Below are 50,000 nucleotides of genomic sequence, written 5' to 3'. Positions count from 1 at the left end.
TGTCTCAGTCCCAGTGTGGCCGATCACCCTCTCAGGTCGGCTACGCATCGTTGCCTTGGTGAGCCGTTACCTCACCAACTAGCTAATGCGACGCGGGTCCATCCATAAGTGACAGCCGAAGCCGCCTTTCAATTTCGAACCATGCAGTTCAAAATATTATCCGGTATTAGCCCCGGTTTCCCGGAGTTATCCCAGTCTTATGGGCAGGTTACCCACGTGTTACTCACCCGTCCGCCGCTAACTTCATAAGAGCAAGCTCTTAATCCATTCGCTCGACTTGCATGTATTAGGCACGCCGCCAGCGTTCATCCTGAGCCAGGATCAAACTCTCCAATAAAGTTAGTTTGTCTAGCATCTAAAAATAAAAATTGACGTTTCACGTTGTTTGTTTCGTTCAGTTTTCAAAGAACTACTTCGTCGCTCAGAAGCGACTTTATCAATATAACATTTTGTCATATTTTCGTCAACAACTTTTTTTAAATAAGTTGTTTTTCGTTTGTTTCTTTTGTTACCTCTCGTGGCAACGAATATAAATATACCAGTTCGCTTATTAAAATGCAATAGTTTTTCTAATAAAATTTTTAACTTAGTAAAAAAGCATAAAAATAGCATGTTTCTTCTATATAAATATAATTTCTAAACGATCCCTATCAAAACCCACTTCCTTCAAATCACTCATAGTAAAATAAAAAAAGCTTTGGAGAAATCTCCAAAGCTTAGTCTTGCTTATGACGCATAGCAGGGAATAATAGTACATCGCGAATAGATGGTGCATTTGTTAATAACATAACTAAACGATCAATACCGATTCCTAATCCGCCCGTAGGAGGCATACCGTACTCAAGAGCTTCGATATAATCATCATCCATCATGTGAGCTTCATCATTACCTTGCTCGCGCTCTTTTAATTGAGCTTCAAAACGTTCTTTTTGATCGATTGGATCGTTTAACTCAGTGAATGCATTCGCATGTTCACGTGCAACGATAAATAACTCGAAACGATCTGTGAATCGTGGATCTTCGTCATTCTTTTTCGCAAGTGGCGAAATTTCTACCGGATGACCATAAATAAATGTCGGTTGGATTAATTTATCTTCTACTTTTTGTTCGAAGAACTCATTAATAATATGACCAACTTCCATTGTATCCTTAATTTCTACATTATGTTCTTTTGCAAGTTCACGCGCTTCTTCTACACTCATTGGATTCCAGAAATCTGCTCCAGAGTGTTGCTTAATTGCATCTACCATATGAAGACGTGTCCATTCTGGTTCTAGATTAATTTCATAATCACCATATTGGATTGTTGTTGTACCCAATACTTTTTTCGCAATATGAGCAACCATATTTTCTGTTAGTTTCATAATATCATTATAATCAGCATATGCTTCATATAATTCAATCATCGTAAACTCAGGGTTATGACGAGTTGATACACCCTCATTACGGAATACACGGCCGATCTCATAAACTTTTTCTAATCCACCCACAATAAGACGTTTTAAATGAAGTTCAATTGCGATACGCATATATAATTCCATATCTAACGCATTATGGTGCGTTGTGAAAGGACGAGCAGATGCTCCACCTGCAATCGCGTGCATCATAGGCGTTTCTACTTCAAGATAACCGTTGTCATCTAAATATCTTCTCATCTCACGAATGATTTTACTACGAGTAACAAATGTTTCACGACTTTCCATACTTGTAATTAAGTCTAAGTAACGTTGACGGTAACGTTGTTCAACATCTTTTAATCCATGGTATTTATCCGGTAATGGACGAAGGGATTTCGTTAAAAGTGTAAATCCTGTTGCTTTTACTGAAAGTTCTCCAACGTTCGTTTTGAACACTTTACCTTCAATACCTACTAAGTCACCTAAATCTGCTGTCGTAAATAATTCGTACTCTTCATCTCCAACAGTATCTTTACGAACGTAAATTTGAACTTGTCCGTGTAAATCTTGAATGTGCGCGAATCCAGCTTTTCCTTTACCGCGTTTTGTCATAATACGACCAGCGATAGAAACAGTGATTTCTTTCTCTTCTAATTCTTCTTTAGAGAATTCTCCATATAGACTTACTAAGTCCGTTGTTGAATTTGTGCGTTCAAATCGTTTACCAAACGGATCGATTCCTTGCTCACGTAAATTATGTAGCTTTTCACGACGAACAAGCAATTGGTCGTTTAATTCTTCGTGGTTCATGTTATCCATGATATTGATATCACTCCAGCTCTATTAATTTTTACAATATATACAGTATAGCATTTTCTACTCAACTAGAAAAACTGCCAGCAACTAACTGGCAGTTCTTCTTTCTTTCACGTAATTATAGGAAGTGTGTAGAAGAATGTCAATCTTCTACATTCCCTTATTAACCAACATAAATTGTTTGTTGTTTCGCTTCTACTTCTTCTACAAATGCACCTAATACATTCGCAAGGTCTTGACGTGTGTTGCAAGTATTGATGCCATTACGCACACTCGCATTACCACGAACACCTTTTAAATACCAAGCCGCATGCTTTCTCATCTCTCTTACAGCAACATTTTCATTCTTTAAATCGATAAGACGATCTAGATGCAACATACATACATCAATTTTCTCGCGCACTGTTGGTTCCGGCATTAATTCACCCGTCTCTAAATACTTTACCGTACGATAAATCATCCACGGATCCCCAAGAGCAGCACGGCCAATCATAACACCATCTACACCAATTTCATCAAGCATACGCTTCGCATCTTGCGGTGTTTCAACATCACCATTTCCAATAACCGGGATATTCACAGCTTGCTTTACTTGTTTAATAATATCCCAATCTGCTTTTCCTTCATACATTTGCACTCGTGTACGTCCATGAACTGCCACTGCCTGTCCACCAGCACGCTCAACAGCTCTAGCATTTTCTATTGCGAAAATATGTTCTTCATCCCAACCTATACGCATTTTAACTGTAACTGGCTTTTCAACAGCATCTACAACTGCCGCTACCATTTCATATATTTTATTTGGATCTAAAAGCCATTTTGCTCCTGCATCACACTTAGTGATTTTTGGTACTGGACAACCCATATTAATATCAATAATGTCTGCTGTCGTATATTTATCTACATATTTCGCAGCATCTACAAGCGTTTCTTTCTCTCCACCAAAAATTTGTAAACTTAATGGCTTTTCTCTCTCGTCGATATATAACATATCTAACGTTCTCTTATTATTAAGTAATATCGCCTTATCACTTACCATTTCAGCACAAACTAAGCCTGCACCAAATTCTTTTACTGTTAAACGGAATGCAGAGTTACACACTCCCGCCATCGGTGCTAGTACAACCGGATTTTTCATCTCAATATTTGCAATCTTTAACACTGGATTTACTCCTTCCTTCATAATTACTTTGGCATTAGTTCATCTATCGAGACCTTTAATGCTTTAGCAACTTCTACTACAAAATCTTGGGAAGGCGATCGATTCCCTCTCTCAACTTCACCTAAAACAGATACAGATACCCCTAATTCTTTAGCAAAACCTTCTTGTGTATAGCCTTTCAGCTTTCGAAAAGCACGAATGCGTCTTCCCCATTTTTCTGCTTCCATACCGTTACTCCCTCTCGCCTTTTCATTTCTTCTACTTGTGAACGTGAAATGTCTTGTTTTATATCTTGATTAATTTCTAACAACGGAACGATAACAAAAGCTCTTTCGAACATCCGCGGATGCGGAACAATAAGATTCTCTGCTTCAATATTTTCTTGATTATAGAGTAAGATGTCAAGGTCGATGGTTCTCGGACCCCATCTAATTTCCCTTTTTCTTCCTAGGTCATTCTCTACTTTTTGCGTTACTTTCAATAATTCTTGTGGTGATAAATTGGTAGAAATTTTTATAACTAAATTTAAAAAGCAACTTTGGTCAGTATAGCCAACTGGATCAGTTTCATACACTGATGAAACATCATCAACTTGGATATACGGACTTTTATTTAAAAACTGAATCGCTTCAGTTAAATACGTATAACGCTCTCCAATATTCGAACCTAATGCAATGTACGCTATATTATTCATGAACGTTCTCTCGTAATTTCTACCGCTACAGCGCGATAATGCCCCGGTATCGGCGGATCTGGTTTAATTACCTTAATTGTACATCGTGAAATACTCTCATATTGTTTCAATATATTTGTAGCGATATTTTCAGCGATGCTCTCTACAAGCTTATACGTTCTATCTTCGACAACTTTCCTACACAATTCAAAAAGCTCTCCATAATTGACAGAATGCTCTAAGTCATCACTTTCTCCTGCACGTTTCAAATCCAATTCTACCGTTAAATCAACTTTAAACCTCTGACCTAATTTATTTTCCTCTGGGAATACACCATGATAACCGTAAAACTCCATATCATGGATATAAATTTTATCCAATTACTTTACCCCCTTACCAATCATCGCATCCATCATTTTAGCCATACGCGCCATTTCTTTCACATCATGAACACGAACAAATTCACAGCCCTTTTCAATACCGAGACAAACGGTAGCTCCAGTTCCCTCAAGACGTTCCTCTACCGGTAAATCTAGTACATGTCCAATAAAGGACTTTCTTGAAGTGCCTAAAAGAACTGGATAACCTAGTACATTTAACTGTTCTAAATTACGCATCGCTTCCAAATTTTGTTCAGGCGTCTTAGCAAAACCAATACCTGGGTCTAAAATAATATTCTCATCTCGTACACCAGCAGCTTTAGCAATTTTAATACTGTCATACAAATCAGCAATCATATCCGCCATTAAATTACGATAACTCATATTGTCACGGTTATGCATTAAGATGATAGGTACATCATAATGAGCTGCAACTTCAGCAATTTTCGGTTCCGCCTTCGCCCCCCAAATATCATTAATAATGTGAGCACCAGCTTCAATTGCTTGTTTCGCAACTTCTGCTTTATACGTATCGATAGAAATAGGCAATTCCACTTCCTTCGAAACCGTTTGGATCATCGGAACAACTCGTTTAATTTCTTCTTCCACCGAAACTTTAGCGAAACCCGGGCGAGTAGATTCACCACCAATATCAATAATATGAGCACCTTCATCTTTCATTTCTTTCGCATGGCGCACCGCAGCATCCACTTCGTTGTAACTCCCACCATCAGAAAATGAATCTGGCGTTACATTTAAAATCCCCATAATTAATGTCTTTTCATTTAAATTCAATGTATATTCGCCGCAGCGCAAATCATAATCCCACTTCAAATTACACATCTCCTCTTCGCAATTCATTTCTACTCCACAATTTCTCTCTCTGCATTTCATAAAGATGCATAAACCTTTTTGTAATCATTCCGACTTTACCCGGGAAATCTCGTCCCTCTATATGATAAAGCGGAACAATTTCTTGAATGGAATTCGTTACAAAAGCTTCATCTGCTGAAAGCAATTCATCTTTCGTAAAGAAACCTTCCTTTATTTCTATACGAAGCTCCTCTGCAACCTTTATAATAAATGCACGAGTGATACCATTTAAAATCCCTGTTTTTAGCGAAGGCGTATACAAAACATTGTCTTTCACAAAAAAGAGATTCGAAACAATACCCTCTGCAACATAACCTGCTTCAGTAAGAAAAATACCTTCCTTATCCACAACATTTCCAATTTCGCGTTTCCCTAAAATGTTATTTAAATAATGATGGGACTTCAAGCGAAACGCACCCTCTGGTGTATTTCGCACTTGTTTTAAAACAACCCCTTCTTTTTCCACTATATCCCCTGGGGCTGGTAAAGGTTTTATAAAAACAATAACCGACGGCTCTTCATACATTTCGGTTTGCAATCCTATTTCATCTACACCCGCCGATACATTGAAACGAACATATGCATGCTCCAATTCATTCTTAACGAGGAGATTTTTCAAAATAAGCATTACATCATCTTTTGTCATTGTCCATTTGATTTGCAATGTATCTAGCGCATCTATTAAACGTTTATAATGATCATCCAACAAGAAAGGATGACCATTATAAATACGAAACGTCTCAAAAACTCCAAGTCCGTATAAATAACCATGGTCATAAGGAGAAATTTTCGCTTCATTCGCTTCTACATATTCACCATTTACGTAAATTAACACGATGCCACGCTTGGACTATATTTGCGAATGAAATTCTGTAATAATTCTTTCCCATGAGAAGTCATAATAGATTCCGGATGGAACTGCACACCTTCAATCGGTAATGTTGTATGACGAAGCGCCATAATTTCCCCTTCCTCTGTCCAAGATGTTACCTCTAAGCAATCAGGTAACGTCTCTTTCTTAACAATAAGGGAATGATAACGCGTTGCAGTAAATGGATTAGGAATGTCCGAGAAAATCGTCTTTCCATCATGATGCATAGGCGACGTTTTCCCATGCATTAATCGCTCTGCTCGAACAACTTCTCCACCAAAGACTTGCGCAATAGATTGATGCCCAAGACAAACTCCAAAAATCGGAAGCTTTCCTGCAAAGTATTTAATAGCTTCCATACTAATTCCCGCTTCATTCGGACTACATGGACCTGGTGAAATCATTAAGAAATCTGGTTTCATATTCTCAATATCTGCAATAGTCACTTCATCATTACGCTTAATAACAAGCTCTTGTCCAAGTTCTCCAAGAAATTGCACTAAATTAAATGTAAAAGAATCATAATTATCAATCATTAATATCATTTCTCTCACCTAACCGTTTCTTCGCTACTTTCTTTTGCACGCCATAAAGCAATTGCCTTTTTTAACGACTCTTTATATTCATTTTTCGGATTTGAATCAATTACAATTCCCGCTCCTGCTTGCACATGCGCTTGCCCATCTTTAGCAAGAAGCGTTCTAATTACAATATTCAATTCCGTATCTCCAGAATAACCAATCCAACCAATTGAACCTGTATAAATCCCTCGTCGAACAGGTTCTAATTCTTCAATAATTTCCATCGTACGTATTTTCGGGGCACCGGTAATTGTTCCACCAGGGAATACAGCTTTCACTAAATCGAAAGCATCCTTATCTTCTTCCACCTCACCACGCACATTAGAAACGATATGCATAACATGTGAGTACTTTTCAATTACCATAAATTCATCTACTTCTACAGTGCCATATTTACAAACGCGCCCTAAATCATTTCGTTCTAAATCTACAAGCATTACATGCTCCGCTCGTTCCTTTTCGTTCTCAATTAATTCCCTCGCTAATTCTTCATCCTCTTGTTCATTCGCACCGCGGGATCTTGTACCAGCAATTGGTCTTGTACTTACTTCTTGCCCTTGTTTTTTAATTAGCAATTCAGGCGAAGCACTAACAATTTGAAAATCCCCAAGCTCCAAGTATCCCATATATGGAGATGGATTAATTTTACGAAGACTTGTATAAATTTCTAGCGGATGCGTTTGTAAAGTTCTTTCTTGCCTTGTCGACAAGTTTACTTGAAACACATCACCATTTCCAATATATTCTTGAATACGTTCAACAGCCTTCATAAAGCCTTCTTCTGTAAAAGCAACCGCTTCATTTTTCTTTTCAGGACGTTCAAACGGCATAGTCACTTCAGGCACTTCTGCCGCCCAAAGATTCTTCCATTCATGTAATCGTTCTTCCGCCTCTGCATGCTTATCTACATAATGTGTAATAATCCACAATACTTTTTCTTCTTGATCATAGACGAACACATCGTCAAATAATAAAAAGAATATATCGGGTATATTCAGATCATCCTCTGCAAGAGAAGGGAGTTTTTCGATATAACGGATACAATCATAACTAAAGTAGCCAATCGCACCACCTTGAAACGGCGGGTACTCTGGATTGTAGTCTGTTTTCCATTTTTCCATATATTCTTGCATTAAATCTAATGGATTCCCTCGCTTTATTGTTTCCTTACCACTTTCGCTTATATGTAACGTTTCACCCTTCCCTTGGATTACCGCTACTGGGTTTAACCCCACTATGTTATAACGACCGCCACGTCCGCTTTCTAGCAAAATATGTTGCGGCTTATCCTGAGAAAGAAATTTATATTGCTTAAAGAAATCTAACTGATATGGAATAGAAAGCGCTAAAGATTTTCTTCGTTGCATATCAACACCCCGTCTTCTTTTATCCCACCCTCTTAGATTAACCACCTCAAACTACATAAGCTCTTTATATAGAAAATGATTATACTCGAAGGTTAGTGAAAATAAATTAATTATACTACCTCTTATTTTACATGAAGTTTTCTAGTCAATCACTCTTTTCCTATTTCCAATCCAAAAAGAAAAAAGCATCCTTTTTCAAGGATGCTTTTCAATCACATTCAATTATGATTCAAATTGATAAAGTGGTGTACTTAAATAACGTTCACCGTTACTTGGAATAATAACAAGTACTTTTTTCCCTTTACCTAATTTTTTCGCAACTTCTGTCGCTGCATAAATAACTGCTCCTGAAGAGATACCAACTAAAATACCTTCCTCTTTAGCCACTCTTCTCGCATATTCAAACGCTTGCTCTGTTTTTACTTGAATAATTTCATCATATACCTTTACATCCAATGTCTCTGGGATGAATCCCGCCCCAATTCCTTGGATTTTATGTGGCCCCGGCTTCCCACCAGATAATACTGGTGAGTCCGCAGGTTCTACTGCATAAATTTTAATATCTTTATACGCTTCCTTCAGCACTTCACCAGCACCAGTAATTGTTCCACCTGTACCAATACCTGCAATAAACGCATCTAATTGATCACCCATTTGTTCAACAATTTCTGGACCTGTTGTTAAACGATGAATTTCTGGATTTGATTGATTTTGGAACTGTTGCGGTATAAAGTAGCCATGCTCTTTCGCTAATTCAGTCGCTTTACGAATTGCCCCACCCATTCCTTCAGGACCTGGAGTCAATACTAATTCAGCACCGTAAGCACGTAATAAATTACGACGCTCAATACTCATTGTTTCTGGCATTACTAAAATCGCCTTATATCCTTTAGCGGCCGCTACCATCGCTAAACCAATTCCTGTGTTACCACTTGTTGGCTCAATGATTGTATCGCCTTCTTTTAATAACCCTTTCTTTTCAGCATCTTCAATCATAGCTAATGCAATACGATCTTTAACACTGCTCCCAGGATTCATAAATTCTAATTTTAAGTATACATCTGCGCTGTCTGATTCTACGATGCGGTTCAACTTAACGATCGGCGTTTTCCCGATTAATTCTGAAACTGATTGTGCCACTCGCATTCCTGTCACTCCTAACACCGAGTATTTTTATTGGTTTTATCTATATTTAGATTTTGTCAGAAAATTCCCTGTTTGTCAATCTATCCGAGCGAACAATTCTCCACCCAAACTTCCTTATTACAAGTTCACAATTATGCTTGTAATATCTTCTTTAGAGAATTTATATCGTTCATTACAGAAATGACAGTGCACTTCCGTCTCTTCTTCTTCTTCACGAATTTGCTCTAATTCTGTTTTACCTAAACTAATTAACACACTCTCAATACGTTCACGTGAGCAAGTGCAATTAAATTGAACATCCATAGTTTCTAATACCTTTACTTTATCTTCCCCAAGAACTGCATATAGTAGCTCTTCTGGAGAAAGACCTTGTTCGATCAATGTTGATACAGGAGGGATTTTTTGCAAACGATCTTCAATGAATGCAATTGTTTCTTCCTGTGCGCCCGGCATAATTTGAAGGATAAATCCACCCGCCGCTAATACGCTGTCATCTCCATTTACAAGAACACCAACACCAACAGAAGAAGGCGTCTGTTCAGAAACTGCAAAATAGTACGTGAAGTCTTCTCCTAATTCACCTGAAACAATTGGAGATTGACCAATAAACGGCTCGCGCATACCAATATCTTTAATTACAGTTACAAATCCTTCTGTTCCCACCGCTTGATATACACGTAGTTTTCCTTGTTCTGTTCCTTCAAAATCAACATGCGGATTCGTTACATAACCACGTACATCCCCATTTGCATGAGCATCCACTAAGATTGGACCAATCGGACCGTTACCCTCTACCTTAATTGTTAACTTTTGATTACCTTTTAACATCGCACCCATCATTGTACCCGCAGTTAAAGAACGGCCAAGCGCTGCTGAAGCAGTTCTCCACGTGTCGTGACGTCTTTGCGCTTCACTTACTGTATTTGTTGTACGCACACTATACGCACGTACTTCTCCATCAAATGCTAAAGCTTTTACTAAATAATCTTTCATACTTATTTATTCACCTTTCTCATACTGTAAATTTGCATTACGTTCATATAACATATACAAACCTTTTAACGTTAAAAACGGATCTACGATATCAATTACATTTGATTCTTCTGAAATTAATTTCGCTAATCCACCTGTTGCAATAACTTTTGGTTCCTGTTTAGCTTCCTCTTTCATACGCTTAACAATACCTTCCACTTGTCCAACATATCCGTAAAGAATACCAGATTGCATCGCACTTACTGTATTCTTCCCAATAACACTACTTGGTTTTGTAATTTCAATACGAGGAAGTTTTGCCGCTCTACTATATAAGGCTTCCGCTGAAATCATAATTCCCGGTGTAATAACTCCACCCATGTAATGCTTCTCTTCGTTAATATAACAATATGTGGTAGCCGTACCGAAATCGACAATAATAAGCGGACTTCCATATAAATGGATTCCCGCTACTGCATTTACAATTCGGTCTGCGCCTACTTCACGCGGATTTTCATATTTAATATTTAGCCCTGTTTTTATCCCGGGCCCTACTACAAGCGGTTTAATTTTAAAATACTTTTCACACATGCGCTCTAAAGCAAACATAATTGGTGGTACAACTGAAGACACAATAATACCTTTCACATCTTCAAATGAAAGACCCTCATGCTCAAGTAACTGCTTTACAAGCATTCCATATTCATCTTCCGTCTTGTGACGATCTGTTTCCATACGCCAATGCTGACGAAGTTCCCCATCTTGAAATACGCCTAGTACAGCATTTGTGTTCCCTACATCCAATACAAAAATCATATTCTCACCACTTATCTTATTTAATCTATATTTATGTAGTATGTATAAAACTTATAAAAACATCATATCACACATACTTATATAATCAGCTTTTCTATCCTCATCATTTTACAAAAAGATTACTCTCTATTTCAATTTTTAATACTAATTTTATTAAAAATTTTTCCGACTTAGTATTTTTCTACAAATAAAAAAGGAGTGACAATTGTCACTCCTTTATCTCTTACTTATCTTCTACGTCTTCATCGTCCTTCTTCATATTGATGTTTACTTTTACATCATCTGAAGATGTTGGGCGCTCTGGCAATCTGCCGTAATCATATAAATGATTAATTTGCTCTGCATCTAACGTTTCTACTTCAAGTAACGTTTTCGCAATAATATCTAGCTTATCACGTTTTTCAGTAAGAATTTGTTTCGCGCGGGCATAACATTCTTTTATAATCGTTTGCATTTCCACATCGATTTCATGTGCAATTGCATCACTGTAGTTTTGTTCTGAATGGAAGTCTCTTCCTAAGAACACTTGACCACCTTGCGAGCTACCGAATTGCATCGGTCCAAGCTTATCACTCATACCGAACTCCGTAACCATACGTCTTGCAATACCAGTCGCACGTTGGAAGTCGTTGTGAGCACCTGTGCTTGCTTCACCAAACACAATCTCTTCAGCTACTCGACCACCAAGTAAACCAGTGATTTTATCAAGTAACTCTGGTTTTGTCATGAAGTAACGATCTTCTTTCGGAAGCATTACTGCATATCCACCAGCTTGACCACGAGGGACAATTGTTACTTTATGAACGATATCTGCTTCATCAAGGACAACACCAATTACAGTATGGCCAGCTTCATGGAATGCAACGATATTACGTTCTTTTTCAGAGATAACACGACTTTTCTTAGCTGGACCTGCAATAACACGATCCGTCGCTTCATCAATGTCACTCATATCAATTTTCTTCTTATCTTGACGCGCAGCTACTAAAGCAGCTTCGTTTAATAAGTTTTCAAGATCGGCACCAGAGAACCCTGGTGTACGAGTTGCAATTGCTCTTAAGTTAATATGATCATCAAGCGGTTTATTACGAGCATGTACTTTAAGTACAGCTTCACGACCATTTACATCTGGACGATCTACTGTAATTTGACGGTCAAAACGACCTGGACGTAATAATGCTGGATCAAGAATATCGGGACGGTTTGTTGCAGCGATGATAATAATACCTTCGTTTGCACCGAATCCATCCATTTCAACAAGTAATTGGTTCAGCGTTTGCTCACGCTCATCATGGCCACCACCAAGACCTGCGCCACGTTGACGTCCTACTGCATCAATTTCATCAATGAAAATGATACAAGGAGCATTTTTCTTTGCATTTTCGAATAAATCACGTACACGGGATGCACCGACACCGACAAACATCTCTACGAAGTCAGAACCACTGATAGAGAAGAACGGAACGCCAGCTTCACCTGCAACAGCACGTGCTAATAAAGTTTTACCTGTACCTGGAGGTCCCACTAACAGAACACCCTTAGGAATACGGGCACCAACTTCAGCAAACTTACGAGGATCTTTCAAGAATTCAACTACCTCAACAAGCTCTTGTTTCTCTTCATCCGCTCCAGCAACATCTCTGAAACGAACTTTTTTCTTTTCGTCATTATATAACTTCGCCTTACTTTTCCCGAAGTTCATAACACGGCTACCGCCGCCTTGAGCTTGGTTTAATAAGAAGAAGAATAAAATGAAGATAATGACAAACGGAATGATAGAAGTAAAGAAGGTTACCCAAGCACTTGTTTCTTCTGCTGGTTGATACTTAACTTCAGCACCTTGCGCTTTATCATTAATTTTCTTTTGTAATTCCTCAGTATTTGGTGCATAAGTAACAAATTGTTCTCCTTGGCTAGAAGTATTAAATTGTCCTTTTACCTCAAACACACCATTTTTCGGTTGAAGTTGCACATTGCGCACTTCACCTTTTTCTAGTTTAGTAATGAATTTATCGTAGCTAACTGATGTCGTTTTTTGCGTTGAACCATTAAAATAGCTCACGATTCCAATTACTACTAGGAATATCAGTAAATAAAAGATGGTATTACGGAAGATACGATTCATTCCTAACCTCCTCTCACGGCATAAACACTATTGTAAATCGTAACATAGAAAAACTTTCCTATACAATTGTAACGCCTGTATTTAATTAATTTGAGTAAACGCTTGGTTTTAATACTCCTACATAAGGAAGATTACGGTACTGCTCTTTATAATCTAATCCATATCCTACAACAAACTCATGTGGGACAGTAAATCCAACATAATCCGCTTTCAAATCTACCTTGCGGCCTGTTGGTTTGTCTAATAACGTAACAATTTTTACAGACTTCGCTTTACGATATTTAAATAGGTCCACTAAGTAACTTAGCGTAAGACCGCTATCAATAATATCCTCAACGATTAAAATATCGCGACCTTCTACAGAAGTATCAAGATCTTTTAAAATTTTCACTTCGCCTGTTGAAACAGTAGAGTGACCGTAACTAGATACAGCCATAAAATCCATTTCAAGATATGTATCTGTTCTCTTTAATAAATCTGCCATGAATGGCATTGCGCCTTTTAATACACCAATTGCAAGAGGTACTGTGTTTTTATAATCCTCTGCAATAATTGCACCTAATTCGCGCACCTTTTCTTGTATTTGTTCTTCAGAAATTAATACTTTTTCGATATCTTGATTCATCATTTCATTATCCTCCCGGAAGACTCCTTGCTTTTGTAGTGAATAATCATATATTTATCCTTCTTTGCCATCTCTTTCGAAACAGCAAATGCAGATCGCTTCAACAAGGGTATCCAAATAATATTCCCACTTGCATCACAAACGACCGGCCATGCTTCTCTTTTTTCTCTTGGTACTTTTGCTTCGATAAAAATAGTTTTTATCTTTTTTGTGCCATTCATACCTTGTATTGACATGCGATCTCCATTTTCCCTAGAACGAATACGAAGTGGATATGATATATCATTATACTTAGCAACAAATACTGTTTCATTCATGTTACTTGGTATATCTTCGCTCACCTCTATTACAAGTTCATCCCCGTTCGATAGCGTAATTGTCCCGGGTACTGATAAATCTTGCGAAAAAGGAGAAACAATTTCTTGTTTAAATCCAAAGCTACACTCCTCGTATGTGCGAACAATTTTTAAATCACCTGGGAAATCAAGTGAACCCGAAGGTTGTGTCCGCTTAAAAAATTCAATCACTTTGTCAATATGTATAGAGGAAAGAGAAGATGGAATCTTATATTCATAAAGATAGTTTAATATTAGTTGAATCCCTCTTCTTTGTAAAGGCATAGACATGGATTCAAAGGCAGGAATTGATAAGCTAATTTGTTTATCACTTTTTTTTGTAATTACTCTATTCATTTTCTCAAAAGCTAATTCCTGCAAATAAGCCTCATCCTCTTGCATCTGCACGCTAAATTTTTGAAATTTCTCATGCACTTGTGGATTTTCTTCTTTCAAATGAGGAAGGACATATTTACGTAATCGATTCCTTGTATATACTTCCTTTTTATTACTCGGATCTATACGGGGAATTAAATTTAGCTCATTACAGTAATTAACAATTTCTTCCTTCGTTACTCCAAGTAAAGGCCTAATTAAATATCCATTATGAAAAGGACGCTTCACTGCAATTCCTGCATACCCTTTCGGAGTACTCCCTCGTACAAGGCGCATTAAAATCGTTTCTACTTGATCATCTCCATGATGCCCAAGAGCTACATATCTCGCATCATATTTCTTCATTATTCTTTCCAAAAATGCATATCTGCATTCTCTAGCAGCAACCTGCGCATTCATTCCGTATTGCTGTTGATATTGCGACACGTTAACCCTTATCGTTTCGCAAGTAACTCCCAGTCCTTTGCAAAGATCCTGCACAAACTGTAGATCCTCATGAGATTCATCGCCTCTAAACATATGATCCACATGCGCTACTACAATTTCCAACTGTTTTTCTGCCCTTTTTTCTAACAAATAATATAGAAGAGCTAAAGAGTCAGGGCCACCCGAAACTCCTACAACAATTGTTGAACATTCCTTTAATACATCATGCTGCTTTACAAAGTCATCTACCTTTTCAACAAATGTATCTTTCAACTTCGTAATCACCTTTCATTAAACAAGAACAGCAACGTTAGTTACCTTGTCTATAATGGTACAACTTTTACAAACATTGTGCAAAAAAAAGATATACAAAAATTACATTTTTATCTTACATCCTCCGCACATATTCAAAAAAATAATAACATTACCTTTTAAAGCAAAAAAACCTAGGAATTCGCCTAGGTTTTTCAGAATAGACTATATGAATCAATAGCAGATAAAAAGCCCGATTGGTACGGGCTTTTTATCTGCGGGGATGGAGAACCCCCCACTGATTAAAGTTTTACTTTATTGCGCCTGCATTCCTACAATTGGAATCGTAGCCCACTTCGGCATATTCTTCTTTACTTTCGCCACAACAATTGTCATATCGTCATTTATATAACCATCACAAGAACGAATCACTTCTTCCATAATGATATCAGCAATTTCTTGCGGGTCCTCGGTTTGCAGTTCCTTAATTTTTCGTTTCATCCATAATTCATGGTTCTCCACATGCTGCGCTCCTTCAAAAATACCATCGCTCATCATAATAAGAATATCGCCCGTTTTTAATTGCTCACCCACTACATCAACCTCAACATCTTCAATGATCCCCATTGGCAAATTACTTGCTTCAATTTTCAAAATATTATTTGCGCGTTTAACAAAACTCGGCGTCGATCCGATCTTTAAAAATTTCGCATTCGCATCCCGTAAATCTACCATCGCCAAATCCAGTGTTGTAAACATCTCTTCTGTCGTTCTTAAAGAAAGAATTGAATTGATCGATTTAATTGCTATTTCCTCATCAATACCTGATTGAAGTATCTTTTGTAATAATTTTACCGTTTCCTTACTCTCCATATGAGCTCGTTGCCCATTTCCCATACCGTCACTAATCGCAAGTGCATATTTACCCACACTCAAATCCATCATCGCATAAGAATCCCCCGAAACAAACCCACCGCCTTTTGCAGCTGTAGCCAATCCCGTATCAAGAGAATACGTCTTTGCTGAACCAAATGATATTAAACTGTGACCATTTGGATAAGAAGACTTTTCTTCATGTTTAACGACAATATTTTCTTTTAGAATATCCGAAAGCATCGGCGCAACTAATTTTTCGCACTCACCATGCTCATTAGATGCAGCCGGAATTAACATCTCAATATCAATGCTCCCTCTATCTAAACAATAAATATCAACATGCTCCACTTCGACGCCAAAATCACGAAACGCTTGCAAAATTTGTTCTTCCTGTACTTGATGATTTTCTCGCTCTCTTTGTATTTCCTGTGCGAAATCCTCCATAACTTTTGATACGCCTAATAATTGCTCCGCTACTATTCTGCGATTTTCTTTCATTTGTTTTCGTAATTTTTGTCCCTCATAAAAGTGATCTAATTCACCGGCTACTAAATCTGTTACTTTCTTACCTCTCACACAATGCTTGTCCCATTCACGAACTAACTTCCGATTATGCTGCAGTGTTCCTTCTTCCGTTTCACTCATTATTTGTTTCATATAATCATACGTTTTGTCAAAATTAACCACCCAGCATTGATCCTTTTTAAAGCACGTTTGACATGTTTTCGCAGTAATTGTACTTAAAAATAAATCTGCCTCTGTTTCTTTATCTTCCTCCTCCACATAACCATATACAGAAAAGCTATTAGATAAAGCCGCAAACACATTTGCAAATTGATTAATTTTGTTCGCTGTAACATCGCGCATTCTTCTTAAATATTGTTGTTGATCTTGTGAATGCTCTTGTGTTCCCGGCATAAATTTAGCAATGCGATCCAGAACAAGTTTCGGTGTTAATAAAAAGAAAACAATTGCCACACCTGATTCAATTAAAGTTGTTACAATGTTCGTTTGCTTATCTACATATAATGTAATTAAGCTTGTCCCAATTAACAAACCTAAACTAACGCCTAGACGCTTCCCTTCTTTCAATAACCCTCCAAGCAATCCAGAAAAAGCAAGAAGGCTAAGCTGAGACAAACTGGACACATTCGCTAAACTTAATATTAAGCCGGTGACAACCCCAACTGTGGATCCTGTAGCAGCGCCGGCGATGAAGGCAAATACTAACACTAAATATCTAGTGAAAATATGTTGAATAGAAGCGTCATATACAAACCAATCCGTCGTACCTGTTAAAACAGATGCTAGTAATATAATTAAACAAACAATTTCTTCTGTCTCTAATGCTTGTTGTTTCCCTTTCCTTTCTACTAAGAGCGGAACACTTTGTAAAAATATCATCGTTAATACGAAACTTAGCCCTGCTTCAATCGTGCTAACGAGCAAATCGTACATGGTGATAGTTTGCTGTGCAAAATATACAACAACTAAATGTGCGGTTAATGCGGAGATAAATACTTGGAATGGTACAAGTCCAACAGTTTTACGTGTAAACCGACTAAAGAAGATATTATAAATGAAGAAAGTAAAGATAGACGCGAAAGTAAAAAATAAATTATCTATCGAAACTGAAAGTGCTCCTCCCATTAAAGCTAGGAATGCGAGCGGCATTTTATCTCGCTTCATAACATAAACGGCAGCGAAAAACGGTAATGCAAACGGTAAAATGTTTGTTAATATATACGCTCTTCCCAAAAGAAAACCAATAACAACAATAATAAATCCCCATCTAAAGAAAACTTGTTCAAACTTCATTCGCAACTTACTCGTCCACTTTATTCCTCCAAGCTGACTTTCATTCATTGCCAATGCACTTGTATTCATAGTATTCCTTCCTGCTTTAGGCATATTTTTAACACCACCTGCATAGTTTAATTACTGTCATTATAAAAGATGCTTATTGGGATTTTTGTCAAAACAACAGTTTTCACTTTTATAATCGTTCGACTTTTTATTCGAAATAACTCTACATATATACATAGTATGTAATTTATCTCCCTTTATTATATTGAAGATTCAGAAAATTTAAGGTGATTTTGTAGAAGTATTGTATGTCTTACTTTTTTATTTAACAAAAAAAGATCATGCAAGTTTGCATGATCTTTTTAGATGACCCGTACGGGATTCGAACCCGTGTTACCGCCGTGAAAGGGCGGTGTCTTAACCACTTGACCAACGGGCCGTTAAATTAAATATAGCGGCGGAGGGGATCGAACCCCCGACCTCACGGGTATGAACCGTACGCTCTAGCCAGCTGAGCTACACCGCCATGTCGTCTTATTTAACGGACAATTAGTATCTTACATCAGATATCATTTAAAGTCAACACATCTCAAAAACTTTTTTAAAAAATATATTTTCGCATATAAAAAAGCACCCTGAGCCATCACTCTGGGTACCTCTCTATATGTTAAAAACTAAACGTTCTTATTATCCGCGACGTGCGCCACGGCCACCACGTTTAGACTCTGTGTTACGCTTTAAAGAAGTTAAACGATCTTCGCTATCCTTTAAGAAGCGTGCCATCTTTTGCTCAAATGTTTCTTTTGGAGCTCGGTCGTTACCGCCACCGCGATTATCTCTGTTGAAAGAGCGATTATTACGTTGTGGACGTCCAGAACGTTGTTGATCACCACCGCGTTGGTATTCACCGCGTGGACGATCTCCTTCTGTTTTTTCACGTTCTTTCGCTTTTTTAATAGATAGACCAATTTTCCCATCTTTTTCAACATTAATAACTTTTACTTCTACTTGGTCGCCCACTTTTAAGTGATCATTAATATCTTTCACATAATTATCAGCAACTTCACTAATATGAACAAGACCCGTTAAGCCTTCTGGCAGCTCCACAAAAGCCCCAAAATTTGTAATACCTGTTACTTTACCCTGTAACTTGCTGCCTACCTCGATTGACATAAAAAAAATGCTCCTCCTTAGTGATTAAAAAGTCAAATTTTACTTTATTATATATAATCCTAAAATATAGTGTCAATAAGACATACTTTACTTAGAAACAGGAAAAATTATCTCCCCTTTTCCGGAGAAGAAATAATCCCTTCTAGCAATCTTTAATACGTACTCTTCATCATTTAACTTTTGAACTTCGTCTTTTAGACTTTTTTCTTTATTCGTTAATGAATCTAGTTCTTTTTTCATGTCCTTAACTTTTGCTTCTTTTGCTTTAATGGAACTGTTTTGTTGATAAAAAGTTACACTAATACTCGCAATAATTGTAAAAGCAAAGACAAGAAAAACCGCTAAACGGCGATAAAGTCGCTTCCTGTTCTCATCCGTTTGTATTATATGCTCTTTAACAGGATTTGGACTCTGTTTTTCGATTGTTCTTTGTCTCAGTTCCCTCATTTCCGAGGTCCCCCTAACTTCTTTTTTATACGCTCCCATAGTTGGAAGATGTGTCCCTTCAATTTTGCTATATATTGCAGGAACCCTACATGTTTCATTATAAAAAGTTTAACACGATTAGGGAGAAGTTTCCATATGAGCAAAGCAATAAATCGAACAGGCCAGAAAAAAACTTTCCATATGAAAAGTAATATCCAAATCACCATTTTCCATAACACATGTCCAATTGAAAGCAGTATACGAAATAAGAATAATATAAATGCAATAAATAGCTGCGCTATAATAATAACAGGTTTTATCATGAGTAGCTGTATAATTCGAACAAAAAAATGTGTTGTTTGCACAAAAATATAGATGAGAAAATTTAACAACCTCATGTATAGTGCTTTCAATAAGCTTTGATATGCCGCAAAACCACATAATAATGCCAAAAATACATATATACGTAGTTCAGCTTCATTTACGAGAAGTAATACATAAAAAACGAATAATGCTTGGACAACCCAAAATAGTATATCATGTATAAATACAAGCCAACGTTTACGTTCCTGACGCTTTAAAAAACGTTGGTATGTATCTAATGATGCTCCAATCCAAGCACCCATTCCGATCATCGAAAGCATTGTATACAACTGAATTGTTAGGCTCATTTAAACAACTTACTAAAGAAGCCTTTAGTTTTCTCCCCTTGATTCTCATCAATATACAACATCTCATGAATCTTGCCTTTAATCGATACAACACCTTTTTCCACATCTAAATTCTTCATTTGCAAGTTTTGTCCACGAATTGTTAAAAAACCCATCACAGTCTCGAGTAAAAATTCTTCGCTATCAAAACTCTCTACTTGTTTTACACCAGTAATATCGATCACACGCCTACCACGCATAATAATATCATGCTCTACAGAAACATTTTGTTGATTAGAAGACATAGGTGAGTAACCATTATTCACGAAAATCCCCCCATAGCTTTATACTAGCTAATAGTAATGTATGAAGGGATAGCATATTTTAGAACAAGCCCTCTTCTGCTTTTACTTTTTCTTCGCGAACTAGGCTATACATATTTGCTGCATCTTCTTTTTTTGTTGTTTCTTTCAATTCATTTACTTTCACCGTTACTATTTTTTGACCGAAACGAATTGTTAATTCATCAGCCACTTTCACATCTGAACTCGCTTTTGCGACTTGACCATTGATAGATATTCTTCCTTGATCAGATACTTCTTTTGCTAATGTTCTTCTTTTAATTAAACGTGACACTTTCAAAAATTTATCTAGACGCATATCAAATCCCCCTATTAACGCTCTGTTTGCTTTGCCTCTTCCCATAAAACATCCAACTGTTCTAATGACAGATCTTGCATTTCTTTATTCATTTCAGCTACTTTTGCTTCCATGTATAAAAAACGCCCCATAAATTTCTCATTAGTTGAACGTAATGCTTCTTCTGGATCTAATTTATAATGACGAGCTATGTTAACAAATGCAAATAGTAAATCGCCAAATTCACCTAGCATCTTTTCCTCATCCATATTTATAACTTCTTGCTGGAATTCTTGCCATTCTTCTAGGGCTTTCTCTATCATTGGCTGTACATCAACCCAATCAAATCCAACCTTTCCAGCTTTCTTCTGAATTTCGTAGGCACGCATTAATTGCGGCAAACTTTTTGGAATTCCAGTTAAAACAGATTCTTTTACGAATCCCTTTTCTTGTTTTTTAATTTCTTCCCAATTCGCAATCACTTCTTCAGCATTATTTACATCTGTATTTCCAAACACATGTGGATGACGACGAACCATTTTCTCCGATAAAGTTCGAATAATATCATCGATGGAGAACCAACCTTCATCCTCTCCAATTTGGGCATGAAGCATGACTTGTAATAATATATCACCTAGCTCTTCTACTAAGTGATCATCGTCCTCTTCATCAATTGCTTCCAATACTTCATAAGCTTCCTCAATTAAATACTTCTTTAAAGATTGATGTGTTTGCTTTTTATCCCACGGACAACCATTCGGTCCACGAAGGTCTGCAATAATTTCTCTCAGTACATCAAACTGTTGATACAAGGATGCACGTTCCTGAACTGGTGGTACATACACACTCGTTAAATTATTCAATTCTGTTTCATGATCTAACATGTACAACGGTACCTTTTTGACTTGTTCAAACGAAGTTCCTGCAGCTGTTACGATATACACTTCATAATCATCTGGCAATATTTCCATTAATGTTAACTTCACATCTGAAGCAACGAACGCATCATACACTTGGCAAAAGATTAAATGTTGACGTAATTCTAATTGCCCTCTTTCAAATGATGTAGCATCAATTAATTGGAATCCTTCAATCGGATCGATTTTTAAACTTGCGAACATTGGATCAAGGAAACTTTGTCCACCTTCAATTCGCACTTCAACATTTGCTACTTCTCCTTTTTCTAAAAGTAGCTGAACTGTTCTTTCTGCTACTAGCGGATGACCTGGAACAGCATAAATAATTTCTGCACCTTCAGCTTGTTCTAGCAATGTATTCGCAATTGTTTCATATACAATTTCAAATGTATCATGCGCTTCATATATATTGTCGAAAGCCGTATATTTTATACCTTCTTTCTCCAACTCTTCTATAACCGGGTGCTCCTTCGTTCTAACAAACATATGGTCTGCTACTTTTATCTTTCGGTATACGCCCATCGTCAGCTGATCTAATTCACCAGCACCTAATCCTAAAATAGTAATGATTCCACTCACAACCTGTCACCTCTATCCACTCTTCTTCAATGAACCTTCTTTTTTCTCTTTTTTCATAACGGATCCTAATTCTTCTTTTGTAAATACACGTAATTTTAAAATTAAAAACATGTATGTCAATCCGCCAATAGCTACACCTAACAACGCTTCAAATGTCGCGATTCCTCTATGATTCCCATCAATTACTAACCCAGACATTTGTAACACACGAATAAACATTATTAATACAAATCCCATACTGATACCACTAATAACTATACCGAACATCTTCTGCTTATTAATAAGCGACCCCGATACAGATTGCATAAGTAATACACTATTTAACAAGGCAATTACAACAAGCGCAATTAAAGTTGCAATCGCAGCTCCTTTAACTCCAAAATGCGGCATTAACATATAGTTTAAAACTAACTTCAAACAACCTCCAAATACAACGAATATTGCTGGTTTTAATGTTTGTCCCAGCCCTTGTAAAATAGAAGCAGTTGTAATTGACAATGAACTAAATAAAATAGATAAAGATAAAATCGATAACACATCTGACCCATCACTATTCTCAAATAACATAATATTTGTAGGCTGAATAATGCAAGTTAATCCGATGGCTGCTGCAAATCCAATAACAAGTGTTATTTTCATCGCTAACTTTACCTTTTCTTGAATAAAAGCAAGATCTCCTCTTTCCTTTGCCGCTGTAATAATCGGAATAAGTGACAATGAGAAAGACGTTGTCACGACAGTACCTAATTGCATGAGAGGGATACTTCTGTCATAAACACCTTTTAGTACCTTTGCACTTTCAGCCTGTTCCCCTGCCCCAATGAGTAAAGTATAGAAGGAAACCGAATCTGCCATTTGTATAAAAATAAGGACTAAATTACTAACACAAATAGCTATTCCTTGCCAAAAAAAGATTTTAACAATTCTTCTTTTTCCCCCAACTCTCTTCAAGCTTTTAAAGAAAATGGCGCGAAAATCATGACGCATATAAAGTAAAAGTACGATAATTCCAATAAGCCCGCCTGCAATCGAACCTAACATAGCACCTGCACCGACTGTATATAGATCAAATCCGTGAGCAATAAGGAATAGTGATAAAAAGACAATAATAGATACACGAATCGTTTGTTCAATTACTTGTGAAACAGCCGTCGGCATCATATTATTAAATCCTTGAAAATATCCTCTCGCTACGGATAAGAATGGCATTAATATGAATGAAAATGAAATAACACGTAATAACTTATATAAGTGTACATCACCCATAGCCGATGCAATCGTTTCGGCACCAAAGAACAATGTGAAAAACCCTATAAAGCCAATTCCTAATAAAAACCAAAAAGATACACAAATTATTTCTTCTGCTTCTTTTTGTTTTCCTCTTTCTAATCTTTCTGCAACCATTTTTGAAATTATAATAGGGAATCCATAAGTAGCTAAAATTAAACAAAATCCATAAAACGGATAAATTTGTTGGTAAATATAAAAACCAACATCTCCCGCTATGTTTTGATATGGAATACGGTAAAAAGCGCTTAATACTTTTGTAATAAAACTTGCGATCGTTAATATAATAGCCCCACGCCAAAAGGCTTGATACTTCTTCGCTTCCATACAAGAAAACTCCTTTTTCTATTCTCACCTTTCGTATTATATCACAAAGAAAAAACAGGCTCCCTTACACCCACGAGTAATAAAGAGTTCTTACAAAACTAAAAATGTTCAACGAAAAAAGGTAGCAAAGCGCTACCTTCATTCAATATACCTATATCTCCAAATAATTGATTTTTCAAAAGAAATATCATAATTAGGAAAGATTGCAACTTCTAAAATTATATATCTTTACTGCTCCATTTGCTTCGCTAAGAAGCTCGCTGCTGTATTTACTGACTTATGCTCTACTTCACTTATAATAGCCTCTTTAGAGAAGATAATAACAGCTCCAATTGGATCCCCATTCGCAACAATCGGGCCAATTGTATAGGAGCTAACTTTTTCTGTTACTCCATCAATAATTGAAATTTCGCTTTCGTCCGTCATAATTACAGACTTACGCTCTTCCATTGTCTTCTCAATTAAATCGCCAACACTTTTATTTAAGTATTCTTTTTTAGATATGCCTGCTACTGCGATAATAGAATCACGATCACACACAAGCACATTATGTCCTAAGCTATCGTATAAAGCTTCCGTATATTCTTTTGCAAAATCCCCTAATTCACTAATCGGAGAATATTTCTTCAAAATTACTTCTCCATCGCGATCAACAAATATTTCTAGTGGGTCTCCTTCTCGAATACGTAAAGTTCTACGAATTTCCTTCGGGATTACTACCCTGCCTAAATCATCAATTCGACGTACGATTCCAGTTGCTTTCATTCTAATGCTGCCTCACTTTCTACTGATGATCAAAGTGGTGAATTTACCTGTTCATGTAAAAATCACCAACTGTTAGACATAGTATTTTACACATTAGTTCTTCTATGCACGTCGAATTGTATTTTTTTATCTAATATTAGGCATTTATTACTTCTTTTTTTACATCTGGTAAGCCTTTTAATAAATTTTCAGCAATTGTTAACCACTTCGATGTCTCTAATCCATTCGTTTTCATAACGATTTTCAATTGTGATCCTTCCATTCCAAGACCGATCATACGCCCAAAACTATTTCCAAGCATGAATAATTTTCCACCATCAATATTTTGGCTTGCTTGTTCTGAGAACAGAATTGTTACTTCAAATTTATTTTGCTTAATTAATTCGATTTGTTCTTTCATTGCCAATACTTTAATATTTGCAATTTGTAATAAATAACCAACTTCTTGTGGGTAATCACCAAATCTATCGATCATCTCTTCCTGTAATTCTTCAATATCCTCAATTGTAGAAACACCTCTAAATTGTTTATACATCATAATCTTTTGTTTACTATCTGAAATATAAGCATCTGGTAAATACGCATCTACTTCTAAATCAATTTCAACATTAACTGTATTTTCAACTCCATCGGTTCCTCTGCGCTGTTCAATTGCATCTTTTAACATTTGAGAATATAGATCAAATCCGACAGAATCAATAAACCCGTGTTGTTCTGCCCCTAACAAGTTACCCGCACCACGAATTGATAAATCTCTCATCGCAATTTTGAAACCAGATCCAAGCTCTGTGAACTCTTTAATTGCTTGTAGACGTCTCTCTGCAACTTCTGATAGCACTTTATCACGTTTGTATGCAAAGTATGCATATGCAACGCGATTAGAACGCCCAACACGCCCACGAAGCTGATACAACTGCGATAGTCCCATACGATCTGCATCAAATACAATTAACGTATTAACGTTCGGGATATCTACACCTGTTTCAATAATTGTTGTACTTACAAGAACATCATGCTGTCCCTCTAAAAACGATAGCATAACAGACTCTAATTCACTTTCGTTCATTTTCCCATGTGCGTATGTTACACGAGCGTCTGGAACTAGCATCGAAATTTCATCTGCTTTTCTTTCGATATCCTCTACCCGGTTATATAAGAAGTAAATTTGCCCACCTCTTGCAAGCTCTCGCTCTATCGCTTCTCTCATTAACGCTGGATTATATTCCACCACATACGTTTGTACTGGGAAACGATTTTCTGGTGGCGTTTCAATGACAGATAAGTCCCGCACACCAAGCATAGACATGTGAAGTGTACGTGGAATTGGCGTTGCCGTTAGGGTTAACACATCAACATTTGCTTTTAATTGTTTAATTTTTTCTTTATGCGTCACACCAAATCTTTGTTCTTCATCAATAATAAGAAGTCCTAAATCTTTATAAGTAACATCTTTAGATAAAATACGATGCGTTCCGATTACAATATCTACTGTGCCATCTTTTAACCCCTTAAGCGTTTCGTTTTGTTGTTTCCGCGTGCGGAATCTACTTAGTAACCCTATATTAATCGGGTAATCTTGAAAACGCTCTCGAATTGTTTCATAGTGTTGTTGTGCCAGAATTGTTGTCGGTACTAAAATCGCAACTTGTTTTTCATCCATGATTGCTTTAAATGCTGCACGAATAGCTACTTCGGTCTTTCCATATCCTACATCACCACAAAGAAGCCTATCCATCGGACGTCCGCGTTCCATATCTTTCTTAATTTCTTCAATAGAACGTAATTGGTCATCTGTCTCTTGATACGGGAAGGAAGATTCAAATTCTTGTTGTTCTGCCGTATCTGGTGTATATGCATAGCCTTTTGAAGCTTCGCGCTCAGCATATAATTTAATTAGGTCATCTGCAATGTCTTGTACAGATTTTTCAACCTTCGTTTTGACCTTCTTCCAATCGTTCCCGCCTAATTTATAAACTTTCGGATCCTTACCTTCAGAACCCACATATTTTTGCACTTGATCGATTTGTTCAATTGGAACATATAGCTTATCGTTACCTTGATATTTAATATTTAAATAATCTTTATGAACACCATTAATCTCTAATGTCTCAATACCTAAAAATTTACCTATACCATGATTTACATGAACTACATAATCTCCAACTTTTAATTCCGAATAACTTTTAATACGCTCAGCATTAGATAACTTTTGCTTACGTTGTGATTTTTTAACTTTCTTATGAAAAAGCTCCTTTTCAGTAATGACAACGAGCTTTTGCATCGGCATTTCAAATCCTGCATGTAAATCACCTACAGCAATCTGTAACCTTCCAGGCAATAAAATATCTGTGCCCTCTACAATATCCGCTTCAATATCATAATCACTTAAAATATGTTGTAGTTTTTTTACACGTTCATCATCTGTTCCAAGCACAACAGTCGTAAAGTGCCCTTCATTCCATCTATCAATTTCAGTTTTTAATAACTGCATCTGCCCATGGAAATCTTGCATTGTTTTACATGTCACATTCACAATGTTTTGCGGATGCGTATGTGCTATATGGCGTAAGAATAACGTTAAATATACAAAACTTCTTTTTTTATGATGAAGAAATCCCTCAAATGAGTGGGAGAAAGATAAATCCTGAATTATTGTTCCTTCACCAAGAAGTGATATATACCATTCCGCTTCTTCCGTTTCAAGATGTGATGCTGTTTCTTGAATACGAGAGATTTCATCTAAAATTACAACACCATCTTCTGGTAAATAATCTATCAGACTAGCAGGTTCTTTATAGAAAATAGATAAATATTTAAATATCTGTTCTATACTTTGGCCATTTTTCAACATTTCAATTTCATGACTTACTGTCTCAAACACTGCAGTCTTTAATTTGTCATCGGAAAGTTTTTGCATCGTCTTAGTCAAACCTTCTTCAAGATGCTTAATTCCCGATTTCAATTCTTCCTGTGAAAATAAAAACTCTGTTGCCGGACCAAACTTAACACTTTCCTTTTTATCTTGAGAACGCTGTTCATCCACATCAAATAATCGAATAGAATCGACTTCTGTATCGAAGAATTCAATACGGAATGGTAATTCTTCAGTTAATGGGTAAATATCTAATATGCCCCCGCGCAAACTGAACTCCCCCGGAGCTTCTACCATCGACTTACGTTCGTAGCCAATATGATGTAATGTATGCAAGAGCGCCTCTAAATCAATCTCTTGCCCTAGATTAATTTCAATTTGCTTTTGCTTCCATAATTCTTTTATCGGTAAAAATCTACGTAATCCTGCGACTGGCGCTACAATAACCCCATTCTCTCCTGCCGCTAAACGATTTAGCACCTCAATGCGTTGCGCTTTTAATTCTGGACTTGCAACACCGATTTCTGATGCAATTAATTCGTTTACTGGGTACAGCCATACATCTTTTTCACCAAGTAATGCCACTAAATCTTCATGTACCTTTTGTGCTTGATATAGATTGTGTGTGACAATAAGTTGCGATTTCTTTGTTTTTTTATATAAAGCTGCCATTAATAATGAACGAGAAGATGTTGCCATACCTGATATAAGTTGTTCTTTTAAACCATCTTCTAACCCATTAATAACCGATTGTATTTCTTCATTTTTATAAAATTGCTCTAATAAACCTATCATTATCAAAACTCCTCTCAACATAAAGAGCAAGTCACCATATTTTATGCAAATATTTTGGAAAAAGAAAACAGAAAAATGCTTTGGACATGCCAAAGCGACAACATTTTATTGTAGAAATTTTTCATATTCATAATACTCAGGATAAGATGCGAGCGTTTCTTGGCACAATTCACAAATCGTTTTTATATATATATTTCCATTCTCATGAAAATGAATCATCTCTACTACCTCTTGCTCTGTTAGTTGAAATAAAACGTCGCTATATACTTTTTCTGCGGTAACGGAGCCTACATTACTCCCGCAATGCCTACAATAATAATACCCTTCCATACTAGCCTCCTAAATATCCAGTTACTACTAGTATGGGTAAAAATAAAATAAAATATTCCCAATCATAACCTTAACTGTTGAAAGTATTCATGATTTGGAGAAAAGGCTTATTTAACCACTCTTCACATGCATCCGCTGCTTTTTCAATGGAATGATCGACATCAGGAATCTCTTCGGATGTAAAACGTCCTAATACGTAATCTACTACCTTCATCCCATTTTTCGGGCGATCAATTCCCATACGGATACGTTGAAACTCTTGCGTTCCTAAATGCGAAATTGTTGATTTCACGCCATTATGTCCACCGGCACTCCCTTTCATACGAAGGCGTAATTTACCTACCGGGATATCTAAATCATCATACATAACAACGAAATCATCAACATCAATTTTATAGTAATCCATAAGTGGACGAATACTTTCCCCAGATAAATTCATATATGTAAGTGGCTTTAATAAGATTACTTTTTCTCCATTAACAAATCCTGCACCAAATACTCCTTTAAACTTCTGTTCATTCAAAGAAATGTTCCAACGCTTTGCAAGTTCATCAATTGCCATAAATCCAATATTATGCCTTGTTAATTCATATTCTCTACCTGGGTTCCCAAGTCCTACTATCAATTTCATTCTTGTACCACTACTTTCTTTTTTCGATACGAAAAGACGTAACCAAGCTTGGTTACGTCTCATTCTATCCAATTAATTGAATAATACACTTACAGATTCTTCTTCGTATACACGAATGATTGCTTCTCCAATTAATGGAGCAACTGAAAGTTCATGTACTTTGTCGATTTTCTTTTCTTCTGGTAATACGATAGAGTTCGTTACAACTAACTCTTTAATATTCGAATTTTGAATACGTTCAATTGCTGGGCCAGATAATACTGGGTGTGTACAGCAAGCATATACCTCAGAAGCACCGTTCTCAACAAGAGCGTTTGCTGCTAATGTAATTGTACCAGCTGTATCAATGATGTCATCAATTAAAATTGCTGTTTTGCCTTCGATGTTACCGATAATGTTCATTACCTCTGATACATTCGGACGAGGACGACGTTTATCAATAATAGCGATTGGCGCTTTTAGGCGATCTGCCATTTTTCTAGCACGAGTTACACCACCATGGTCAGGTGATACGATTACGATGTCTTTAAGACCTTTTGTTTCAAAGTAATCTGAAAGAATCGGTACACCCATTAAGTGGTCGATTGGGATATCAAAGAATCCTTGAATTTGTGGAGCATGTAAATCTAGAGTGATTACACGAGTTGCACCTGCTGTTTCAAGCAAGTTTGCTACAAGTTTCGATGTAATTGGTTCACGAGAACGCGCTTTACGGTCTTGACGCGCATAACCATAGTAAGGAATAACAATATTAATTGTTTTTGCAGATGCACGCTTTAATGCATCGATCATAATAAGTAATTCCATGATATGTTCGTTTACTGGGAAGCTTGTAGATTGAATAATGAATACATCGCAACCACGGATACTTTCTTCAATGTTAATTTGAACTTCTCCATCACTAAAACGATCAACAGAACATTTTCCTAGTCCTACTCCAATATGCTTTGCGATTTGCTCAGCAAGTTCCTTATTAGAGTTTAAAGAGAATACTTTCAAATTAGAATTTAGATATTGAGTCGACATCTAGATTAACCCTCCACATTATGATTTTTTCTTATTCAGCAATTGATCAACATAGTCTTCTTTGTTAACTTGACGTGCACGTGCTACCGATAATGCTTTTGATGGGACATTCTCTGTAATTGTAGAGCCTGCTGCCACATAAGCACCATCTTCAACTGTTACAGGAGCAACAAGATTTGAATTACATCCAATAAATACCCCGTTACCAATCACAGTTTTAAATTTATTCTTGCCGTCATAGTTCACCGTAATTGAACCACAACCAAGATTCACGTCTTCTCCAACTTGTGCATCCCCGATATAACTTAAGTGTGAAGCTTTACTTCTATTACCAAAAACAGTTTTTTTGATTTCCACGAAGTTTCCAACGCGTACTTCGTCTCCAATAACTGAATCTGGGCGAATATGTGCAAATGGACCAACCGATACTTCTGTACCAAGCTTACTATCATGTACAGTAGATTGACGAATTGTCGTACGATCTCCAATTTCACTATCGCGAATTACTGTATGCGGTCCAATTTCACAATCAGAACCAATTACAGTGTTTCCCTCAATAATTGTTCCTGGATGAAGAACTGTATCACTACCGATAATTGCATCAGCAGAAATATACGTGTTACTTGGATCAATAATTGTAACACCATTTACCATGTTCTTTCGGTTGATACGATTTTTCATAATAATTTCCGCTTGCGATAGAGCGACTCTGTCGTTAACACCTAACGTTTCATCGAAGTGCTCTGTTTGATAAGCTGATACGATATGACCTTCATTTTTTAAAATCTCAATAACATCTGGAAGGTAATATTCACCTTGTACGTTATCATTTGAAACTTTAGAAAGTGAAGCGAATAAAGCTTTATTATCAAAACAATACGTACCTGTATTGATTTCTTTAATAGCTAATTCTTTTTCATTTGCATCCTTATGCTCAACGATCTTTTCAACATGACCATTTTCGTTACGAACGATACGGCCATATCCAGCAGGCTCTTCTATGTATGCTGTTAGCACAGTTGCCATTGCTCCTGCTTCTTTGTGTTGCTGAAGTAATGCTTCCATCGTTTCAGCAGTTATTAAAGGTGTATCACCACAAATAACTAAAGTTGTTCCTTCTTCATTTGCAAGTACGCTAGCAGCTTGATCTACAGCATGCGCTGTACCAAGTTGTTCTGCTTGTAATGCAAACTCACTTACGTTTCCTAGCTGTTCTTGTACCATTTCAGCACCATGTCCAACGACCGTTACAAGTTTCTGCAATCCTAATTGAGTTACTTGATCGACTACGTGTTGTACCATAGGTTTTCCACATACAGGATGCAGCACTTTGTATAGCTTAGACTTCATACGTGTGCCTTTACCTGCAGCTAGAATCACTGCAAATCTGTTTGACATATAGACCCTCCATCGCAACCTATTTATCCATTAACGATATTATCCTAAATCATCATATATTTCAAGAAACACATTTTAACTATTAAATTTTACCATAATTCTTATAAGATGTTTTACTCTTTAGTATCTTTTTTAAGAAATAAGCTATACTATTTAAAATGATTTTGAAAAAATTAGTAGTTTCTTCTCTTCATTTTAATAAACGATGAATGTTTTAAATATAAATTATATAAAGTCAAAAAAAAAAACAAACTCCTGTAAATGCTTACAGGAGTTTGCTACAAAATTATAAGACTTTCTTTCAAAAGCCTTTTCATTCGAATTTTACGAAGCACCTGCTTCTTCAAACTCAACCTCTTCTAACTCGCCTAAACGATGATACTCCGTTAAAACCGCATCTTGAATTTTAGAGCGTGTATTAGAATTAATCGGATGTGCAATGTCACGGAATTCTCCATCTGGAGTACGTTTACTTGGCATTGCTACAAATAATCCATTATTACCATCAATTACACGAATATCATGAACAACAAATTCATGGTCTAGAGTAATAGAGGCAATTGCTCTCATGCGGCCTTCTGTGTTTACGCGGCGTAATCTTACGTCAGTCACTTCCATCTTGTGTTCACCACCCTTTTCTAAATAAGCGATATATTTGTATAAATTCCACAAATTTTCTATTTTCCCTTTAATTTTTTAAAAATTTTTAAGATAAAAATTTTTATTGCAATTGAATATAAGGATTAGTAGAGGTTATCGCTTACAAAAGGTTACTTAACTAGGGCGATTACTTCGATTTCAACTGAAACATCTTTCGGTAATTTTGCTACCTGTACACAAGAACGTGCTGGTTTATGAGTAGAGAAATAAGAACCGTATACTTCATTAACAGCATTAAAATCATCCATATCTTTTAAGAATACTGTTGTTTTTATTACCGTATCAAATGAAGCACCTGCTTCTTCTAATACTGCTTGTAAATTTTCAAATACTTGTTCTGTTTGTACTGTTACATCTCCCGTTACAAGCTCTCCACTTGCTGTTAATGGAATTTGTCCTGAACTGTAAAACATATTATTTACAATAATCCCTTGTGAATAAGGTCCAATTGCTTGTGGTGCCTTGCTTGTTTGAACAACTTTCATATTTTTTCACCCTTTTATTATTTATTTTTACTCTTTAAAAATAGTGCACGAAAAGCAGTTTGTCCATCTATTTTATAATTTATAAATAGAATAAAAAAAAGATAAAGCCATTTGCTTTACCTTTTTTATTCAACCTCTACAAGTCCTTCATCAAATGGTGTAAGTGAATAATTCCCCTTCTCCACTTGAATCGATTTTTCTTTCACATCAACTTCTGAAAGGCGAATTAATGATACAAAGTTATTAATAAGTCGTTCTTCGATATCTGTGGATTCTACTAATACACCGATACCAACAACATTAGCCTTAAACTCTTCTAGCATACTCATCATACCTTGAATTGTTCCGCCAGCTTTCATGAAATCATCAATAATTAAAACGTTTGATCCCTCTGGAAGACTACGCTTTGCCAACGTCATTGTTTGTATTCGTTTAGAAGAACCTGATACATAGTTAATACTAACAGTTGGACCTTCTGTTACCTTATTATCTTTCCTCGCAATTACTACCGGTACATCTAAGTAGTTTGCCACTGCATAAGCAAGTGGAATCCCTTTTGTTGCTACCGTCATAACTGCATCGATTGGTTGCCTAGCAAAGACAGAAGCAAACAAACGACCTGCACCATTAATATGACGAGGATTACTTAAAAGATCTGTCATGTATAAGTAACCGCCAGGCAAAATACGATCTGGATTTTCAAATAAGCTACAAAGCTCATCAATAATTAGATCTGCCTCTTCTTCACTTATATATGGTATATATTTCACTCCTCCTGCTGCTCCTGGTACCGTTTGCAATGTGCCGACCCCTTGTTGTTCAAACGTTTGCTTAATAATAACTAAATCTTCACTAATAGAGGATTTAGCCGATTGATACCTTTCAGCAAAAAAAGTGAGAGAAACTAGCTGACGAGGGTTTTGTAACAAGTAATATGTCATATCGACTAATCTTGTACTTCGTCTAATTTTCATACGCCCACCTCAAATCACGAATATTCTAAACAAATCATAACGTATTATACGTCTTTATTCAAGCGTTTCTCGCTCTCCTAATAAACGTACCGCATATACTTGTTCACAAAATCCTTTTAATCCGTTATAAATGCGATGCATTCGCGAATCATGGTGTACAAGTCCGAATACAGTTGGACCACTTCCACTCATTAATACAGCATCTGCTCCAAATCGTTTCATCTGTGCTTTAATACGAGCAACTTCGGGATGCATCTTAAATGTTACATCTTCTAAGACGTTACCAACAGTATCACAAATCCCTTTGTAATCCCCAGCATTGATGACATCAACCATTTTATCTACATTTGGATGTGTAACTCGATTTAGTTTTAAATTTCCATACACGTCAGCAGTAGATACACCAATATGTGGCTTCGCTAAAATAACCCAACAAGAAGGTGGCGTTTTTATATGCTCAATTCGCTCTCCTCTTCCAGTGGCAATTGCTGTCCCTCCATATACACAGAACGATACATCTGATCCAATTTCTGAGCCAAGCTCTGCTAATTCGTCAATTGTAAGCCCTAAATTCCATAATTTATTAAGACCACGTAATGTCGCTGCTGCATCACTACTTCCACCTGCTAATCCAGCTGCTACTGGAATCGTTTTTTCAATAGTAATAGATACACCTTTTTTCACATTAAACTTCTCTTTTAATAATTTCGCTGCTTGATAAGCTAAATTTCGTTGGTCGTCTGGGACATACCGATTATGGGATAAAATTTCAATACGGTCTTCTGCTAATTCCATTAGTTCTAAACGATCCGCTAAATCAATTGTTGTCATAATCATTTTCACTTCATGATATCCGTCTTGTCTTTTTCCCAGTACATCTAACGACAGATTAATCTTTGCTGGTGCTTTCACTAGTAGCTTCAATCTATTCACCCACTCTATGTACTCAATCTTTTATCGTTTATTTTACCATAAATTTATAGTAAGACGATGACACTTCCCTAATTATAACGAAAAGCATTCAGAATGAAACTACTTATGTAAAATGATGGCACCTTTCAGAGTACAAAAAGCCGAGGAATCTCTCCTCGGCTACCGTAGCATAGAAAGTAATCTTACAACTACTGGTTTTGTTTCATTAATTGCTGTTCTGCAATTTCTATAGCGCGTTTCACCATATTACCAGCATCTTTCGCACGAATTCCGCCCCATCCTTCTTTCTGAACAACATCATAAAAGCCCAGCTCTTTTGCTAGCTCTTCTTTAAACTGGTTTGACATGACACCTCTTCGTCTACTCAATGCAGAGTCCCCCCTTATTTTGCTACGGTATAATTAGTATGCAAAATAATATAACTTTTCATTTGTGGGAATATATGTAACGACACATGAGTTATAAAATAATTTCATTATGGGGTTCACCATAAAATGTTAACTCTACCGTCTCTGTTAAAACATCTGCATAACTATAAGATACACGTTGCAATGCATCTTCTTGTTGGTCTAACTGTACAACAAACACAGAACGATAAGTTTCTGCAAGTACACCTGATTGCTCCACTGTTTTTCTTCTTCCGCTATTCGCCTTTAACATAAGTCGCTGTCCAAGATGGTGATCTAATTCGCTTTTAATTTCATCTAAACGTTTTGACATATACCTTGCTACACCTCGCTGTAATTTAGATTGAACACTTAAAACACGATATATCTATCCCAATTATTAACCGCAATTCACAGACTATATCATTATAAAAGCATCATGCGTTCGAATAGATAGAAGAAATACTATATTGTAAAAGTATCATTGTATAGTCTTTACGCTCTTACCACTTTTTATCCAAATTCATTTCATTCTCTTACGCATAAAAAAGCAAGATACGTATGTACCTTGCTTATTCTTCATAATGTTGGAAGGGTAATCCTGTTCGTAAAATCCCTCTCGTTTCAATTCCACCCAGTCCTTTTTCACCAGTAATCGTATTACGTACAACATCCCATACATTTACTCTCTCCATAAATGAAGTGAAGCTAATTTTACCAACCACATACACAGGGTCTAGTGCATGAATGTTAATCCTAGACGGAGAACTAGCAAAGTTAGCACCCGCTCGAATTAACGCCTCGAAATGCGATTGACACGCCCCAGCAAAAATAACGAGTTGATCCAATGATGGATATTTTTTTCGTACTTCTCGGACAGCCTGTACAAAATGCCTTGAATGCCTATATGCTGCTAAATCTCCCTTTACCCCTTTGGATTTTGTATAGGCATCGTGTCCTGTAATAACTAAAATGTCTGGGCGGAAATGATCTATTAAGTCTACTACCTTTTCGTGCATCTCTGTTTCCTTACAATGAACACCTTGTACAGGAACACCAATTTTATTATATAGGTCTAAACACTTGCGCAAATACAAAGGGTCCCCATCTATATGCAATACGCGTCCTGGCATTTGAAAGTAATTCACTTCACTTGTGTATCCACCAGTTGAAGTGTGTTCATGCCTTTGTTTCATCAATACATAATCTTGTTGAAATAAACGGTACGTGCGCTCCATTGTTTCTTTTTCACGCTTCACTCTTTTTTTATGTTCTCGTTGATCTATACTAATTAAATCTTCAAGCGGCGCATCTGCCACAAGTCTAATTTCCTCCCCAAACAATATAGCTATCTCGCCTTTTATTTCTATAATACGAAAAAGGATATCCCTATTATGAGAATATCGTTCCACTAATTCTCCAACATGTAAAGCCATTCTCCTACCTCCAAACTCGTTAGGCCATCTTACCTGTTTTTAAAGTATGAATTTAGGAAAGGAAAGGTGACAAAAGGGACAGCTCAAATTGAACTGTCCCTTTCATATCCTTATGATAACTTATGAAGAACTAATGCGTTACTTAATGTTGCAAACTCTTCGATAGATAGCGTTTCGCCTCTTCGCTTTGGATCAATTCCTACTTCTGTTAAAATTCGATCCAACAGCTCTTTATCTTTCGGGAAACCATTTAAATTATTCGATAAATTATTCATTAAAGTTTTACGGCGCTGTGCGAAACTTGCTCTTACTACTTCAAAGAAGAAAGTCTCATTTGTCACTTCTACAACTGGTTTCGGACGCTTTAGAAGACGGATAATCGCAGAATCAACATTTGGTTGTGGTACAAACACTGTACGCGGTACAGTCATAACTGTTTCTACCTCTGTATAATACTGAATAGCAATTGATAAAGAACCATATTCTTTCGTTCCAGGTTTAGCAGCTAAACGATCTCCAACTTCTTTTTGCATCATAACAACAAATCCACGAACCGGTAATTTTTCTTCAAGCAATTTAAATAAAATTGGCGTTGTAATATAGTATGGTAAATTAGCTACTACCATTACATCTTGTCCTTCTTCAAATTGCTCACTAAACACTTCGTGTACATCTGCCTTTAGTACATCTTTATTTATAACTGTAACGTTACTATATGGAGCTAACGTCTCGTCTAAAATTGGTAATAATCTTTGATCAATTTCAAAAGCCACCACTTTTTTAGCACGCTTCGCTAACTGCTCTGTTAACGCACCGATACCTGGTCCAATCTCAATTGCACCACTTTCTGAACCGATTTCTGCGTGATCAACAATACGATTTAATACATTTGTATCAATTAAGAAATTTTGTCCTAAACTTTTTTTGAATGAGAATCCATACTTTTCAACAATGTCTTTCGTACGATTCGGCGTTGCGATATCTTTCATTTCTTTTCCTCCTGTATTACTTGTTTATAAGCTTCTGCAAACGTCTCTTTTGAAACTTGAAACATCTGTAAACGTTTATGTAACTGTTTTGCATTTGTATAACCAATCTTTAATAGCTTACCCATTCTTTCTCTGCGACTCTTTGCCATTTCTCCGCCCACTAAGCCTGCATCGACTAGATCACTCCAACTAATTTCACTTGTGTAAGCTTCCATTTCTTCATGTATATTCTCTAAAGCACGGCGAATCGATTCATTAGAAGCGTGTTCAATTCCAACACCTTTTTTTCTTTTAGCAAGCGCTTCTTCCTTCGGTAAGAAAGCATGCTTACATCCAGGTACCTTGTCAGAAATAATTTTTCGAATACGCTCTCCTGGATAATCCGGATCTGTAAAAATAATAACGCCTCGTTTTTGCTGCGCTAATTTAACTTGCTCAATAACATGATCACCGATTGCTGAACCGTTCGTTTCAATTGTATCCGCATCAACAGCACGCTTAATTGCAACTGTATCATCTTTACCTTCTACAACGATAATCTCTTTAATTTTCATGCTTGCCTCCACACTCATTTCGTCTCTACTTAGTAAAACAAAAAAATGACGACTTTTCCATTATTATTTTCCCCATTCTTACATTTTAAAAAATAGACTGGTACAAACTTTGTTCTCTCTCCTTATTGTAACACTTCCTAATTTCCCCTTATCTTCTCTTTCGCTTCTACTATTTCTTTTCTCAAAAAATAAAAAAGAATGGGTTCTCCCATTCCTTTTTTATTCAACACCAAATAAAGCCTTTGCATTTTTTGTTGTAACTTCTGCTACTTCCTCATAAGAAATCCCTTTTAAATTCGCAATTTCTTCTGCTACAAGCTTTACATAACTCGGTTCATTTCGCTTCCCTCGAAATGGATGTGGTGTTAAATATGGACAATCCGTCTCTATTAACAATTTCTCTAAGGGAATCTCTACTGCAACTTCTTTCGGTTTCTTAGCATTTTTAAATGTAACCGGTCCACCTAATGAAATTAAAAAGTTCATATCAACACATCGCTGTGCTACTTCGACACTACCACTAAAGCAATGCATAATACCTCCTACTTCAGCCGCATTCTCTTCCTCTAGAATATCAACAATATCTTGAGTTGCATCACGGTTATGTATAATGATTGGTAATTTCACTTTTTTAGCTAATGCAATTTGTTTACGGAATACTTCCTTCTGTATTTCTTTAGGAGACTTATCCCAGTGATAATCTAGTCCCATTTCTCCAATTGCAACGACTTTAGGATGTGAAGCTAATTCTTCTAACCAAGCTAAATGTTCTTCTTTCATGTCGATAGCATCTACAGGATGCCATCCAACTGCAGCGTAAATAAAATCATAAGCCTCAGCTAATTCAATCGCTTTTTTTATCGTTACTTCATCAAATCCAACAACAACTGTATATGTAACTCCAGCTTCTTTCATTCGTGCAATAACTTCTTGTAAATCTTCTTCAAACTGCTCTGCATTTAAATGTGAATGTGTATCAAACAACATAATAAATAACTCCTTTTATATTGAAATCAATTCTATCATAGAGAAAAACGATTTTCTTTCTAACTCAACGATAACAATACTACAATTTTAATGCAAAAAAAGGAAATTTAAAAAGAAAAAAGACGCTTCACACATGTTACACGTGAAACATCTCTTTTCTTGCCTTAATTACTTGATTTTTGTACCATTCGGAAGATTTTGGTCGATTGTTGCTAATGACAATACTCCATTCTCTTCACCCGCTAAAATCATACCTTGTGATAATTCACCGCGTAATTTTACAGGTTTTAAGTTTGTTACACAAATAACTTTTTTACCTTGTAAGTCTTCCGGAGAATAGAATTTTGCGATACCTGAAACAACCTGGCGCTTTTCTGTACCTAAATCAAGCTGGATTTTTAACAGCTTATCTGCTTTTTTTACAGGTTCAGCCGATATTACTTCAGCTACTCGTAATTCTACTTTAAAGAAATCATCAATTGTAATTTCTTCTGCCTGCGGTTCTTCTTCTTTTTTCTCTTCTACTTTAGGCGCAGAGCTCTTCATTTGTTCTTTAATATACTCTACTTCTACTTCCATTTCCAAACGAGGGAAAATTGGGTTTCCTTTTTCTACTTTTGTTCCACCTGGAATACATCCAATTGTAGATAGGCTTTCCCAAGATTTATGTGCTTCTTCAGTAAGACCAAGTTGAGCAAACATCTTGCTTGGTGCTACTGTTAAGAATGGCATAAGCATAATACCTGTTTGACGAAGTACTTCTGCTAAATGAGCCATTACAGAAGCTAACTTTTCACGATCATTTTCATCCTTCGCTAATACCCACGGTTGTGTTTCATCAATATATTTATTCGTACGGCTAACCAATTGCCAAATTGAGCTTAGCGCTACAGAGAATTCCATATTTTCCATTGCGTCTTCTACTTTTTGCAATGTATCTTTTGCAAACGTTACTAACGTTTCATCGAATTCCGTTACATTTGCTTTAAATGCAGGTATTTCTCCGTTAAAGTACTTATCAATCATAGCTACTGTACGATTTAATAAGTTACCTAAGTCATTTGCTAAATCGAAGTTGATACGTTCAACAAATCCTTCTGGTGTGAATACACCATCAGATCCGAACGGAACTTCTCGAAGTAAGTAATAACGTAATGCATCTAATCCGTAACGATCAATTAATGTAACTGGATCTACTACGTTTCCTTTTGACTTACTCATTTTTCCATCCTTCATTAAAATCCAGCCATGAGCAAAGACCTTTTTCGGAAGAGGTAAATCTAATGCCATTAAAATGATTGGCCAATAAATTGTATGGAAACGAACAATTTCTTTTCCGACTAAATGCACATCTGCCGGCCAGAATTTCTTATACATCTCTTCATTTTCTGTTCCATAACCTAATGCTGTAATGTAGTTAGATAATGCATCAACCCATACGTAAATAACATGTTTTGGGTTGCCTGGAACACGAACTCCCCAATCAAATGAAGTACGAGAAACTGCTAAATCTTCTAATCCTGGTTTAATGAAGTTATTAATCATTTCATTTTTACGAGACTCTGGCTGAATAAAATGTGGATTATCTTCATAGAACTTTAATAGTCTGTCGACATATTTACCCATTCTAAAGAAATATGATTCTTCACGAACAAGTTCTACATCATGACCACTATCTGGACTTTTTCCTCCAACTACTTTGTCACCTTCCATAATTGGATCTACTAATTGATGCGCTGTATAGAATGTTTCATCTTGTACAGAATACCAACCTTCATATTCATCAAGATAAATATCACCTTGGTCTACTAGTTGCTTGAAGATCTTTTCGACAACATCTTTGTGACGATCTTCAGTTGTGCGAATAAAATCATCATAAGAGATATCCATTTTCTCCCAAAGCTCTTTAATTCCTGCAACAATATTATCCACGTATGCTTGTGGTGTCACATTTAACTCTTCTGCTTTCTTTTGGATCTTCTGCCCATGCTCATCAGTTCCTGTTAGATAATGAACATTGTAGCCTTGCATACGCTTATATCGTGCCATTGCATCTCCTGCTACTGTCGTATAAGCATGTCCAATGTGTAACTTTCCACTTGGATAATAAATTGGGGTAGTAATATAAAAGGACTTATTTTCCTTTGTCATTGTTTTGGACCTCCCGAATAACCTCATATGTATTTATAAATAGTATATCAAAAACTCATATATAAAGTGAAACTTTAATCCGTAGGGGTGTTTATCCCCCACAAATTATTAACTCTCACTAATCAAGCTTTTACGAGCAGCCCGACTCCAACTTAACTTCTTTGCTCCAACCGCATTTTAAAGCGGGAATCTTATTGCTCGTTAACGCGGGATAAACACCAGTTAATGCTACATATCTTTATCATCTATTACTCATATTCAAACAAAATATACAACCCTACTTTTAAATAAATATATTTTTCAGAAAATAATTGCAAAAATTACTCCCATTCTATTATATATAAGAAGTAAGAAATCTATAAATCTTTTTAAAAAATATAGAATTTAAGAATTGACGGAAATGTAAATGATTGGTATCATATGTCCATAGGGTATTTTGTCGAAAAATGACGAATCAAAAAAATAGACTCGAAACTTATAAACTATTTATTTAGGAGGAAAAGAATTATGAAATCTACTGGTATTGTTCGTAAAGTTGATGAATTAGGTCGTGTTGTAATTCCAATCGAATTACGCCGTACTTTAGGTATTGCAGAAAAGGATGCACTTGAAATCTATGTTGATGACGAAAAAATCATCCTAAAAAAATATAAACCAAACATGACTTGCCAAGTAACTGGTGAAGTATCTGATGGTAACCTATCTTTAGCTGAAGGTAAAATTATCTTAAGCAAAGAAGGCGCTGAGCAAATCTTAAACGAACTTCAAGATTATATCGAAACAGCAAAATAAGCTTCTCAATTATGAGAAGCTTATTTTTTATCGACATGATAGATTTGATATACATCGCGTTTCGACAAATCCCGATCTTTAGCGACTGTTTTTATCGCCTCTTTTGAATTCATGCCTTTTTTATTTATATAATGTTCAATATGATCATATACTGAAATAGATTCCCACCATTGTTCTTCTGGAGCAGGTTCTTCCGTTGAACCAGCTACTAAAATGCAAAACTCACCACGAACTTCATTTTGCTTCGTCCATTCAATTGTTTCTTCGATTGTTCCTCGAATAAATTCCTCAAACTTTTTCGTTAACTCTCGACATAATACAATTTCTCTATTGCCTAACACTTCTTGCATCGAGATTAAAGTGTCATCTAGACGATGAGGTGCTTCATAAAACATCATTGTAGTTTGCACATAGCGAAGTTTTTCTAATTCCATTTTTCTTTCCTTTTTATTTCTTTGTAAAAATCCATAGAAATAAAACTGCTTTGTTTCAAGACCGGATGCAATTAACGCTGTAAGGGCTGCATTTGCCCCAGGAAGCGGAACCACATGATATTGCTCAGCTACGGCCTCGACAACAATATCGTAGCCTGGATCGGAAATACACGGCATACCAGCATCACTAACAAGTGCTATATTCTTCCCTTCCTCTAGCTTCTCTAATATTTTCTTTCCACTTACTTCTTTATTATGCTCATGGTAACTCATGACAGGTGTTTCAATTTCGAAATAATTACAAAGTTTTTTTGTTTGTCTTGTATCTTCCGCTGCAATAACATCTACCTCTTTTAAAATCCGAATTGCACGAAATGTCATATCTTCTAAATTTCCAATTGGAGTAGGTACTAGATATAACATCCCCTTTTCATTTTGTTGAAAGCTTTTTTGCTGCCACATAGCGTTCTCCTTTTTGCATATATTCTTCTTTTTGTTTTCTCGTTAACTGCTTAAAATGATATTCAGCCTGCATAGCTGTTCGTTTATCCTCATGATTCTCTACATACCTTAAAACAACTGGAAGTCTAGCACGTGTATATCTAGCACCTTTTCCACTATTATGAGTCTGAATCCGTTTTTCTATATGATTTGTATATCCAGCATAATAACTTCCATCAGAACATTCCACCACATAAAAACAATGCTTATTCTTCTCCATATAAAATTGAACGAATCTCCTTTGTATATTCGTTATTTTCTTCGTATACAAAAAGAGGTGGTAGGATTTTCAAATCTGCGTTCCCATCCTTAATTCCTTCAATTAACAATGTATTTGCTTCTTTACCTGCCTTAGGATAAACAAATCGCACACGCTTTGGTTCAATTTTGTATTTACGCATTAATGTAACAATGTCGAGTAAACGACCTGGGCGATGTACAAACGCTACTTTCCCACCTTGTTTTACTAGCTGACTACTTGCAGATACAACATCTTCTAACGTACACATAATTTCATGACGAGCTATTGCTAAATGTTCATTCATATTTTTCTCAGACGTTTGAGGTGTTTGAAAATAAGGAGGGTTACATGTAACAACATCATATTGATGGCGCCCAAGTTTCTCTGGCATATCTTTCAAATCTCCATGTATGAGTTGAATTCTTTCTTCTAACTTATTGTATTGAACACTTCTTATTCCCATATCATATAAACGTTCTTGAATTTCCACACCTGTAATATTCCCTTTTGTTCTCGTGCTTAATAGAAGGGGCACAACCGCATTACCTGTGCACAAATCAAGTAAATTTCCTTTTTGAATTGGCACCCAAGCAAAATCTGCAAGTAAAACGGCATCTAAAGAGAAATTAAACACCGATGGACTTTGTATAATCTTCATATCTTGCGCTAATAAATAATCTAAACGTTCATCTTCGTATAAATTCATATATTACTCCTTTTCTTACACTTAACCTACCCTATTTCATATTCTACTAATATACAAATACATTTTGTTCTATTCTCATGTATAAAAAATTACCTTTCCAATTATAATTGGAAAGGTAATTTCACTTTTTATTTAAAAATGACAGACAGAATAAACAATCTCCCTCTTTACGTACACTTCCATAATGTAGATTGCAAATATGGAAACCTTCTTGATATAGTCTTGCTAAATTGTCATAGCCTTCACCAATATCCGTCTTCGGCTTCACTTCTTTACGTTTTTGAGCTTTTTGTTTTTCTTTATTCTGCACTTCTTCAAAACGGTGTCGCAAATTTTCATTTTCCATTTTTATATGTTGATTTTCTTCCAACAACTCTGCAAGATGTTGTTTTAATTCACCCAACTGTTTATATAAATGTCCAATTTGCTCTTCCATACTAGAAACCGATGCAAAAATATCTTTTTTCTCCACAAGCACCCACCTCATTAATCTGTGGTTTGACTCGAAACGACCCCTTTATTCACTAACTCATCTAACGTATATTCTACTATCCGTTCCTTGTCTACTAGCTCCACTTGAATTAATCTTTCTAAAATATTTAATCCGATAACACGGCCAGTACCATGTGGTGTTTGTATACGTTGATCTAAATCAGGAAGTTGTTCCTTTGCTGCCTCATATTCATCATTCTCATATTTTAAGCAACACATTAAGCGACCACATAAACCAGAAATTTTTGCAGGATTTAATGATAAATTTTGATCCTTTGCCATTTTAATGGATACAGGTTCAAAATCTCCTAAAAAAGTAGAACAACAAAGCATACGACCACATGGACCAATACCACCAAGCATCTTCGCTTCATCACGAACACCAATTTGTCTTAGTTCAATTCTCGTCCTAAAAATTGCCGCTAAGTCTTTCACTAGTTCGCGGAAATCAATCCGACCATCTGCAGTAAAGTAGAAAATAATCTTATTACGATCGAACGTATACTCTACATCTACAAGTTTCATATCTAGATTATGCTCTACTACCTTTTGTTGACAAACTTGATATGCCTCTTTCGCAGCATGTTTGTTCTCGTCAACAATGGTACGATCATTTTCATTTGCGATACGAATAACCTTTTTTAACGGTAACACAACATCGTTTTCATCAACTTGCTTTTTGGTAATAACTACTTTTCCGTATTCAATACCTCTTACCGTTTCTACAATTACAAACTCATTCTCAGAGATATCGAACTGATTCGGATCAAAGTAATATACCTTGCCGGCCTTCTTAAAGCGAACACCTACTACATCATACAAAACGGTCATCCCTCCTGCAACCGCAACACTAACTGTTCGAACACAAGCTGCGCATTTACATTAGCGTTGATTCTATTTTTTGCCTCTAATATATTAAAGAGAGCTGATACAATGCGCTTCTGAGCATAGGAAAAAGATTCAAACATCTCTTTCTGCTCATGAAAAACAAGACGATCTTCTTCTCCAAGTTGAACATATAATAAATCCTTATAAATAAGGAGCAACATATCTAAACCTTGCTGTAACTGTTCTTTCTCTCCAAAGTGTTTTCCCCATTTTTCTTGTACAAAAAAAATAGAGGCTTTATCTTTTTCGAGCGCTTCACATAATTTTATCACTAAAGTTCGTGCTTGTGCAAACCATTCATCATTACATAAAGCTAAAGCTTCATCAAAACTATTCGTAAGCTGTGCAGCTAGAGTTGATAAAGAGGATGTAATGCCTTCATCCTGTAATCTTCTACTTAAAGACTCCGTAGGTAACGGTCTAAATGTAACAACTTGACAGCGAGATAAAATCGTATTTAAAATTTGATGACTTTGTTCAGTAAGTAAAATAGCTGTTGTATCACTACTCGGTTCCTCTAGAAATTTCAATAGTGTATTTGCCGCATTTGCTGTCATACGATCTGCATGCTCGATAATATAAACTTTTTTATTTGCCTCTAATCCTGTTTTTGAAAATTCTTCCTGTAAATCATGAATTTGTTGCTTTTTAATAGATAATCCATCTGGTTTTACAATATGTAGGTTAGGGTGGTTACCTGAGTCAATTCGTTTACAATTTGTACATACATGACATGGTTCTACCTCATTCCTTTGAGAGCAGAGGAAACTCTTTGCCATTTGAATCGCTGTTGCAAACTTCCCTGTTCCTTTCCCTCCTTCTAACAAGTAAGCGTGGGATATACGCTCTTTTGCAATGCTATTCATCAACATTTTTACACCGATGGGCTGTATAGCAGAAAGCTGCTCCCACGTCTTCTTCATAATGCATACCTCACTTATTTCATTCTTTCCTTCTATTATAACAATTTATCTTCTATAATCTGAACAACTTCTTCTATAAGTTTTTCCATTGGTTGATCAGCATTTACTAATACAATACGATCAGAAAAACGTTCTACAACTTCTAAATACCCTTCACGTACACGTTTATGGAAAGAGATATCTTCCATATCTAATCGATTCACTTCGCGCCCCGCATCTTTTTCAATGCGAGCTAAACCAATCTCTGGTTCAATGTCTAAGTAAATCGTTACACTAGGCATACAGTCTTCTGTTGCGAAGCGATTTATTTCAAATACTTTATCCATTCCTAAGCCTCTTGCATATCCTTGATACGCTAAAGAGCTATCTATAAAACGATCACATAATACAAGATAGTTCTCATTAAGCGCTGGCATAACTTTTTCTACTAAATGTTGTCTACGTGCAGCAGCATAAAGAAGCGCCTCTGTACGTGCTTCCATCATCGTATATTCTTGTTTATGTAGAATTGTTCTAATATCTTCAGAAATTGCTATACCACCTGGTTCTCTCGTCGCCATTACCTTTTGTTCTTTTTGCTCAAAGTATGGTAATAATTTTTTAATTAACGTTGTTTTACCCGAACCTTCTGGCCCCTCAATTGTTACAAATAATCCCTTCATCCTAAAACCTACTTTCTATATCATACACTTTCATATCTTTCGTGCTACCTTGAAAACGAGCTCCTGTTTTCTCTAAATACATAATTTGTTCTTTATGTTCTGAAGTAATTCTCTCTCCATACATAATCAATGGAATTCCAGGCGGATATGGAATTATCATTTCCGCCGCTATCATCCCTACCGCTTCTTCTATAGGTACTACTTTTGTTTTGTATCCTTCTAATTGTTTATATGTATACGGTAAAGGAGAGGATTCTCTTTTATAAGTATAACGAATAGATTCGTTCTTGTCTTTCACCTCATAATGTTCCAACGCAACTCGAATTATCTCTATAGCCCTCATGTACTCCTCTTTTGCTTGTAGAGGTAAAATAAGTAGGACATTATATGGATCTGCCATTTCTGTATATATTCCGGCCCTTTCAAATACAGACTGTAATTCATATCCTGATAACTGACAACGAGTTTGTACAGTAATCTTTAAATCATCTTGCAACGGATATTGTAAAACAGCTATTTGCGAAATGGAACACAATCCTTTTTTAAATCTCCATAAAAACTCGACAATTTCATCATGACCTTTTTCCTTTATACTTGCTAGTGTAAAGCGCGCTATATCAAGTGAAGCCATAATTGGATATGACGGACTACTAGATTGTAGCATACTCAAATAAGCAGAAACTCTTTCTTCATTCACTAAATGACTATTTATATGTAAATAAGATCCCATTGTCATCGCAGGTAATGTTTTATGTGCAGAATGAACCACAATATCTGCACCATATGCTAATGCTGACTTTGGAAATGGTTCCCCTAAGCAAAAGTGTGCTCCATGAGCTTCGTCTACTAAAACAGGGATTTTATGTGCATGTGCATAAGCAATACTTGCTTCTAAATCTATCCCCATACCATAATAATTAGGATGCGTTAAAATGAGGGCTTTAGCATTAGGATATCTTTTAATTGCCCCTTTAATAACTTCATCACCAATTCCTACTGGTACGTTATATGCCTCATCAATCCATGGGTCTAGAAAAATTGGATTCGCACCCGCTAGTTTTAATCCATTAATGATTGATTTATGACAATTTCTTTGTACAAGGACAATATCACGCTCACCGCAGCAAGATAAAATCATTGCTAGATTTCCGACCGTTGAACCATTAATTAAAAAATAACTTTTTTCCGCACCATATACATCAGCTAATAATTTTTGTGCTTCATCTATACATTCAAACGGACTATGTAAATCGTCTAACCCTGTTAGTTCGGTTACATCAATGGATAGTATATCTTTAAACTCCCCAATGGCTTCCTGAGGGAAGTTTACACCATTCTTATGACCTGGAACATGAAAGGACAGTGGTTCTCTTTCTTTAAACTCTATTAACGCCTCATATAAAGGCATACGCTTTTGATTCATATCTATCTCTTCCTTATTATTCATTCTGTATCTATTATACAGATATTAAGGCAAAAAAAATAATAGGCAGATGCCTATTTATAAATATGATACTTCTAACTTCCGAAGCTGTTTTAAATAATGTATATATTTTGGATCATCTGTCTCAGTACTCACCATATCTTTTTCACATTCATGACATATCAAATTATTATAAACATATATACCTTCTTCTCTTTTTGTCTCACAAACAATGCAAATTTCACTTTGTAATTTCATAACCTTCCCTCCCTGTATTTAAATAAACATATTTGATACCTCTATTCCTTAACAATTTACAGAAAAATATACATCCATCTCTTATATAATATGATTTACTCTTGGGCAACGTGTTTGTATTACCATTACTTCTTTTATGCACTGTTTAACAATACAAAAAAACACAAGTCAAAAGACTTGTGTTTTAGTTGCTTGGCGACGTCCTACTCTCACAGGGACAAGGTCCCAACTACCATCGGCGCTAGAGAGCTTAACTTCCGTGTTCGGTATGGGAACGGGTGTGACCTCTCTGCCATCATCACCAAACTATGAAGGCATATTCCTTCAAAACTAGATAACATTTGCTACATATTATATGGTTAAGTCCTCGATCTATTAGTATTCGTCAGCTCCACATGTCACCATGCTTCCACCTCGAACCTATCAACCTGATCATCTTTCAGGGATCTTACTAGCTTACGCTATGGGAAATCTCATCTTGAGGGGGGCTTCATGCTTAGATGCTTTCAGCACTTATCCCTTCCGCACATAGCTACCCAGCTATGCCCTTGGCAGAACAACTGGTACACCAGCGGTGCGTCCATCCCGGTCCTCTCGTACTAAGGACAGCTCCTCTCAAATTTCCTACGCCCACGACGGATAGGGACCGAACTGTCTCACGACGTTCTGAACCCAGCTCGCGTACCGCTTTAATGGGCGAACAGCCCAACCCTTGGGACCGACTACAGCCCCAGGATGCGATGAGCCGACATCGAGGTGCCAAACCTCCCCGTCGATGTGGACTCTTGGGGGAGATAAGCCTGTTATCCCCGGGGTAGCTTTTATCCGTTGAGCGATGGCCCTTCCATGCGGAACCACCGGATCACTAAGCCCGACTTTCGTCCCTGCTCGACTTGTAGGTCTCGCAGTCAAGCTCCCTTATGCCTTTGCACTCTACGAATGATTTCCAACCATTCTGAGGGAACCTTTGGGCGCCTCCGTTACACTTTAGGAGGCGACCGCCCCAGTCAAACTGCCCACCTGACACTGTCTCCCGGGTCGATAAGACCCGTAGGTTAGAATTTCAATACAGTCAGGGCGGTATCCCACCAGCGCCTCCACCGAAGCTAGCGCTCCGGTTTCAATGGCTCCCGCCTATCCTGTACAAACTGTACCAAAATTCAATATCAGGCTACAGTAAAGCTCCACGGGGTCTTTCCGTCCTGTCGCGGGTAACCTGCATCTTCACAGGTACTATAATTTCACCGAGTCTCTGGTTGAGACAGTGCCCAAATCGTTACACCTTTCGTGCGGGTCGGAACTTACCCGACAAGGAATTTCGCTACCTTAGGACCGTTATAGTTACGGCCGCCGTTTACTGGGGCTTCAGTTCAGAGCTTCGCTTACGCTAACCCCTCTCCTTAACCTTCCAGCAC

Annotated in this window: 50 protein-coding genes, 2 tRNA genes and 3 rRNA genes (2 of these 55 running past the window's edge); 1 reads left to right on the top strand and 54 read right to left on the bottom strand. The window is 36.5% G+C overall.

The genetic code is table 11. The features are described 5' to 3' along the window. The 43 genes from F0362_RS00445 to metG form a co-directional block, all read right to left on the bottom strand. A 16S ribosomal RNA gene (locus F0362_RS00445) occupies positions 1–337 on the bottom strand; it reaches 1,215 nt to the left of the window's first position. Between the two features lie 379 nt (positions 338–716). Continuing rightward, positions 717–2,216, bottom strand: a complete 1,500-nt coding sequence (gene lysS, locus F0362_RS00435) for a lysine--tRNA ligase (RefSeq protein WP_000369685.1) — start codon at positions 2,214–2,216, stop codon at positions 717–719. Between the two features lie 160 nt (positions 2,217–2,376). Further along, complete coding sequence (gene dusB / locus F0362_RS00430) at positions 2,377–3,375, bottom strand: tRNA dihydrouridine synthase DusB (RefSeq protein WP_000912241.1); 999 nt, start codon at positions 3,373–3,375, stop codon at positions 2,377–2,379. A 23-nt stretch (positions 3,376–3,398) separates the two neighbouring features. Then, positions 3,399–3,602 carry a helix-turn-helix domain-containing protein gene (locus F0362_RS00425; protein WP_000387027.1) on the bottom strand — a complete coding sequence of 68 codons (204 nt, stop codon included), beginning with the start codon at positions 3,600–3,602 and terminating at the stop codon, positions 3,399–3,401. Beyond that, positions 3,554–4,069 carry a 2-amino-4-hydroxy-6-hydroxymethyldihydropteridine diphosphokinase gene (gene folK / locus F0362_RS00420; protein ID WP_001059455.1) on the bottom strand — a complete coding sequence of 172 codons (516 nt, stop codon included), beginning with the start codon at positions 4,067–4,069 and terminating at the stop codon, positions 3,554–3,556. The genes F0362_RS00425 and folK overlap by 49 nt, the downstream gene beginning before the upstream one ends. Beyond that, positions 4,066–4,428, bottom strand: coding sequence for a dihydroneopterin aldolase (folB, locus tag F0362_RS00415; RefSeq protein ID WP_000358065.1), 363 nt, complete (start codon positions 4,426–4,428; stop codon positions 4,066–4,068). Before folB ends, folK begins: the two co-directional genes overlap by 4 nt. Further along, positions 4,429–5,289 carry a dihydropteroate synthase gene (gene folP, locus F0362_RS00410; protein WP_002104269.1) on the bottom strand — a complete coding sequence of 287 codons (861 nt, stop codon included), beginning with the start codon at positions 5,287–5,289 and terminating at the stop codon, positions 4,429–4,431. After that, the gene (gene pabC, locus F0362_RS00405; protein ID WP_000909853.1) at positions 5,264–6,136 is read right to left on the bottom strand and encodes an aminodeoxychorismate lyase; all 873 of its coding nucleotides are present in this window, start codon (positions 6,134–6,136) and stop codon (positions 5,264–5,266) included. Before pabC ends, folP begins: the two co-directional genes overlap by 26 nt. Next, positions 6,130–6,717 (bottom strand): aminodeoxychorismate/anthranilate synthase component II, encoded by a 588-nt coding sequence (gene pabA / locus F0362_RS00400; RefSeq protein ID WP_000602280.1) that lies wholly within the window; start codon positions 6,715–6,717, stop codon positions 6,130–6,132. The genes pabC and pabA overlap by 7 nt, the downstream gene beginning before the upstream one ends. A 5-nt stretch (positions 6,718–6,722) precedes the next feature. Beyond that, positions 6,723–8,120, bottom strand: a complete 1,398-nt coding sequence (pabB, locus tag F0362_RS00395) for an aminodeoxychorismate synthase component I (RefSeq protein WP_001189707.1) — start codon at positions 8,118–8,120, stop codon at positions 6,723–6,725. Positions 8,121–8,342: 222 nt separating this feature from the next. Then, complete coding sequence (gene cysK, locus F0362_RS00390; protein WP_001261721.1) at positions 8,343–9,266, bottom strand: cysteine synthase A; 924 nt, start codon at positions 9,264–9,266, stop codon at positions 8,343–8,345. Positions 9,267–9,383: 117 nt separating this feature from the next. After that, positions 9,384–10,259, bottom strand: coding sequence for a redox-regulated molecular chaperone HslO (gene hslO / locus F0362_RS00385; protein ID WP_000656374.1), 876 nt, complete (start codon positions 10,257–10,259; stop codon positions 9,384–9,386). Between the two features lie 6 nt (positions 10,260–10,265). Next, positions 10,266–11,054 carry a type III pantothenate kinase gene (locus F0362_RS00380; RefSeq protein WP_000578374.1) on the bottom strand — a complete coding sequence of 263 codons (789 nt, stop codon included), beginning with the start codon at positions 11,052–11,054 and terminating at the stop codon, positions 10,266–10,268. Between the two features lie 223 nt (positions 11,055–11,277). Then, positions 11,278–13,179, bottom strand: a complete 1,902-nt coding sequence (gene ftsH, locus F0362_RS00375; RefSeq protein WP_001079666.1) for an ATP-dependent zinc metalloprotease FtsH — start codon at positions 13,177–13,179, stop codon at positions 11,278–11,280. 85 nt (positions 13,180–13,264) lie between these two features. Beyond that, positions 13,265–13,807, bottom strand: a complete 543-nt coding sequence (gene hpt, locus F0362_RS00370) for a hypoxanthine phosphoribosyltransferase (protein ID WP_000981842.1) — start codon at positions 13,805–13,807, stop codon at positions 13,265–13,267. Continuing rightward, on the bottom strand, positions 13,804–15,234 hold the full coding sequence (tilS, locus tag F0362_RS00365) for a tRNA lysidine(34) synthetase TilS (RefSeq protein WP_149889611.1): 1,431 nt from the start codon (positions 15,232–15,234) through the stop codon (positions 13,804–13,806). The genes hpt and tilS overlap by 4 nt, the downstream gene beginning before the upstream one ends. 294 nt (positions 15,235–15,528) lie before the next feature. Beyond that, positions 15,529–18,000, bottom strand: a complete 2,472-nt coding sequence (gene spoIIE, locus F0362_RS00360) for a stage II sporulation protein E (protein WP_001123547.1) — start codon at positions 17,998–18,000, stop codon at positions 15,529–15,531. Positions 18,001–18,262: 262 nt separating this feature from the next. After that, positions 18,263–18,334 (bottom strand) — tRNA-Glu (locus F0362_RS00355). Between the two features lie 13 nt (positions 18,335–18,347). Further along, a tRNA-Met gene (locus F0362_RS00350) sits at positions 18,348–18,421 on the bottom strand. A 161-nt stretch (positions 18,422–18,582) separates the two neighbouring features. Next, a complete protein-coding gene (locus F0362_RS00345) occupies positions 18,583–19,068 on the bottom strand; it encodes a S1 domain-containing RNA-binding protein (protein ID WP_000021451.1) in 486 nt (161 codons plus the stop codon). A gap of 87 nt (positions 19,069–19,155) precedes the next feature. Further along, positions 19,156–19,515 (bottom strand): cell division protein DivIC, encoded by a 360-nt coding sequence (divIC, locus tag F0362_RS00340; RefSeq protein WP_001208736.1) that lies wholly within the window; start codon positions 19,513–19,515, stop codon positions 19,156–19,158. Further along, positions 19,512–20,165 (bottom strand): spore cortex biosynthesis protein YabQ, encoded by a 654-nt coding sequence (gene yabQ, locus F0362_RS00335; RefSeq protein ID WP_000059779.1) that lies wholly within the window; start codon positions 20,163–20,165, stop codon positions 19,512–19,514. Before yabQ ends, divIC begins: the two co-directional genes overlap by 4 nt. Beyond that, a complete protein-coding gene (gene yabP / locus F0362_RS00330) occupies positions 20,162–20,470 on the bottom strand; it encodes a sporulation protein YabP (protein ID WP_001059100.1) in 309 nt (102 codons plus the stop codon). The genes yabQ and yabP overlap by 4 nt, the downstream gene beginning before the upstream one ends. 58 nt (positions 20,471–20,528) lie before the next feature. After that, positions 20,529–20,804: an RNA-binding S4 domain-containing protein gene (locus F0362_RS00325; protein WP_001234879.1), complete on the bottom strand. Its 276-nt coding sequence runs from the start codon at positions 20,802–20,804 to the stop codon at positions 20,529–20,531. Positions 20,805–20,818: 14 nt separating this feature from the next. Further along, positions 20,819–22,279 carry a bifunctional methyltransferase/pyrophosphohydrolase YabN gene (gene mazG, locus F0362_RS00320; RefSeq protein ID WP_000014272.1) on the bottom strand — a complete coding sequence of 487 codons (1,461 nt, stop codon included), beginning with the start codon at positions 22,277–22,279 and terminating at the stop codon, positions 20,819–20,821. Positions 22,280–22,291: 12 nt separating this feature from the next. Further along, complete coding sequence (locus F0362_RS00315; protein ID WP_149889610.1) at positions 22,292–23,893, bottom strand: putative polysaccharide biosynthesis protein; 1,602 nt, start codon at positions 23,891–23,893, stop codon at positions 22,292–22,294. Between the two features lie 228 nt (positions 23,894–24,121). Next, positions 24,122–24,658: a stage V sporulation protein T gene (gene spoVT, locus F0362_RS00310; RefSeq protein ID WP_000648310.1), complete on the bottom strand. Its 537-nt coding sequence runs from the start codon at positions 24,656–24,658 to the stop codon at positions 24,122–24,124. Positions 24,659–24,794: 136 nt separating this feature from the next. Then, a complete protein-coding gene (gene mfd, locus F0362_RS00305; RefSeq protein WP_149889608.1) occupies positions 24,795–28,325 on the bottom strand; it encodes a transcription-repair coupling factor in 3,531 nt (1,176 codons plus the stop codon). A 105-nt stretch (positions 28,326–28,430) separates the two neighbouring features. Then, positions 28,431–28,655, bottom strand: a complete 225-nt coding sequence (locus F0362_RS00300; RefSeq protein WP_000399440.1) for an anti-sigma-F factor Fin — start codon at positions 28,653–28,655, stop codon at positions 28,431–28,433. A gap of 70 nt (positions 28,656–28,725) precedes the next feature. Beyond that, positions 28,726–29,286, bottom strand: a complete 561-nt coding sequence (gene pth / locus F0362_RS00295) for an aminoacyl-tRNA hydrolase (RefSeq protein WP_301272097.1) — start codon at positions 29,284–29,286, stop codon at positions 28,726–28,728. A 72-nt stretch (positions 29,287–29,358) separates the two neighbouring features. Next, positions 29,359–30,312 (bottom strand): ribose-phosphate diphosphokinase, encoded by a 954-nt coding sequence (locus tag F0362_RS00290; RefSeq protein WP_000107420.1) that lies wholly within the window; start codon positions 30,310–30,312, stop codon positions 29,359–29,361. A gap of 18 nt (positions 30,313–30,330) precedes the next feature. Further along, entirely contained in the window at positions 30,331–31,710 is a 1,380-nt protein-coding gene (gene glmU / locus F0362_RS00285; protein WP_000071045.1) for a bifunctional UDP-N-acetylglucosamine diphosphorylase/glucosamine-1-phosphate N-acetyltransferase GlmU, read from the bottom strand. A 324-nt stretch (positions 31,711–32,034) separates the two neighbouring features. Next, positions 32,035–32,328: a septation regulator SpoVG gene (gene spoVG / locus F0362_RS00280; protein WP_000454042.1), complete on the bottom strand. Its 294-nt coding sequence runs from the start codon at positions 32,326–32,328 to the stop codon at positions 32,035–32,037. Positions 32,329–32,480: 152 nt separating this feature from the next. Continuing rightward, positions 32,481–32,855 (bottom strand): RidA family protein, encoded by a 375-nt coding sequence (locus F0362_RS00275; protein WP_000869820.1) that lies wholly within the window; start codon positions 32,853–32,855, stop codon positions 32,481–32,483. Positions 32,856–32,980: 125 nt separating this feature from the next. Continuing rightward, positions 32,981–33,829, bottom strand: coding sequence for a pur operon repressor (purR, locus tag F0362_RS00270; protein ID WP_000702479.1), 849 nt, complete (start codon positions 33,827–33,829; stop codon positions 32,981–32,983). 54 nt (positions 33,830–33,883) lie between these two features. Next, the gene (gene ispE / locus F0362_RS00265) at positions 33,884–34,753 is read right to left on the bottom strand and encodes a 4-(cytidine 5'-diphospho)-2-C-methyl-D-erythritol kinase (RefSeq protein WP_000772089.1); all 870 of its coding nucleotides are present in this window, start codon (positions 34,751–34,753) and stop codon (positions 33,884–33,886) included. 197 nt (positions 34,754–34,950) lie between these two features. Then, complete coding sequence (gene sspF, locus F0362_RS00260) at positions 34,951–35,130, bottom strand: acid-soluble spore protein SspF (protein WP_001985066.1); 180 nt, start codon at positions 35,128–35,130, stop codon at positions 34,951–34,953. A 91-nt stretch (positions 35,131–35,221) separates the two neighbouring features. Beyond that, complete coding sequence (veg, locus tag F0362_RS00255; RefSeq protein WP_000044348.1) at positions 35,222–35,482, bottom strand: biofilm formation stimulator Veg; 261 nt, start codon at positions 35,480–35,482, stop codon at positions 35,222–35,224. A 238-nt stretch (positions 35,483–35,720) separates the two neighbouring features. Further along, positions 35,721–36,584 (bottom strand): sporulation peptidase YabG, encoded by an 864-nt coding sequence (gene yabG / locus F0362_RS00250; protein ID WP_001173740.1) that lies wholly within the window; start codon positions 36,582–36,584, stop codon positions 35,721–35,723. A gap of 110 nt (positions 36,585–36,694) precedes the next feature. Continuing rightward, positions 36,695–37,573, bottom strand: a complete 879-nt coding sequence (gene rsmA / locus F0362_RS00245; protein WP_000651557.1) for a 16S rRNA (adenine(1518)-N(6)/adenine(1519)-N(6))-dimethyltransferase RsmA — start codon at positions 37,571–37,573, stop codon at positions 36,695–36,697. Next, entirely contained in the window at positions 37,570–38,127 is a 558-nt protein-coding gene (gene rnmV / locus F0362_RS00240) for a ribonuclease M5 (protein WP_000692838.1), read from the bottom strand. Before rnmV ends, rsmA begins: the two co-directional genes overlap by 4 nt. A 219-nt stretch (positions 38,128–38,346) precedes the next feature. Continuing rightward, entirely contained in the window at positions 38,347–39,114 is a 768-nt protein-coding gene (locus F0362_RS00235) for a TatD family hydrolase (RefSeq protein ID WP_000895828.1), read from the bottom strand. A gap of 168 nt (positions 39,115–39,282) precedes the next feature. Continuing rightward, a complete protein-coding gene (gene metG / locus F0362_RS00230; RefSeq protein ID WP_073990551.1) occupies positions 39,283–41,292 on the bottom strand; it encodes a methionine--tRNA ligase in 2,010 nt (669 codons plus the stop codon). A gap of 480 nt (positions 41,293–41,772) precedes the next feature. On the opposite strand from metG, the gene F0362_RS00225 reads away from it, so the two are divergent. Continuing rightward, positions 41,773–42,057, top strand: a complete 285-nt coding sequence (locus F0362_RS00225; RefSeq protein ID WP_000843036.1) for a transition state genes transcriptional regulator AbrB — start codon at positions 41,773–41,775, stop codon at positions 42,055–42,057. Positions 42,058–42,077: 20 nt separating this feature from the next. On the opposite strand, the gene rsmI is transcribed toward F0362_RS00225, so the two are convergent. From rsmI to F0362_RS00170, 11 genes are all read right to left on the bottom strand, one after another. Next, on the bottom strand, positions 42,078–42,953 hold the full coding sequence (gene rsmI, locus F0362_RS00220; protein WP_000267800.1) for a 16S rRNA (cytidine(1402)-2'-O)-methyltransferase: 876 nt from the start codon (positions 42,951–42,953) through the stop codon (positions 42,078–42,080). Continuing rightward, positions 42,922–43,212 carry a GIY-YIG nuclease family protein gene (locus F0362_RS00215; RefSeq protein WP_000414346.1) on the bottom strand — a complete coding sequence of 97 codons (291 nt, stop codon included), beginning with the start codon at positions 43,210–43,212 and terminating at the stop codon, positions 42,922–42,924. The genes rsmI and F0362_RS00215 overlap by 32 nt, the downstream gene beginning before the upstream one ends. Further along, the gene (locus F0362_RS00210; protein ID WP_001055365.1) at positions 43,199–43,939 is read right to left on the bottom strand and encodes a tRNA1(Val) (adenine(37)-N6)-methyltransferase; all 741 of its coding nucleotides are present in this window, start codon (positions 43,937–43,939) and stop codon (positions 43,199–43,201) included. The genes F0362_RS00215 and F0362_RS00210 overlap by 14 nt, the downstream gene beginning before the upstream one ends. Before the next feature lie 121 nt (positions 43,940–44,060). Then, the gene (yabA, locus tag F0362_RS00205; RefSeq protein ID WP_000412058.1) at positions 44,061–44,411 is read right to left on the bottom strand and encodes a DNA replication initiation control protein YabA; all 351 of its coding nucleotides are present in this window, start codon (positions 44,409–44,411) and stop codon (positions 44,061–44,063) included. A 14-nt stretch (positions 44,412–44,425) separates the two neighbouring features. Further along, entirely contained in the window at positions 44,426–45,253 is an 828-nt protein-coding gene (locus F0362_RS00200) for a PSP1 domain-containing protein (RefSeq protein ID WP_000272428.1), read from the bottom strand. 5 nt (positions 45,254–45,258) lie between these two features. Continuing rightward, entirely contained in the window at positions 45,259–46,242 is a 984-nt protein-coding gene (holB, locus tag F0362_RS00195) for a DNA polymerase III subunit delta' (RefSeq protein ID WP_000754512.1), read from the bottom strand. Positions 46,243–46,277: 35 nt separating this feature from the next. Then, positions 46,278–46,904 (bottom strand): dTMP kinase, encoded by a 627-nt coding sequence (tmk, locus tag F0362_RS00190; protein ID WP_000677211.1) that lies wholly within the window; start codon positions 46,902–46,904, stop codon positions 46,278–46,280. 1 nt (position 46,905) lies between these two features. Next, a complete protein-coding gene (locus F0362_RS00185; protein ID WP_001072284.1) occupies positions 46,906–48,327 on the bottom strand; it encodes an aminotransferase class I/II-fold pyridoxal phosphate-dependent enzyme in 1,422 nt (473 codons plus the stop codon). 78 nt (positions 48,328–48,405) lie between these two features. Beyond that, on the bottom strand, positions 48,406–48,585 hold the full coding sequence (locus tag F0362_RS00180) for a sigma factor G inhibitor Gin (protein ID WP_000776275.1): 180 nt from the start codon (positions 48,583–48,585) through the stop codon (positions 48,406–48,408). Positions 48,586–48,775: 190 nt separating this feature from the next. Beyond that, positions 48,776–48,891, bottom strand: a 5S ribosomal RNA gene (gene rrf, locus F0362_RS00175). A gap of 49 nt (positions 48,892–48,940) precedes the next feature. Then, positions 48,941–50,000: ribosomal RNA gene (locus tag F0362_RS00170) — 23S ribosomal RNA — on the bottom strand (it continues 1,862 nt past the right edge of the window).

The organism is Bacillus sp. BS98, from assembly GCF_008432245.1.
GTDB classification, from domain to species: domain Bacteria; phylum Bacillota; class Bacilli; order Bacillales; family Bacillaceae_G; genus Bacillus_A; species Bacillus_A toyonensis.
The sequence above is the reverse complement of the archived record's forward strand: the minus strand, read 5'-3'. Positions and strand labels throughout refer to the sequence as shown.

Excerpts from the sequence above, each read along its gene's own strand:
- spoVT (WP_000648310.1), bottom strand. The coding sequence starts at position 24,658 with ATGAAAGCAACTGGAATCGTACGTCGAATTGATGATTTAGGCAGGGTA.
- F0362_RS00380 (WP_000578374.1), bottom strand. The coding sequence starts at position 11,054 with ATGATTTTTGTATTGGATGTAGGGAACACAAATGCTGTACTAGGCGTA.
- rnmV (WP_000692838.1), bottom strand. The coding sequence starts at position 38,127 with ATGAAAATTAAAGAGATTATCGTTGTAGAAGGTAAAGATGATACAGTT.
- rsmA (WP_000651557.1), bottom strand. The coding sequence starts at position 37,573 with ATGAAAGATATCGCAACGCCGAATCGTACGAAAGACATTGTTGAAAAG.
- F0362_RS00210 (WP_001055365.1), bottom strand. The coding sequence starts at position 43,939 with ATGAATTTATACGAAGATGAACGTTTAGATTATTTATTAGCGCAAGAT.
- hpt (WP_000981842.1), bottom strand. The coding sequence starts at position 13,807 with ATGATGAATCAAGATATCGAAAAAGTATTAATTTCTGAAGAACAAATA.
- yabQ (WP_000059779.1), bottom strand. The coding sequence starts at position 20,165 with ATGAGCCTAACAATTCAGTTGTATACAATGCTTTCGATGATCGGAATG.
- folK (WP_001059455.1), bottom strand. The coding sequence starts at position 4,069 with ATGAATAATATAGCGTACATTGCATTAGGTTCGAATATTGGAGAGCGT.
- lysS (WP_000369685.1), bottom strand. The coding sequence starts at position 2,216 with ATGGATAACATGAACCACGAAGAATTAAACGACCAATTGCTTGTTCGT.
- pabB (WP_001189707.1), bottom strand. The coding sequence starts at position 8,120 with ATGCAACGAAGAAAATCTTTAGCGCTTTCTATTCCATATCAGTTAGAT.
- F0362_RS00325 (WP_001234879.1), bottom strand. The coding sequence starts at position 20,804 with ATGCGTCTAGATAAATTTTTGAAAGTGTCACGTTTAATTAAAAGAAGA.
- F0362_RS00345 (WP_000021451.1), bottom strand. The coding sequence starts at position 19,068 with ATGTCAATCGAGGTAGGCAGCAAGTTACAGGGTAAAGTAACAGGTATT.
- rsmI (WP_000267800.1), bottom strand. The coding sequence starts at position 42,953 with ATGTGGCAGCAAAAAAGCTTTCAACAAAATGAAAAGGGGATGTTATAT.
- F0362_RS00225 (WP_000843036.1), top strand. The coding sequence starts at position 41,773 with ATGAAATCTACTGGTATTGTTCGTAAAGTTGATGAATTAGGTCGTGTT.
- folP (WP_002104269.1), bottom strand. The coding sequence starts at position 5,289 with ATGAATTGCGAAGAGGAGATGTGTAATTTGAAGTGGGATTATGATTTG.
- F0362_RS00215 (WP_000414346.1), bottom strand. The coding sequence starts at position 43,212 with ATGGAGAAGAATAAGCATTGTTTTTATGTGGTGGAATGTTCTGATGGA.
- pth (WP_301272097.1), bottom strand. The coding sequence starts at position 29,286 with ATGAAATTGATAGTAGGACTTGGGAACCCAGGTAGAGAATATGAATTA.
- F0362_RS00235 (WP_000895828.1), bottom strand. The coding sequence starts at position 39,114 with ATGTTGTTTGATACACATTCACATTTAAATGCAGAGCAGTTTGAAGAA.
- F0362_RS00180 (WP_000776275.1), bottom strand. The coding sequence starts at position 48,585 with ATGAAATTACAAAGTGAAATTTGCATTGTTTGTGAGACAAAAAGAGAA.
- pabA (WP_000602280.1), bottom strand. The coding sequence starts at position 6,717 with ATGATATTAATGATTGATAATTATGATTCTTTTACATTTAATTTAGTG.
- hslO (WP_000656374.1), bottom strand. The coding sequence starts at position 10,259 with ATGAAAGATTATTTAGTAAAAGCTTTAGCATTTGATGGAGAAGTACGT.
- glmU (WP_000071045.1), bottom strand. The coding sequence starts at position 31,710 with ATGTCAAACAGATTTGCAGTGATTCTAGCTGCAGGTAAAGGCACACGT.
- ftsH (WP_001079666.1), bottom strand. The coding sequence starts at position 13,179 with ATGAATCGTATCTTCCGTAATACCATCTTTTATTTACTGATATTCCTA.
- metG (WP_073990551.1), bottom strand. The coding sequence starts at position 41,292 with ATGAGGTTATTCGGGAGGTCCAAAACAATGACAAAGGAAAATAAGTCC.
- F0362_RS00425 (WP_000387027.1), bottom strand. The coding sequence starts at position 3,602 with ATGGAAGCAGAAAAATGGGGAAGACGCATTCGTGCTTTTCGAAAGCTG.
- holB (WP_000754512.1), bottom strand. The coding sequence starts at position 46,242 with ATGAAGAAGACGTGGGAGCAGCTTTCTGCTATACAGCCCATCGGTGTA.
- F0362_RS00185 (WP_001072284.1), bottom strand. The coding sequence starts at position 48,327 with ATGAATCAAAAGCGTATGCCTTTATATGAGGCGTTAATAGAGTTTAAA.
- F0362_RS00275 (WP_000869820.1), bottom strand. The coding sequence starts at position 32,855 with ATGAAAGTTGTTCAAACAAGCAAGGCACCACAAGCAATTGGACCTTAT.
- mfd (WP_149889608.1), bottom strand. The coding sequence starts at position 28,325 with ATGATAGGTTTATTAGAGCAATTTTATAAAAATGAAGAAATACAATCG.
- spoIIE (WP_001123547.1), bottom strand. The coding sequence starts at position 18,000 with ATGCCTAAAGCAGGAAGGAATACTATGAATACAAGTGCATTGGCAATG.
- spoVG (WP_000454042.1), bottom strand. The coding sequence starts at position 32,328 with ATGGAAGTGACTGACGTAAGATTACGCCGCGTAAACACAGAAGGCCGC.
- F0362_RS00315 (WP_149889610.1), bottom strand. The coding sequence starts at position 23,893 with ATGGAAGCGAAGAAGTATCAAGCCTTTTGGCGTGGGGCTATTATATTA.
- yabG (WP_001173740.1), bottom strand. The coding sequence starts at position 36,584 with ATGGCTTTACATGTTGGAGAATTAGTGGAACGATATTCTCATAATAGG.
- F0362_RS00300 (WP_000399440.1), bottom strand. The coding sequence starts at position 28,655 with ATGGAAGGGTATTATTATTGTAGGCATTGCGGGAGTAATGTAGGCTCC.
- divIC (WP_001208736.1), bottom strand. The coding sequence starts at position 19,515 with ATGAGGGAACTGAGACAAAGAACAATCGAAAAACAGAGTCCAAATCCT.
- veg (WP_000044348.1), bottom strand. The coding sequence starts at position 35,482 with ATGTCAAAACGTTTAGATGAAATTAAAAGCGAATTAGATCACCATCTT.
- purR (WP_000702479.1), bottom strand. The coding sequence starts at position 33,829 with ATGAAAATTAGACGAAGTACAAGATTAGTCGATATGACATATTACTTG.
- F0362_RS00290 (WP_000107420.1), bottom strand. The coding sequence starts at position 30,312 with ATGTCGACTCAATATCTAAATTCTAATTTGAAAGTATTCTCTTTAAAC.
- tmk (WP_000677211.1), bottom strand. The coding sequence starts at position 46,904 with ATGAAGGGATTATTTGTAACAATTGAGGGGCCAGAAGGTTCGGGTAAA.
- cysK (WP_001261721.1), bottom strand. The coding sequence starts at position 9,266 with ATGCGAGTGGCACAATCAGTTTCAGAATTAATCGGGAAAACGCCGATC.